Here is a 56,389-nt window from a genome sequence, read left to right as displayed (position 1 = left end):
CAGCACATCGTGGACGGCGCATTGCGGCGGGCCGTCGTCGGCTCACCGGCCGAAGCCGCCGAACAGCTGACGGCGCTGGCGGACCGGTTCGGCGTCGACGAGGTGATGGTGCACCCGGTCGCCTCCGCTCACCGCGGCACCCGGGCCGCCACCGCGCCCGCGCGGGTCGCAACGCTGGAGCTGCTGGCCAAGGAGCTCTTCTAACTCGCGCCGTGCCGGCGCTCGCCGTCGCCGAGCTAGTCGGTCACCGCAGCTTGCTCAGGTTTGTGCGAAGCGGGACCGGGCGCGTGGCTGGTGATCCAGTGCGTCATGTCGTCGGCGGGTAGCGGCGGGCTGTGCACGAAGCCCTGGGTGATGGTGCAGCCGTACAGCCGCAGGGCGTTCAGCGTGGCCTTGTCTTCGACTCCTTCGGCGACGAGGTCGGCCCCGAGACTGTGCGCCAACGCCACGGTGGAGCGCACGATGGCGACCGATCGCGGATCCTGGGCGAGCCGCGCCACGAATATCCGGTCCAGCTTCAGCTCGTCGACCGAGACGTCCTGCAGGCGCGCCAGCGACGACCACCCGGTGCCGTAGTCGTCAAGCGAGATACGAACACCCAGACGGCGCAACGCGGCGACCGTGTTCCGAGACCGCGTCGAGTCGACCAGGGTGCTTTCGGTGATCTCGATGATCAGGGCGTCGGCGGGCAGACCGCGGCATTGCAGCAGTTCCTTGATGGTGCCGACCAGGTCGAGGTCGAGCAGGTTAGTCGTGGACAGATTAACCGCGACGGTCGTGGCGATGCCCTGCGCGCGCCAGGACGTGATCTGGTCGAGGGCGACGTTGACGGTGCGGTTGGCGATCATGCGCATCAGTCCGGCGCGCTCGGCGGCCGGCAGGAATTCCTCGGGAAGCAGCAACCCGCGGCTGGGATGGTGCCAGCGCAGCAGCGCCTCGACGCTGTGCACGCTATCGTCGCGCGCGTTGATCTTGGGCTGGTAGTGACAGCTCAGCTCGTCGCCCAGCAACGCCGCGCGCAACTCCTCGATGAGGTGGGGGTCGTTGTCCCGGTACAGCTCATAGGCCGAGTCGTATACGGCGATCTTGCTTTTGGCGGAGATGGCGTGGGGAATCGCCGTCTCGGCACGGGACAGCAACTCCTGAGGATGGTCACAGTGGTCGGGGTAGAGCGCGATGGCGATGCGGGCATCGACCTGCACGGTCATCGGGTCCAGCGCGAACGGTTCGGCCATCGCCTCGAGCAGCCGACCCGCCTGGGCACGCGCGGCGATCAGGTCGGAACCCTCGGCCAACAAGATCGCGAATTGGTCGTCACCCACGCGGGCGAGCAGATCGTCCCGACGCACGATGCTCGCGAGTCGCTTTGCGATGTGGCTCAACAGCTCATCACCGAAGCGCTGCCCCACCGAATCGTTGATCTCTTGGAACTCATGGAGTTTCACCAACAGCAATGACCTGCGCGCGGGCAGGCCGACCCGTAACAACGCACCCGGCGAGCTGGAGCCGCACACCGCCGTCAGGGCCGTCGCCAGCGCGCGTCGATTGGGCAGCGCGGTCAAGTCGTCGGTCATGGCGTGGTTGTGCCTTTCGGCCAGCAGACTCACGTCTCGGAAGGTCACGGAAAACCGCGCGGCAACTGCGATCAGGCTCAGCGCGGCCAGCGACGCCGCGAGCCGTGAGTTGGGGCCCAGCACCGTGACGGCCAGCGCCACCACGGTGCACGCCACCGGCGCGGTGTAGGAGCCGAGTCCGCGTCTGGGCAGGGGTGCCGCCGACGACCACGGTGCCCAGCTGGCTATCGCCACCAGCAAGGACGCCGCGGGCCAGCACGCGTCGAGCAATGTGCCGACCCGGTAGGTGCCCGCGGACGTCTCGAACAGATACGCGGTGTCGGCCGCCGCGAACAGAATGAACCCGGCCGACAGCAGACCCCAGCGGGACTCGTTGCGCCAGCCGAGGATCGGCAGCATGCCGGCGGCCAGAGCCAACAGGACCAGATCGCCCAGCGGGTAGACCACACCTACCAACACGGTTGCCGGGGTGCGGGTCGCGGCGGTGTGGATCGGCCCCGCCGCGAGAGCCGCGGCCACGGCGGCCATCGCCAACCCGCAGACAAGCGAGTCGAGCCGCAGCGGAACCGGAACCCGCTTCAGGCGTGCGCGCATCAGCAACAACAACCCCGCGTAGGCCAACGGATAGAACGCCAAATAGGCGGGATCGGCCGCGGACGGCGACTGGCCGTCGGGCACCGACGCGGCGTAGATGACATCGCCGATAGCCGAAGACGCCATACCGGCAGCGATCAGGCTCCACGCCGGGCGATCCGCCCTGATGCGGTACGCGCGACCGGCGATCAGGGCGGCAGCCGACAAGTTCAGGGCTGGATACAAGATATCCACGCAGAACACATTGTTGCCGGAATGCCGGCTCAGCATGCTCGACGCGGTGAACACAATCAGGCCGACGGCGAACACCGCCATGCCGATTCGGACCGACAACGGCGGCCACTGAATCGCGGGGGGCGCATCGGCCGGATGGTCGCGTGTCGTCGGGGCGGCGTCGGCGAACGCCCGCAGCGCCCGCGGTCGCCGTTTGTCCTCGGCGCCGGCCGGCGACGCGCCCTGCGGCGCAGACGCGGCTTTGATGACGGATATCGCCGATTCGGTGAGCTGCGGCAATGCATAGGGCAGTGGCAGGTCGGGTACAAAGCTGCGGATGCATTGGCCGCCTTCGCGTTTGGCGGCGTACATAGCCAGGTCGGCGTGCTGGAGCAGGTCTTCGACGGTGTAATTCGATCCCGCAGTGGCCACCGTGAATCCGATACTGGGACGCACGGCCAACGGCACACCGTCGATCACGATCGCCGCGGTGAAGGAGTCGAGGACGCGCTGCGCCGCCGCTTGAGATTCCTCGACGGGACCCTCGATGAGCACCGCGAACTCGTCCCCGCCCAGCCGTGCCGCGGTTCCCGTTTCACCCAGCGCGGCCGTGATCCGGCCGGCGACCCGGACAAGAAGCTCGTCGCCGGCCGGGTGACCCAGCGCGTCGTTGACGGACTTGAAGTTGTCCAGGTCGACGCACATGACCGCGATCGGTTCGGCCTCCGGACTGCGATGGGCCACGGCCTGCTCCAGCCGCTGCAGGAAGTGCGGCCGGTTGGCGAGCCCGGTCAGGCTGTCCCGGAACGCTTCCCGCGCGACTTCGGATAACAGGCCCTGGTTTTCGATGAGGACCACGAGTTGCCGGGCGAGCACCGCGGCCACCAGGATGCCGAGCGCGGCGGGCATCGGTTCGTGCTCCATCTGGCGTAGCGTGTGGCCAAGTTCGACGCCGGCGGCCAGCAGCAACGGCAGGTACGGCAGCCACAGCCGCGCGCGCGACGTGATGGCGGCCGGCGGCGCTGCCGGGGGTTCTTTGACGCTGGCCAGCGCCGCCAGTGCCAGCATTCCCAGCCCGGCCACCCGGGCCAGGTCCAGCAGGTCGCCGGTGTGCAGGCTACCGACCCCGGCGTGGAACACGACCACGATGTCGGCACCACCGATCGTCCCAATCCCGCCGGCTAACAGCTTCAGGCTGCGCCGTCCGCCCGGACGGGCCCGCGACAGGGTCAGGATCGCCGTCGTGATGACGACGACATCGGTGAAAACGTGAATCAGCGTTGCAAGCTGCCCGGTATTGCCTTCGCGGACCAATTTGCTGAGGATGAATACCCACGACGCCACGAACAGCGAACTCGCCACGATGACGCCGTCCAGCGCCAGTTGCCATCGGCTGCGGTGCGTGCGCTCGGCCAGCAGCAGCAACGACGTGATGGCGCCGAAGGGGTACAACAGCAGCACAACCTCCGCCGCCGCCGGGTGGGCGGCGTGGTCAACGTCCGGGCGCACGTCGTAGAGCGCCCAGATGACCTCCCCGACCGCCCACCCCAATAGGGCCGTTGTCAGCGCCAGCCATCCGAGTCTGCGGCGCCCGGCCGCGAACCATGTCGCCCTGCCGGCGCACGCCGCGGCGAAGCCCAGGCACAGCACCGAGATCAGCTGATCGACCCGCCCCGGCGCGTAGACCCCGTGCCACCCGAACACCCACGAGGTGACCACCAGCGCCGCGGCGAGCCCATATCCCGCGATGACGGAACAACTGGCGGCGGCCATGTTCAGGCCGGACAGCGGGCACGAGATTGCCGCCCAGCGCTTCATAGCCGCTCCACCCTGAATCCCTACTTTGCGGTAACTAGCAGAATAAACTCCGCGGGCCCGTCCGGCTGGCCTTACTTACCGGAATCGATGCGTGCCAACGCCGCGCGCAGGATGCGGCCGGTGGATTCCCCGTCGGCATCGCGGCGCAGCAACATGCCCGTGGCCAGCGACAATTTGTCGCCGTTGCGGCGCGGGAGGACGTGCAGGTGGATGTGGGGCACCGTCTGGAACGCGGCGCGGCCGTCGTTGATCCCGATGTTGGTCGCGTCGGCCAGTTCGGTGCTACGGGCGGCCAGTGCGATCCGTTGACCGATGGTGACCATGCCGGCCAGCGTCTCCGGCGGCGTATCGCTGAGGTCCGCGGTGTGTCGTTTGGGCAGCACGAGGGTGTGACCTCGGGTGAATGGGCGGCTATCGAGGATGGCCAGGTAACCGTCGTCTTCGTGGATCCGGATGGCCGGGGCCTCCCCGGCGACGATCGCGCAGAACACGCAGGACATGCCGTCACGGTACCGGCCCCCTGTCTGCCTGGGGCAGCGGATACGCTGCGGCGGTGGACGCTAGCGACCTGGCATTCGCCGGCGCGGCCGCACAGGCTCGGATGCTCACCGGCGGCGAACTCACCGCGCCGGAACTGCTCGAGGTCTACCTGGGCCGGATCGGGCGCCTGGACAGCGAGTTGCGCAGCTATCGCGTGGTGCTGACCGACAGCGCCCGCGACGAGGCGCACGCGGCGCAGGAACGTCTCGACGCCGGTGAGCGGCTGCCCCTGCTCGGCGTGCCGATCGCCGTCAAAGACGACGTCGACGTCGCCGGCGAGGTGACGACCTATGGCAGCGGTGGCCACGGTCCGGCCGTGAGCTGCGACGCGGAAGTGGTGCGCCGGCTGCGCGCGGCGGGCGCGGTGATCATCGGCAAGACCAATGTGCCGGAGCTGATGGTGTTTCCCTTCACCGAGTCGCTGACGTTCGGTGCCACCCGCAACCCGTGGAATTCCGGCCGCACGCCGGGCGGCAGCAGCGGGGGCAGTGCGGCCGCCGTCGCCGCGGGGCTGGCTCCGTTCGCACTGGGATCCGACGGCGGTGGCTCGATCCGGATCCCGTCGAGCTGGTGTGGCGTGTTTGGCCTGAAGCCGCAGCGCGACCGGGTCTCGCTGGAACCGCACGACGACGCGTGGTACGGCCTGTCTGTCAATGGGCCGATCGCGCGGTCGGTGGCCGACGCGGCGCTGTTCCTCGATGCGACCGCAACGATGTCCGGTGCCCCGGCCCCGCAGGGTGAGTTCCTCGCCGCCGCGGCGCGCGGCCCCGGCCGATTGCGAATTGCGTTGAGCACCAAGGTGCCAACGCTGCCCGTCCGGGTCGGACGGCGTCAGCTGGCCGCGGTCGACGAGGCCGGTGTGTTGCTTCGCGAACTGGGGCACGACGTGGTGGTCCGCGACCCGGAATATTCGGTGCCTGCGATGTACGCGAACTTCTTGCCCCGCTATCTGCGTGGCATCTACGACGACGCGGACGCGCAGGCCCACCCGGAACGACTCGAAGCGCGCACCCGCAACATGGCGCGTCTCGGCTCGTTCTTCTCGGATCGGCGGATGGAAGCCGTGCGCGCCGCCGAGGGAGCCGTGAGCGCCCGGATTCAGTCGATCTTCGACGACGTCGACGTTGTCGTCACGCCGGGCACCGCCAACGGCCCGTCCCGCATCGGTGCCTACCGGAACCGGGGCGCGATCTCGACGCTGCTGCTGGTGGCGCAGCGGGTCCCGTATTTCCCGGTCTGGAACCTGACCGGCCAACCCGCCGCGGCAGTGCCGTGGGACCTCGACGACGACGGCTTGCCGATGTCGGTCCAGCTCGTCGGCCGGCCGTACGACGAGACGACGTTGCTGTCGCTGTCCGCGCAGATCGAAGAAGCCAGGCCGTGGGCCCACCGGCGGCCGCGGGTGTCATAACTGGCCGGCCGACGGCTGCGGGAGGTGCTGCAGTCATCGGGTACATGAGCGCGTGTCCCGTTATACGTTGGGCCTGTGCACGAAGACCTGCACCCCGACCTTCTTGACGGCTTGGAAGGTCCGGCGCGCGCCGAGCGCGCCGAGTTGATCGAATGGCTGCTCGAGCAGGGCGTCACCGTGGAGGAGATCCGCGCGACCAACCTGCCGATCCTGCTGGCCACCCGCCACCTGGTCGGTGACGACGGGACGTATGTGTCCACGCGGGAGATCAGTGAGAGCCACGGAATCGACCTGGGTCTGCTACAGCGCGTGCAGCGCGCGATCGGGCTGGCCAGGGTGGACGACCCCGATGCGGTCGTGCACATGCGCGCCGACGGTGAGGTGGCCGCATACACCCGGCGGTTCATCGAGCTGGGGCTCGATGCCGATCAGGTGGTGCTGGTGACGCGGGTGCTCGCCGAGGGGCTGTCACACGCGGCCGAGGTCATGCGCTACACCGCGCTGGCCGCGATCATCCGCCCCAAGGCGACCGAGCTGGAGATCGCCCAGGCGTCACGGGCGCTGGTGAGTCAGATCGCGCCCCTGCTCGGCCCGATGATCCGGGACATGCTCTTCATGCATCTGCGGCACGCGATGGAGACCGAGGCGATCAATGCCGCGGAGCGGGCCGCGGGTCAGCCGCTGGCGGGGGCGCGCGAAATCACCGTCGCCTTCGCCGACGTCGTCGGCTTCACCCGGTTGGGCGAGGTGGTATCGCCCGAGGAGTTGGGGCAACTGGCCGGGCGCCTGGCCGACCTCGCCCGTGACATCACCTCACCGCCGGTGCGGTTCGTCAAGACGATTGGTGACGCGGTGATGCTGGTGTGTCAGGACCCGGTGCCCCTGCTGGATACGGTGCTGAAGCTGGTCGAGGTGGTCGACACCGACAACGACTTTCCCCGGTTGCGGGCCGGCGTTGCCTCCGGGATGGCCGTGAGCCGGGCCGGCGACTGGTTCGGTAACCCGGTGAACGTGGCAAGCCGGGTGACCGGGGTGGCCCGGCCGGGCACCGTGCTGGTGGCCGACTCGGTCTGGGACGTCGTCGGCGACATGGGCATCTTCGAGGGGTCGTTCGCGGGTCCGCGCCGGCTCAAGGGCATCAAGAACGACGTCAAGCTGTTTCGGGTCCGCCGGGGTTGACGCGGGCGCGTAACTGGGCGCGTACGCGGCGCATACCAGCGCGAGCAGACGCAAAGTCACCCAATTTGGGCCCCACATGGTGTTTTTGCGTCTGCTCGGCGGAGAAAACCGGCCCTACACAAGTGGGCAGGCCCGGTGGACACTTGGGGCGCTTGGCACCCGTCTTGCGCGGGACCTGCGCGGCCGGATCTCACCCTGTCTTCCGGCACTTTGAATCGGTCACTTCCGGGCCTGCTTCGTTTCCAAAAGTACAACGCCCGACGGCTGATATCAACGGGTTTCCGCACGGCCAGCGGCCGTGAGTTCACCGTCAGTGAACGCCATTCCCTTGCTGCTGTAACAGTGTAATTATGTAATCATGATGAAACACCACCACGAACATGGGCGACGGTATGGGCGCCCTGGCGGATGGCAACAAGCCCAGCAACCCGACGCCAGCGGCGCGCCGGAGTGGTTCGCCGGCCGGTTGCCCGAGGACTGGTTCGACGGGGACCCCACAGTGGTCGTCGACCGGGAAGAGATCACCGTCATCGGCAAGCTGGCCGCAGCCGAAGAGACAGGGGACCGCACCGAAGGTCGGGTCTCGCGCTTCCGCGAAGAAACCCGTTCCGAACGGATGAACATCGCCGACGAAGCCCAGAATCGCTACGGCCGCAAGGTTTCCTGGGGCGTCGAAGTCGGCGGCGAGCGCACGCTCTTCACCCACATCGCGGTCCCCGTGATGACGCGATTGAAGCAACCCGAACGTCAGGTGCTCGACACGCTGGTCGATGCCGGTGTCGCGCGGTCGCGGGCCGACGCGCTGGCATGGTCGGTCAAGCTTGTCGGCGAGCACGCCGAGGAGTGGCTGGCCAAGTTGCGCACCGCCATGTCAGCGGTCGACGACCTGCGCGCCGAAGGGCCGGATCTGCCCTAGGTCCGGGTCAGGACAGGCTGTTGATCTTCTTGACGATCTGGTCTGCGATCTGGCTGCCCTGGTTGTTGATCTTGTAACCGCATGCGTTGATGTCGACGACCACATTGTTGGCCACGCTCAGCGCGCGCTGGCACGCCCATCCGTCAGCGCCTTCCTGGGTGCGCGTCATCCAGATGTTCGGTGTGTTGCCGTTGAACGAAGAGAACGTCCACCGATAGGTCTTGCCGTTGCTCGTGATCGTGATCGTTTTACTGGCGCAGGCTTTCCATTTGTCCACCGAAGACTGCACGAAGGCCGTGGCTTTGTCGGCGGACGGGAAGCTCACCACGGACTCGTCGACCAAGTGCTCGTAGTTGTCCCCGGGCTCAGAGGAGATCAGGCCGCTGATTGCCGTGTAGCCGGTGCCGGAGTAGGTGGGCTCCTGGCTGGTGTAGAGGGCTCCCTGGCATTCCGGGCTGGACAGCGTCACCGGCGAGGTGTCCATCGCTGTGATGGGTTTTCCGGCCTGCATCGTCGACGATCCCATGGCGGTGTTGAGTTCCGGGTTGGTCAGCAACAGGCCGGCGAGTCGGTCCTCCGCGATCGGTTTCGGTGGCGGCGATGTCGAGGTGGGCGTCGTGCCGCCGCCGCTGTCTCCGGTGAACATCACGATGGCCGCCGCACCGACGACGACAACCAGTAGCACGCCGGCGACGGCGGCGATGATGGGCCATGGGTTGCGCGGTTTCCGGGGCTGGCCCTGGTTCCACGACGGCGCGCCGGCGAACTGTTGCGCTGACGGTCCGCTCGGGGGCTGGCCGCCCCAGCCGCCACCTTGGTACTGCGGAGTGGGCCCGCTCGGCGTCGGCACCGGTCCGCTGGACGGGGCCCACGAAGGGCCCTGCGACGGCTGCGGGCCCGATCCCGCGGCGGCCGGCATCGGCCCGGAACCGGGATAAGAGTAGGGCGTGGGCGGAGGCGCGGGTGGTGGGGTATTGCCGGTCGGCATCGACGGGGCCAATGCGGTGCCGGCCATCGTCGCCGCGGGAGGCGGCGCAGCGTCCGGTTGCGGACCGAGCAGGGTGGCCTCCTGGCTGCGCCGCACAATTTTGTCGGCGTGGTCCTGGTCGGGCGTGCTGAGCGCCTCGTGGGCGGCCAGGGCCAGATCGCTGGCGCTGGCGTAGCGGTCTTCGGGCTTTTTGGCCATGCCGCGCGCGATCACACCGTCGAGCGCTTTCGGGATGCCGCTTCGGACCGTGCTGGCCTGCGGGATCGGGTCCATCAGGTGGGCGGTGACCAGCATGCTGGCGCTGTCGGCGCGATACGGCGGGGCCCCGGTCAGGCACTCGTGCAGCACGCAGGCCAGCGAGTAGATATCGGCGCGGTAGGTGACCTCGTCGTTGGAAAACCGTTCGGGGGCCATGTATTTCCACGTGCCTACCGCGGTGCCCAGTTGGGTGAGTTTTTCGTCGCTGGTGGCGCTGGCGATGCCGAAGTCCACCAGATAAGCGAAGTCGTCGCGGGTGATCAGAACGTTCTGGGGTTTGACGTCGCGGTGCATGATGCCGGCGGCGTGGGCGGCGTCCAGGGCCGAGGCGACCTGGCTGATGATGGCCACCGCGCGGGGCGGGGTCAGCGGACCGAAGCGTTTGAGGATGCTGTCCAAATCCACGCCGTCGATGAGGCGCATCTCCAGGAACAGCTGGCCGTCGATTTCCCCGTAGTCGTGGATGGGCACGACGTGCGGTTCCTGCAAACGCCCGGTGGTGCGCGCTTCGCGCTTCATCCGCTCGCGGAACACCGGATCCTTGCTGACGCTTTCCGACATCAGCTTGACTGCGCAGGGCCATTCCTTGACGGTGTTCTCGGCCTCGTAGACCTCGCCCATCCCGCCGCGGCCCAGTAGCCGCTTGAAGTGATAGGGCCCAAACGTCGTTCCCACCCGCGAGCCCTGCTCGTCGCTCATCTGACCCTCCAAACCAAGGTTGGACTCGCCGACCATACCAACTCGCGGCCGATCGCGAACGATCCCATCGCAGCACGTCGCGAGGTCCCCCGCAAAGGATTCCAAGGATTTTTCAAGGAAGCAGTAAGTGGGTGGGCTCAACCTCTATTCAGGCGCCCAACCGTGGGCGCACCAAAAGGGGAGAAGGATGCGCACCACCACCGGGACCGACCTCAAGGCCAAGCCGCTTGCCGGGGCCGTTTTGGCCGCGCTGGCCGGCCTGATCGGCGGGCTGGCGCTGGCGTCGACCCGGCGCGCGAACGCCCGGCGTGCCTGGTCGTTCGTCGTTTACTACGTCGGCTATCGGGTGCTGTCGGTGCAGGTGTCCTGCCAGTCGGTGGCCGTCAGCAGCTTCCCACTGGTACTGAAGTACGCGACCTGACCGGTAGCCTCACTTCGCGGCCTTGCGTTGCGGGTCGATTCGCCGCAGCCGTATCCAGAGCAGAATGATCAGCACCACGGCCTGCACTGCGCACGCGCCCAACGCCATCAGCCAGGTCTGGCTCGAGTAGTCCCACAGTGGATCTTCATCGCTACCCAGACTCCGGCGCAGGTCGTTGAGATCGACGGTCGAGGCGCCCATCGCGAAGGCCCACCGCGATGGCGACAGCCACGCCAGCTGCTCCAGCGGCGGCCGGCCGGCCACCCCGAACATGCCGCCACACAGGATGAGTTCGGCCATCACGACCAGAACGAGCAGCGGCATGCCCCGGTCGGCGTTGCCGATGATCGCCGAAATCAACAAGCCGATGATCATGGAGACGACGGTGACCGCGACGACGGCAATAGCGATTTCGACCCTGGGGAAAGGACCGCCCAACGGGCAGATGTGGCCCTCCGGGCACGGGAGCAACGCCGACTGATCCGGTCCTGGCCGGAACAGGGCTCCGAGGAACCCGACGATCAGCCCCTGTGCGGTGGTCAGAGCGGTCAGCACCACCAACTTCGAGGCAAGATAGGCCCCGCGCGACAGGCCGATGCCGTGTTCGCGCTGGTAGATAGCTCGCTCCTTGACGATTTCGCGGATCGATGCGGCACAACCCATCAGTCCGCCGCCGATGATCAGCAACACCAGCAATTGCGAGGGTTGCCCGGATCTGGCCGTCTCCGCCTTGGACAGCGACAATCCGGCGTTGCCCGGGACCGCGTACGCGAAAAGACTCAACAGCAGCGGCAGGATCAGCAAGGTCACCGCATACTGCCGGTCGGCGGCGATGACCGCCAGGTACCGGCGCGACAGGGTGACGAACTGTGCGAAGGCGCTCTGCTGACGCGCCGCTTTTGCGGGGGCCTGGCCGTCGGGCTGTGCCGGCTTCACGGCGGGGCGGGGGCCGGTGAGGGATTCGTGCAGGGGTGAGGCGACGAACTTGCCGGTCCAGTCGGTGGCGGTGTCGTGTTCGAGCAGGTTGAACAGGTCGGCGAAGTCGCTGCAGTTGAAATAGCTGAGCGCCTTCTGCGGCGGGCCGAAGTAGGCCAGGCGCCCACCGGGCGCCAGGATGAGCAGCCGGTCGCACAGGTTCAACTGAGCGGTGTTGTGGGTGACCACCACCACCGACCGGCCGTCGTCGGCCAGGCTGCGCAGGGTCTGCATGACCGACTTCTCGTACCCCGGGTCCAGACCCGAGGTTGGTTCGTCGAGGAACAGCAGCGAAGGTTTGGTCAACAGCTCGAGCGCGACGCTGGTGCGTTTGCGCTGACCGCCCGACAGGCTGTCGATGCGCTGGTCGGCGTGCGCGGCCAGCCCGAGCTCGTTGAGCACCTCGTTGATGCGCTCCTTGCGTTCCTTGGACGAGACGTCCTGCGGGAACCGCAGCCGCGCAGCATAATTCAGCGCGCGCCGCACAGTTAGCGGCGTGTGCAGGATGTCGTCCTGCGGCACGAAGCCGATCCTGTGTCGCAGCTCGGCGTAGTTCTTGTAGAGATCACGGCCGGCGTACTGCACCGAGCCCGTGCTGGCGGGCCGGAATCCGGTCAGCGCACCCAACAGCGTGGATTTGCCGGCGCCGCTTGGCCCCACCACCGCCATGAAGCACCGCTCCGGCAGCGCGAAGCTGACGTCGGTGAGCAGCACCTTGCCCTTGTTGGTCTCCACCCGCAGGCTGGATGCCTCGTAGGAGATGTCGCCGGTGTCGACGTACTCGACCAGCCGGTCACCGGCGAGGTGCAGCAGTTGGTGGCCGATGCCGACGACGTCGTCGGGTCCGATGACGGCGCGGCTGATCCGATTGCCGTTGACGTAGGTTCCGTTGGCGCTGTTGTTGTCGACGAGCTCCCACTGGCTGCCCGAGCGCCGCAGCATCGCATGGCGGCGCGACACCAGCAGGTCGTCGAGGACGACGTTGTTATCCGGCGCGCGGCCGATCGTGACAAGCAGCTGGTCGATCGCGTGCACCGCCGTCGGCGGCCGGGCGACGGTGGTCTGACCCATCGAAGCCGGCGGCGTGGGCGGGTGTTGAGCGGCCGGCACGGGCTGGGCAGCTGGCGGTTGCTGCTGCGGTATCGGGCGTGGCTGTGGCGGCGCTTGTGGCTGTGGCGGCGCTTGTTGCGGCGGGGGTTGCATCCGGGTGGGGACCTGCTGTGGGGCGGGGGGCTGCGGCGGTTGCGGCGGGCGGGGCGGCTGGACAGGCTGTACAGGCGGAGCGGGCGCTGCCGGTGGTGCGGGTTGGGCAGGTTGGGCTATCGGAAACAGCTGCAGCATCTCGCCGGAGGACGCGGAACCCAGCACCACCGTGACGGGCTGATGAATCGTCACCCGCTCCACCCGCTGCCCGTCCACGAACATCCCGTTGTTGCTGTGGTTGGTCAGAACCCAACCCGCGGGCGTGGGCTCGAGCACCGCATGGTCGCGCGACACCCGCGGATTCTCCAGGCGCACATCGGCCTCGTTGGCGCGACCGATGGTCCACCTGCGACCGGCGGTCGCCTGCCAGGTGCGTCCGCCGGCCCGTAGCTCGAGTCGCGGTTGATTGTTGGTGATCATTTGCGTCGCCTCGTCCATCCCCAGCCTCCGGTGCCTTTGTGCGGAGCCGCCACTTCAACTAGATGAGAAAAACCCAAAACTAGATGAGAAAACTAAACATCTTCTTCTGAACCGGAATTTTCAAGATATTCATCAAGATCACCTCAACGGTTGTCACGAGTGGCCCGTCCACCACTGGTAGAGGGCGTCCAGGTTCGGTCCTTGGCCGCCCTGGGTCGGGCCCCCGACGACCGACACCACCAGGCTCTGCTCATTGCTCCACATCACCTGCGGCTGGCTGCCTTTGTAGACGCCACACGCGATCTGCCCGAGGACGGTGTTCGGATCCGCCTTGTGCCACCACTTGCCCGGTGAGGCCCCTCCGCCAGGGCAGCTCTGCAGCTGGATGGTTCCCATGAAGGCCGTGAACGCGTCCTGCACGCCCTTGACGTCCGTATACAGGCCATACGCCGCGATCGGAGGGCCGTTGGTATCGGTGTTTTGGCCGCACTTCACCGAGACCACGGCGCCCTTCATCGGTTCGGTCTGCGGTGTGCAGACGCCCGCCGCGTAGCCCGTCGGCAGCGTTCTCATGAGCCGGTCCAGCGCCTCGGGGGTCGTGGTGGTGGTGGTCGGCGGGGTGGTCGTCGTTGTGGTGGTGGTCGTGGTTGTCGTGGTGGTCCTGGAAGTGGTGGTGGTCTGCGCGTGCACGGGATTGTTGTTGTCACCGTTGGACATCGCGATCACGATGGCCGCTACGGCGATCGCGACCACAAGGGCGACGACGCCTGCGATGATGGGCCAGCGTTTGCGTGGTGGTTGCGGTTGGTGCTGGTTCCACGGCATCTGGCCGCTGAACTGCTGGGGTAGCGGACCGCTGGGCGGGGGCGCGCTGAACTGCTGGGGTACCGGCCCGCTGGGCGAGGGGCCACCGAAGTGCTGGGGTAGCGGTCCGCTGGGCGACGGACCGGCCCAGCCGTCGCTGCCCTGCGCCGGCACCGGGCCGGGGCGGTTCGCGGGGGGGATGGGGCCGCTGGCGCGGGCCCAGTTCGGCTGCTCGGCCGGCTGGGGCGGTTGGGGGCGATATGCCGGCCTGGTAGGGCCAGGCTGGGGCACGGGTGCCGGCGGCTGATTCTGGACGGGAGGTGACGTGCCCATCCAGCGCGGCAGGGTGGCTTCCGTGCTAGTGCGCAAAATGTTGACGGCCTGGTCCTGGTCGGGAGTGCTGAGCGCCTCATGGGCGGCCAGGGCCAGATCACCCGCGCTGTCGTAGCGGTCCGTGGGCTTTTTGGCCATGCCGCGAGCCACGACGTCGTCAAACGCCTTGGGGATGCCCGAGCGCGCGAGGCTGGGCCGCGGGATGGGGTCCATCATGTGGTTGCTGACCAGTACGCCGGCATTGTCCGACGGGTAGGGCGGCGTCCCGGTCAAACACTCGTACAGCACGCAGGCCAACGAGTAGATGTCGGCGCGGAAGTCGGGCTCGACGTTGGAAAACCGTTCCGGGGCCATGTATTTCCAGGTGCCCACCGGGGCGCCGAGCTGCGTGAGTTTTTCGTCGGTTTTGGCACTGGCGATGCCGAAGTCGACCAGGTAGGCGAAATCATTCGGAGTGACCAGGATGTTCGGCGGCTTGATGTCGCGGTGCATGACATCGGCGGTATGGGCGGCATCCAGGGCCGAGGCGATCTGGGTGATGATGGGCACCGCGCGCGGCGGTGTCAGCGGGCCATAGCGCTTGAGCAGGGTGTCCAGATTGATGCCCTGGATCAGCCGCATCTCCAGATACAGCTGTCCCTCGAGTTCGCCGTAGTCATGGATCGGCACCACATGGGGTTCCTGCAAACGACCGGCGGTGCGGGCTTCACGCTTCATCCGCTCGCGGAACACCGGGTCGTTGCTGAATTGCTCCGACATCAGCTTGACCGCGACGGTCCACCCCTTGACGGTGTGCTCGGCCTCGTAGACCTCGCCCATTCCGCCACTGCCCAAGGCGCGTTTGAGGTGATAGGGCCCAAACATCGACCCCGCCCGCGAGCCCGGCGCCTCGCTCATCACTGACCCTCCAAACCAACCCCGACCCCGCCGAGGTTATCAACAACCTGCGGGTTGGCCGGTGAATCGCAACAAGCGGTCTCGGCAATTAGGACGGGCAACCCGCTCCCGGGCGCGCCGCCCGACCGGGCTCGGCCGCGGGAAAATGGCCGGGTTCGCCATGCAGGTGTCCGCGCAGTCAAGTGGAATCACGCTGATTCTGTTGCGCCCCTTAGGCGTAGGCTCGCGACGGTGCATTCGGCGCCCAGATGCCAAAGGGGCCAACGGCGACGGGGTCGCGCCAGAAGCGTTGCGATGACACAGAATTCGTCGGGTTAGCCGCTGTTCTTTGTCCACCAGGTGTACAGATCCGCCAGTGTGGCGGGGTCCCCGAAGACATCACAGAGCATCACTTTGGCTTCGTTGCTCCAGATCACGTTCGGATGGTTCTTGTAGGTGGCGCATGCGATCATTCCGGCGGTCACCGTCGGGGTCTTGTCGTGGTGCCAGCCGTCTGGCGACGGTCCCGCGCCCGGGCAGTCCGCCAGCTGCACGGCCGCGATGTCGTCGTTGAAGGCCTGCTTGAGCACGTCGGGGTTGGAGAAGAGCCCATAGACCGCACGACTTGGACCGCCCTGAAGGTCGTTCTGCGAGCAGTCGACCATGGCCACGGACTTCACCCAGATGCTGCCTGACTTCGGCGTCGTCGGCGTGCATGCGCCGCTGCTGTAGCCGTTGGGCAGCATGGAGAGCAGTTTGCTTTGTAGGTCGTTGGTCGGGGTGGTCGTCACCGTGGAGCTGAACGGGCTGGTCGTGGTCGTGGTCGTGGGGCTGGTGCTCGTGGTGGTCGCGGTTGGTTTGTTGTCGTCGGGCTGGTTGGCCAGCCAGATACCCACCCCGGCGATCACGAGGACGATCACAAGCGCGATCACACCGGCGACGATGGGCCACGGGTTGCGCTGTTTGCGGGGCTGTCCCTGGTTCCAGGACGGTCCGCCGGTGAACTGTTGGGGCGGTGGCGCGCTCGGGGGCTGGCCGCCCCAACCGCCACCCTGATATTGCGGGGTGGGCCCGCTCGGCCCGCCGGCCGGTGCCCATGAGGGGCCCTGTGCCGGCCCTGCCTGCGCCGGCTGCGGGATCGGTCCCGACGGCGGCGCAGTGCCCAGGGGCCCCGAACCGCCTTGGTTGGGGTAAGGCGGTGGCGCGACGGGTCCAGGCGGTGGCGTCGTGGCCCGGGTCGGCACCTGGGTTGCGGCAATGGTGCCGGGCAGGGTGGCTTCCTGGCTGCGGCGCACGATGTTGTCGGCGTGGTCCTGGTCGGGCGTGCTAAGCGCCTCGTGGGCGGCCAGGGCCAGATCACCGGCACTGGCGTAGCGGTCTCCGGGCTTTTTGGCCATGCCGCGCGCGATGACGCTGTCGAACGCCTTGGGAATACCGGCGCGGGCGGTGCTGGGTTGGGGAATGGGATCCAACATGTGGGCGGTGACCAGCATGCTGGCGCTGTCGGCCCGATACGGCGGGGCCCCGGTCAGGCACTCGTGCAGCACGCAGGCCAGGGCGTAAATGTCGGCGCGGTAGGTGACGTCGTCGTTGGAAAACCGTTCGGGGGCCATGTATTTCCAGGTGCCTACCGCGGTGCCCAGTTGGGTGAGTTTCTCGTCGGTGGTGGCGCTGGCGATGCCGAAGTCCACCAGGTAGGCGAAGTCGTCGCGGGTGACCAGGATGTTCTGGGGTTTGACGTCGCGGTGCATGATGCCGGCGGCGTGGGCGGCGTCCAGAGCGGAAGCGATCTGGCTGATGATGGCCACCGCGCGGGGCGGGGTCAGCGGGCCGAAGCGTTTGAGGATGCTGTCCAGGTCCACGCCGTCGATGAGGCGCATCTCCAAATACAGTTGCCCGTCGACTTCGCCGTAGTCGTGGATGGGCACGACGTGGGGTTCCTGCAAACGGCCGGTGGTGCGCGCTTCGCGTTTCATCCGCTCGCGAAACACCGGATCCTTGCTGAACTCCCCGGTCATGACCTTGACTGCGCAGGGCCATTCCTTGACGGTGTTCTCGGCCTCGTAGACCTCGCCCATCCCGCCGCGGCCCAGCAGCCGCTTGAGGTGGTAGGGCCCGAACATCGTTCCCACCCGCGAGCCGGATGCCTCGCTCATCGTTGCCCTCCAAACCAACCCGTGACCCCGCCGACAATATCAACCTTGCGACAAACCGGTGGGCTGACGGCCTCGACAACCTCGCGGGTCCCGCAACCGCGACAGTCATGCTGACGCTAGGCCGCCATCCGACCTGCCCGCGGGGTATCGGCGACGTCTCAGGTGGCACCTGCCGCCGAACTGGGCGCCGCGTCGAAAATCTTGCTGCTGATGCCAGCGTGCCGCGGGCGCATAGCCGGAACATGTTGGCCGGCAACCGCATTCGGCACTACCCGCTGGCGCCAGGCCGAGCCGCGATCTGAAAGGTGAAGTCGTGGTCGCAGATACGGATGTGGTCCCCGTCTTTGAGTGTGGCGGCGGACCGGATTCGCTCGTGCTGCACATACACGCCGTTCGACGACCGCAGGTCATTGATGATGTAGTTGGTGCCCGTGTCGACGATGACGGCGTGGTGTCGGCTGACGTTGGCACTGTCGAGGACGATGTCGTTGTCGGAAAGCCGCCCGATCCGGGTCGCCGCCGCTTGCAGCGGGTAGCTATGGCCGTTGGCTTCGTGCAGGTAGGCGACGACTTTCTGGCCGGAAACCTGGGTGCGTTGATCGAGCACCGTGACGGTGCCCGCGGCGGTGGTCTTGGCGGACGTCTTCACATCGAGCGATTCCTGGCGCAGAATCCGCTCGTTGAGCGCGCGAAGGTTCGGGCCCGGGTCGATGCCCAGGTCGTCGGCGAGCGTTGTCTTCACTCGGCGGTAGGCAGCCAGTGCGTCGGACTGGCGGTCGGTGAGGTAGTAGGCGGTGATCAGCTGCGCCCACAACGGTTCCCGGTAGGGGTGTTCGGCTGTCAGGGCCTCGAGTTCGGCGATCACGGACGCCGCACGTCCGCAAGCGATTTCGGCTTCAGCCTGCGCGGTATGGACTAGAACTTTGTCCTCCACCAGCGAGGTCGCATAGCTGTCGACGAACTGGAAGTCACGCAGGTCCTCGAGCACCGGGCCGCGCCACTCCGCCAACGCGGCCGACAGGTGCCGGCTGGCCTGTTCGAACCGGCTGGAAGCGGCCGCGTGCACACCCGCGGTCTTTTCCGCGATGAACCGCCCGAGATCGCAAGTGTTGTCGGGGATGTTGAGTCGGTAACCCGGCGGTGCCGCGGCCAATACCACTCGCGGATCGATTCCGACCGCGCTGAGAAGCTTGCGCAGATTCGAGACGTAGGAGTGGATACTTGCCCGCGCCCCCGACGGGGGCCACCCCTCCCACAGTGCGGTGATGAGCGCATCGACGCCGACGGGCCGGTTCCTGTTGATCACCAGCATGGCCAGCACCGCCCGCTGCTTGGGGGTACCGAGCGGCACCAGGGCGCCGTCGACGCTCATCTCCAACGGCCCGAGCACACCGAATTCGAGGCGTTTGTCCACCATCGCGCTACCAGCCCTTCCGGGTGCTCTGCGGCCTCATCTGCCAAGCTGCCAATACGGTGCCACCACCTGACATCGTGATCGACGACGACATAGTGATTGACATTGTGGTACCAACTTCCCCGATCCGGAAGAAATCGAAAATCTCGCGCACCGTGTTGGGGTGCGCAGCACCGTCACCCGCGGTACCGCTGCCGTTTCGCGGTACCGGCCGTCGGGATGGCTGAAATGCTTGCCGTGTCAACGAGATCATCGCAACTCACGTGAATCAGCTTGGTGTTCAACCGGACACGAGACAGTGGGCAGTGACTAGCGGACATTTAGGTGGTGACGACCAGTCGCTCACCGCTGGTGTCCCAGGATTCCACGAACAGCTGGATGGAGATCTGCTCGTCGCGACCGGTCTTGATGCCGCTGTCGTTGAGGTGCACCACGTTGTTGACGGTGTCGATACCGGTTACCACCACCGCGTGATCGGATACCGGGTTACCGTGCTCGTCCTTGCTCTCGATGGGCTGGTGCCAGATCATTTCGGCGTTGACGCTGACGATGATCTTGTGTCCGCCGCTGAGCAATTGCTCGAGTCCCTCGATACCGACGGGGACGCCGGTCTTGGCGGAGTACTCCTTGTTGCTGGCCACGGCGTTGACGTTGTACCGGGCCAGCAGTGTCGGCAGGTCCCACATCATGGTGCCCATGCCCTCGCTTTTCTTGTCGACCGGCTTGATGTAGATCGAGCCGGAGTGGACCGTGCTCGGAGTGGACTGGGCTTTCTTGATGATGGCCTGCTCCGAGGGCTCCTTGCCCGTCACCTGACCGACCACGTCCGCGCTCGACATGATGGCGCAGTCGTCGTACTGCTGTAGGCGCCACCACTGGGCGGCCGTGCTGGGGTCGCCGTATGTGGTGCCCGAAGCGGCATCGGCCGGGCTGGACAATCCCAGGGCGACCGCGCTGGCAACCAGGACGAGGATGGCGAGGCGGGCGATCTTTGCCATCTTGTAGGTGATCATGGGTGGTTCCTTCTCTCGTACCGCTCGTTGCGGCGTTGGCTTGTTGAGTAAAGGTTCCGACGTTGACCTAATCGTTATCTCTGCGAATCCTTGGAGCGAATTGCCTTGGCGTTCAACCGGAAACGCGAAGGGCGGGCAGCCCGGCCCGAGGTGCATGCATCGGGGTGGCTGCCCGCCGTCGCGGCGTCTTGCGGCTGACATTTAGGTGGTGACGACCACCATCTCGCCGGCGGTGTCCCACGACTTCATGAACAGCTGCATGGAGATCTGCTCGTCGCGGCCCGTCTTGATGCCGCTGTCGTTGAGGTGCACGATGTTGTTCGCGGTGTCGATCCCGGTCACTACCACTGCGTGGTCGCCTTCGGGGTTGCCGTTTTCGTCCTTGTTCTCGATGGGCTGGTTCCAGATCATTTCGCCGTTGACCTCGACGATGATCTTGTGGCCGCCGCTGAGCAGTTGCTCGAGTCCCTCGATGCCGGCGGGGACGCCGGTCTTGGCGGAGTACTCCTTGTCGCTGGCCACGGCGTTGACGTTGTACTGGGCCAGTAGCGTCGGGACGTCCAGCATCGAGGTGCCCATGCCCGTGTTCGGGTCTTTCTGGTTGGCCGGCTTGATGTAGATCGAGCCGGAGTGGCGGGTGCTGGGGGTGGACTGGGCCTTTTTGACGATGGCCTGCTCGGATGGCTCCTTGCCGGTGACCTGACCGATCACATCGGCGCTGGACATGATCACGCAGTCGTCGTACTCCTGGTGACGCCACCACTGGGCGGCGGCGGTGGGGTCGCCGTACATGGTGCCCGAAGCGGCGTCGGCCGGGCTGGACAGTCCCAGCGCGACACCGCTGGCGGCGACCATGAGGATCGCGGCGCGGGCGATTTTGGTGAGGTTCCCGGTGTTCTTGCTGGTGTTCATTGTGGTCCCTTTTCTCGTTCCGCTCGGTGGCGGTGTGGCTTGTTGAGAAAAGGTTCCGACGTTGCCCTAATCGTTATCTTTACGAATCCTTGGAGAGACTTAGCGCGATCACAGCCGTCGCGCGGGTCGGCTGCAGGGCCCCATGGGTTCGGACGACAAACCAGTTTCGGCTACGCAGCCTGATGGTTGTCCGCCGCGCGATCGAGTCTGCGTCCGTGGCATCGAGCCTGCGCGCAGGGCGTGTTTTCGACGGGTTCTTGCGCCCTGGACGCAGTTTCGCCGGATGGGCCGGATCGCCCATCGCCGGCTCAGGCGGACTCGGTGGCGTACTGCGGGCAGTAAATCCTGGTCGCGTCGTCGACGAAGACGGCCGCCTGCTTGGAGGTCAGGTCCGTCTGGCTGACCACCTCATCGGCGATTTGGCTGCCGGTCTTGCCGGCGGCCAGTTCCTGGCACACCTGGTTACCTTCGCGGGCCGCCTCCTGAGGCGAGGAGAACGAGATACCCACCGCCTTCATCTGCGCGATGAATGCGTCGTCGGCGGTGCTGGCCGAGGCACTGCCGGCCGTTGCGACCGCGAGGACGACGCCGGCGGCGGCGACGGCTGACATGAGGCGGTGTGCAGACATGCTTTCCGATCCTTCGTTGTGGGGGTCCAGCCCTGGATCAGTTCAGAATTCGTGCAGGCCCTTGATGGATCCTCAAAGACTTCTTGAGAACTTCTTGGAGCCGCCTCGATAACGGCGCGACCCGCCTCGGAGTTGATGCGGGTTACGTCGACGCCTGCGTCATCGCGTAGTACGCGCCGCGGCGGGCCAGCAGGTCGGCGTGATTGCCCTGCTCCACGATCCTGCCGGCCTCCACCACCAGGATGCGGTCGGCTCCGCGAATCGTCGAAAGCCGGTGGGCGATAATAAAACTCGTTCGATCGCGGCGAAGCTCACCCATAGCCCGTTGGATGAGCACCTCGGTGCGGGTGTCCACGGAACTCGTCGCCTCGTCGAGGATCAACAACTGCGGGCGAGCCAGGAAGGCGCGGGCGATCGTGACGAGCTGTTTCTCGCCGGCGCTCAGGTTGCCGCCGTCGCCGCTGATCCGTGTCTGGTAGCCAGCCGGCAGGGTATGGACGAACCGGTCGACGTAGGCGGCCCGAGCCGCTTCGGTGATCTCGTCCTCGGTGGCGTCGGGCCGGCCGTAGGCGATGTTCTCGGCGATCGTTCCGTCGAAGAGCCAGACGTCTTGCAGCACCATGCCGATGCGTGATCGCAGCGATTGCCTGCTCACCGAGGCGATGTCGACGCCGTCGATCAGGATTCGTCCGGAATCGACCTCGTAGAACCGCATCAGCAGGTTCACCAGCGTGGTCTTGCCCGCTCCGGTCGGTCCGACGATCGCGACGGTGCTGCCCGGTTCGGCCACCAGCGACAGGTCGTGGATCACCGGGTGGCCCGGGTAGTAGGCGAAGTTGACGTGCTGGAATTCGACACGGCCCGTTGGGCGTGGGCCCTCGCTGCCGGGCAGTGGCGACGAGGGGTCGGGTGCTTGCTCGGGCTCGTCGAGCAATTCGAACACCCGCTCGGCGCTGGCCACCCCGGACTGCAGCGTGTTGTAGATCATGGCAACCTGCGACATCGGCGTATTGAATTGCCGCACATACTGAATGAACGCCTGGATGCTGCCGAGCGTGATCTGTCCGGTCGCCACTTGCACGCCGCCCACCACCGCCACCGCGATGTAGCCAAGGTTGCCGATGAACATGGTGGCCGGTTGCACCAGGCCCGAGATGAACTGAGAGCCGAAGCTGGCCCGGTACACGTCGTCGTTGAGCCTGCGGAACTGTTCTCTGGCCGCGGCCTGGTGGCCGAAGGTCTTGACCAGTGTGAACCCGCTATAGGTCTCTTCGATGTGGGCGTTGAGCCGCCCCGTGCTGGTCCAGTGGGCCATGAACAGCCGCTGGGAACGTCGGGTGACGGCGCGGGTGGCCAGCAGCGACAACGGCACCGTCAGCAAGGTGATCAGCGCGAGTAGCGGTGAGATCGACACCATCATCGCCAGGACCGCAATCACACTCAGGATCGAGGTCACCAACTGGCTGATCGTCAGCGACAGCGACGACTGCAGGTTGTCGATGTCATTGGTGACCCGGCTCAGCAGCTCGCCGCGCTGGCGCGCGTCGAAGAAGGACAGCGGCAGCCGGTGCACCTTGTCCTCCACGTCGGAACGCAGCGTGATCATCGTCCTCTGGACGGTGACGTTCAACAACCGCGCCTGGGTCCACATCAACAGCGCGGCAACCAGATACAGCGTCACGGCCAGCATCAGCGTGCGGGCCACCGCGCCGAAGTCCACACCTTGGCCGGGCACCACGTTCATCCGGGACAGCAGGTCGGCGAAGGTGCCCTCACCACGCGCCCGGGCCGCGGCGACGGCCTGCGCCTTGGTGATGCCGGCCGGCAGCCGTCGTCCGATCACGCCGTTGAACAGCAGATCGGTGGCGTGGCCCAGGACTCGCGGAACGATGACCCCGATCGCGGTGCCCGTGATGCCGAGCGTCATCACCGCCAGGCTCGGTCCCCGTTGCGGCGCAAGGCACTTCACCAGCCGCGTCGCCGAACCCCAGAAATCGCGCGCCCGCATCGCGGCTGGCGGTGGCGCCGCGCCGCGTGGCCGCACGCTCATGGTCACAGTCACTGCGCGCCGCCGACTTCGGCGGCCACCGACTGCGAGGCGGCGAACTCCGCATAGGTGGCGCAGTCCGTCAGCAGTGATTCGTGGCTGCCCACACCGACGATCTTCCCGTTGTCGACCACGATCACCTGATCGGCCTGGCATGCGGTCGAAATCCGTTGTGTTACAACGATAACTGTCGAACCTCCGGACTCCTGCCGCAGTGCCGCGCGGACCCGCGCGTCGGTGTGCACGTCCAGCGCGGAGAACGCGTCGTCGAACAGGTAGATCGCCGGGCGGGAGATGACGGCTCGGGCGATCGCCAACCGCTGACGTTGCCCGCCGGAAAAGTTGATTCCGCCCTGGGCCACACCCATCTGCAAACCGTGCGGGCCCACGAAGTCGTCGGCGGCGGCCACCCGCAACGCGTCCCACATGTCCTCGTCGGTCACTTCTTGGTCCGGGCTCACGCCGTACCGCAGATTGTCGGCGACGGTGCCGGAGAACAGGTAGCCGCGCTGCGGCACCAGCCCGATCGCCGACCAGAGCCGTTCGGTCTGGTAATCGCGAACGTCGATGCCGTCGACCAGGACGGCGCCGGCCGTGGCGTCGTAGAGCCGGCAGATCAGCGATACCAGCGTCGACTTGCCCGAGCCGGTGCTGCCGACGATCGCGGTGCTGGTGCCGGGCAACGCAGTGAACGAAATGTCCTCTAGCACTGGGCGATCCGCGCCGGGATACTTGAACGCCACGTCTTCCAGGCGAACTACGCCGGTGATGCCGGCGGGCGGAAACACCGGGTTGGCCGGGCTCTGCACGGCGGGGTGCGTGGACAGTACCTCGTTGATCCGCCCGGCGCAGACCGACGCCCGCGGCAGCACCATCAGGGTCATCGTCGCCATCATCACCGCCATCAGGATCTGTCCGAAGTAGGACAGGAAAGCGGTCAGCGAGCCGACCTGCATCTGGCCGTGGTCGATGCGTAGCCCTCCGAACCAGATCAGCGCGACGCTGGACACGTTGACGATCAGCGTGGTCGCCGGTGGCATCAGGGCTTGCCAATTACCGGCTTGCAGCGCGGTATTGGACAGGTCGACGTTGGCCCGCGCGAACCGGTCCCGCTCGAAGCCTTCCCGGGTGAACGCCCGGACCACCCGCACGCCGGAAAGTTGGTCGCGCATCACGCGATTGACGGCGTCGATCATGCTTTGCATGGCGCGGAACAGCGGCAGCATGTGCGAAATGACCCAGTAATTGGTCACCACCAGGACCGGCACACAGATCAACAGCAGCCAGGTCAGCGCGGCCTCCTGGTGGATGGCCATGACGATTCCGCCGATGCACATGATGGGCGCTGTCACCAGCACGGTGGCCGTCGTCTGCACCAGGAACACGATCTGGCGGACGTCGTTGGTGCTGCGGGTCATCAAGGTCGCCGCGCCGAATCGGGCCGTCTCTTGCTCGGAGAACGTGATGACATGTTCGAACACCGCCCCGCGCAGGTCACGGCCGAAGCCGGTGCCGATCCGCGAGCCGACGTAGATCGCCCCGACCGCGCACGCCACCTGCAGCCCGCTGACTCCCAGCATCAACACGCCGAGGCGGAGGATGGTCGCGGTGTCGCCTTTGGAGACACCGTCGTCGATGATCGTGGCGTTGACCGTCGGAAGGTACAGCGACGCCAGGGTGCTGGTCAGCTGCAGGAGCATGAGCACCGCGACGAACCGACGATACGGCCGAATGTACTGGCGCAGGATTGCCAGGAGCATTGGGTAACTGTCGCACACCACCGCCTGCGGGCCCGGAGTCGGCACGGGCTTCGCCGGGGGCGCTGAAATGCCTGATCAGGTCGTGTGTCGGTGGTTGACCCGGTGGGCTGCCGCTAGAGTGCATCTGTGACCAGCAGTAGACGAGGTGGCCGTGCGGCGTGACGTGAAGGCACCGGGCCGGGCGGTCGTCGCGGCTCTGGCGGCTCTGATTCTGGCCGTTGCTGGTTGCTCCAATGGTGGTGACAACAAACCGGGAGCGACGGCGTCGCCGACGGCGGGCGGGGAAGGCCACCACGGCCCGATGTTCCCCCAGTGCGGCGGCATCAGCGACCAGGCGGTCGCGGACCTGACCAAGGTCACGGGGTTGATCAACACCGCCAAGAATTCCGTCGGATGCCAATGGCTGGCGGGCGGCGGTATCCTGGGCCCGCACTTTTCTTTCTCGTGGTACCGCGGCAGCCCCATCGGGCGTGAACGCAAGACCGAGGAGTTGTCGCGCGCGAGCGTGGAGGACATCAACATCGACGGCCACAGTGGTTTCATCGCCGTCGGCAACGAGGCGAACCTGGGTGACTCGTTGTGCGAAGTCGGAATCCAGTTCCAGGACGACTTCATCGAATGGTCGATCAGCTTCAGCCAAAAGCCCTTCCCGGCGCCGTGCGACATAGCCAGGGAACTGGCCCGTCAGTCGATTGCGAACTCGAAATGACCGGAAACCGAAGTGTGCGTTGCCTTATCGCGCTGGTGCTCGCCGCGCTGATGGTGTCGACCGGTTGTTCGAGGTCGATAGGCGGTACGGCGGTCAAAGCGGGCGGCAACGTCCCTCGCAACAACAATTCCGAACAGCAGTATCCGAACCTGCTCAAGGAATGTGAGGTGCTGACCACCGACATCCTGGCCAAGACCGTGGGTGCCGATCCGCTTGACATCCAGAGCACCTTCGTCGGCGCCATCTGCCGGTGGCAGGCACAAAACCCGGCCGGGCTGATCGACATCACCCGGTTCTGGTTCGAGCAGGGCAGCCTCAACAACGAGCGCAAAGTGGCCGAATACCTCAATTACAAGGTCGAATCACGCACCATCCAGGGTGTGAATTCGATTCTGATGCGCCCGGACGACCCCAACGGTGCCTGCGGTGTCGCCAGTGACGCTGCCGGCGTGGTCGGCTGGTGGGTCAACCCGCAGGCGCCGGGCATCGACGCGTGTTCGCAGGCCCTCAAGCTCATGGAGCTGACCCTCGCGACCAACTCGTGACGGTCTCGTCTAGCGGGGGACGTGAAAGTCGGTCAGTGCGGCGCTGCCGGGCTCGACGAGTTCCCAGCCACCCCGCACGCGCAGCACCGCGATCCCCGACGTCGGGAACTTGATCGAAATTCGTTCCAGTGCTTCGGCGTTGGTGCCTTCGCCAGAAAGCAGGATCGCCACCGCGGACGTAGTCGGTTCGTGCCCGAGGACGAGCAGGGTGCCGACGGTGTCGTTGGCGACGCCGTTGATCTCGTCGATCACCGTCCCAGGGCTGGCTCCGTAGAGCCGGTCGATAAATTGCACGGGCGCGTCGATCTTGCTGCACGCCAAGGTCTGTCGGGTGCGCGTCGCTGTGGAGCACAGCACGCGGTCAACGACGGGCACAGTGGCGCGCAGCCAGTCTCCGGCCAGTCCGGCCTCCCGACGTCCGCGGGGCGCCAACGGGCGGTCATGGTCGACGACACCCGGCGGGTAGTCAGACTTCGCGTGCCGCATCAGCAGCAGCGTGCGCTCATCGTTCATTTTCAGACACCTTAGGTCCGTGCCGTCAGGATTTGCCGTGGGGTCCCAAGATGTCTGTGCTGGCCGTCCCGAGCATCGCCGCTCGAGTCAGCCGCCCCCACGGTGTGATTCATTTTGCCCCTGAGCCGCGCGCGCGTTGAGCGCGGCGGCCAGGGAGCGTTCGGCACGCCGGCGTGAGTCGCCAAGACCGACCATCAGGTTGATCGCCAGTGGGAGCAGCACGCCTTGCAGTCCTTGGGGGTCGATGAATCCGCTCATCGCCAGCAGCACGAATCCGTGGGTGGCACTCAAGATCTGGGTGGCCGCAGGGGTCGGCTCCTGCGGTCGGATCCGCCCGGCCTCGATGACCCGCTCGACCGCACTGACCAACACCGACAATGCGTCGACTCCTTCGGCGAGATCCCACGGGGTGGCCGCCCCGGCTGAAGGCTTAGGGATTCCACCAAGGTCGGTGAGGCCGAACAGCAACCGATACAGTTGTGGGTTTTTCATCGCGAACTCGCCGTAGGCCAGGCCGCCGGCGATGAGATCAGCCATCGGATCGTCGGTGTGGGGCACCCCGCGAGTGTGCTCGGCGAAGCGCGCAAGCCCTTCCCGCATCACCGCTTCGATCAGCTTGGGCATGCCGCCGAAGTGCGTGTACACCGCCATCGTGGACGCGCCGATCTCACCCGCCAGTGTTCGCGCTTGAATCGCCCCCGGCCCGTCTCTCTCGAGCACGGCCAAGGCGGCGGCCACCAGGCGGTCCCGCGTGCTCAATGTGTCGGCCGAAGTCATCATTGACATCATGCCATAACCATCGTTATGGTCAGGACAAGGAATAACACTTGTTATGACACCGGAGGCGGGCCGCCCGCCGCGATCACCCGGAGGACGGACATGGCTGCAAAAACGCTCGTATACCAACGGCTGATCGTCGGCCTGGGTGGCGCACTGTTGATAGCGTCGGTCTTCCTGCCGTGGGCAGACGTTCAGGGCGTCCGAAAGACCGGTTGGGAGTTCAACACGGTGGCCGCCGCGTTGTTCCTGGTCGCTGGCGTGTTCGGAATCGCCACCGCGATCACCGGTGGGCACTACGGTGCTGGCCGCCCTGATCTATCGGTTATCGCCGCCACCGACTTGCTCAACACCACTTCGATGTTGCTGTTGGCCTGGCTGATTTTCGATTTTCCCGAACATGCCACCCGTGCGCCCGGCGTTTACTGTGCGCTGATCTCAGCGGCTGTAACCGCATTCGCCGTCGCCGACTATCGCCCTCTACGGGGAGCGCCCTGGTTTCCACTCCTCAAAACGAGCGAACCGCCCGCGCGAGCATCCCGCGAATGGAGTTGATGCGCAGGCGGGCACGCCCTCGATCAGCTCACCGACCTGATGGAGTCCAGCAGCTCGCGCAGATAGGCTGCGCTGTCGTGGTGTGCGTACGCGCGCAGCCAGTCGACGAGCCTTTCGACAAGCGCGGCGGGTACCGGCATGTTCGCGCCGTCAATTGTCTCGAGCAGCTTGGTGATCGCGGTGTAGGAATAGCCCGCGCCGATAGCGGTGTACACGACGGTGCGGTCGCGCTCAGGAAGGTGGAGGCTCGCGATCTCGGCCAGTTCCCACGCCAGGTCGGTCTCGGCCCAGTCGTCCACGCGAATATTCTCGCGCATCTCGGGTATTCGCGCGCCTCGGTCCGCGAAGGGTAGAGACGACCGGAGCGCACTAGCCGCCCGGCCGCCACCCGAGTTGCAGCAACAGACCCAGGTCGTCACGCACCGCGCGGTGCCGGGCGATGCGGCCGTCGGCGACGGAGAAGATGTGCACCTGTTTATGGTGGATTCGCCTGCCAGTGGCGGGAATCCCGTTGAACTGTCCGGTGTGTTCGCCGGTCATGATCGCGGCGACCATCACAACGTGATCTTCGACAGCGCTCTCCTGCAGTTCAAAACTCAGGTGGGAGAATGCGTCCCGGAGCCATTGGCTGGCCGCCAGGAATCCCGCCGGCCCGGGAAGCTGCCGTTGGACGTCTTCGGGATCGTCCCCGGCTTCCTCATTCACGTAGTCGGGCGCGATGATTCGTTCGGCGAGCTGCACATCACCCGTTTCGATCAACCGGAAGGATTCGAGGGCAACAGTTTTCGCGGTTGTTGGGTCAGCAAGCAGCCGACGGGGGACGTTCCCGCAAGCGCACGGCACTCATTGATCATGTGCGGTTGATCCGTATAGCGTGCCTCGACGGCCAACTCCGCCCATGAGGCGCGGTCTCCGCGATGGTGGGTCAAGTCCAACAGGCGTTGGAAGCGAAGGATCCGTCCGAACCGTTTGGGGCCGTAGCCGACGGCGACGGCAAAGCGGCGGCGCAGTTGTCGTTCGCTGAGGTCGAGCACGGCGGCCAGCTCGGACACCTGCCGGAGGGGGTGGCGTTGCAGCATCCCGATCGCCCGGGTGACCGCGACGTCGACCGATGGCTCGCGATCGGCGAGACGGTCGAGCACCAGGTTCTGCAGGGCCAGCACGCGCTGAACGGGAGTCGTTGCGGCGAGCGCCTTCTCGGTCGCCCGTTCGACGGCCGCACCGAACGTTGAGTGCGCCGGGATCAGTTGGTCGGTGAACTCGCTGACGGGCCGGCCCAGGACGGCCGCCGCCGCGCCGGGCCGTAACCGCAAGCCAGCCAGCACGTCGTTCGCCACCTGTAGGTCATAGAAAGTCGTGGCGGACCGGCGATCATCACGTCACCCGGCGATTTGACAAACAGGTCCACACGACCGTCGGGTATCACGCGGACAACCCCGGTGGCCGACCGCGCCACCCGCACTCCACCAACTGCAGCAACCGTCGATCGGGGCGAAACTCCTGATACATGCTCTGCGTATCAAACCAGCTCGGGCAACTCGCCGTCCAGCGCGCGGTGCGCGTCCCCGAAGTTGTCGGCGCCCCGACCTAAACTCACGGCACGCAAGTCCGAAGGTTCGAGAGAGGCGAGATCCCGGAGATGAGATTCCTGCACACCGCCGACTGGCAGTTGGGCATGACCCGGCACTTCCTTGCCGGTGAGGCCCAGCCGCGCTACTCGGCGGCCCGCCGTGACGCGGTGGCCGGCCTGGGTGCGCTGGCCGCCGAGGTGGGCGCCGAGTTCGTCGTCGTCGCGGGGGATGTCTTCGAGCACAACCAGCTCGCCCCGCGGGTGATCGGTCAGTCGTTAGAAGCCATGCGCGCCATTGGAATTCCGGTCTACCTGTTGCCCGGCAACCACGACCCGCTCGACGCGTCGTCGGTGTACACCAGCTCGTTGTTCAAAGCCGAGTGCCCGGACAACGTCGTGGTGCTCGACCGGGCCGGCGTCCACCAGGTCCGGCCGGGCGTCGAGATCGTCGCCGCGCCATGGCGATCCAAAGCCCCGACCGTCGACCTCGTGGCTGAGGCTTTGGCGGTGCTGGGCGCCCCGGCCGCAGACCAGGTCACCCGGGTGCTGGTGGCCCATGGCGGCGTCGACGTGCTCGACCCCGACCGCGACAAGCCCTCGCTGATCCGGCTGGCCGCGCTCGACGACGCGCTGGCCCGCGGCGCACTGCATTATGTGGCCCTGGGCGACAAGCATTCGCTCACCAGCGTCGGCGGTAGCGGCCGGGTGTGGTACTCGGGCTCGCCGGAACCCACCAACTTCGACGACGTCGAATCCAATCCCGGCCACGTCCTGGTCGTCGACATCGACGAAGACGAGTCGGAACGTCCCGTCACCGTCGAGGCCCGCCACGTCGGTCATTGGCGGTTCGTCACGCTGCGCCGGCCCTTGGATACCAGCCGCGACGTCGCCGACCTCGACCTGAACCTGGATCTGTTGACCGGGAAAGAACGCACCGTCGTACGGCTGGCCCTGACCGGTTCGTTGACCGTCACCGACCGCGCGGCGCTGGACGGCTGCCTGGATAAATACGCGCGGCTGTTCGCGCATCTGCACATCTGGGACAGCCACACCGACCTGGTGGTCATACCGGCCGACGGCGAATTCGCCGACCTCGGTATCGGAGGTTTCGCCGCTGCGGCCGTCGAAGAATTAGTACAGGCGGCCCGCGCGGGTGACACCGAATCGGCCGCGGCCGCCCAGGCGGCGCTGGCGTTGTTGCTGCGCCTCGCCGATCGAGGTGCGGCATGAGACTGCATCGGCTGGTCCTGTCCAATTACCGCGGGATCGCGCACCGGGAGATCGAATTCCCCGACCACGGGGTGGTGGTGGTGTGCGGCGCCAACGAGATCGGTAAGTCGTCGATGATCGAGGCCCTGGATCTGCTGCTGGAGTCCAAGGATCGCTCGACCAAGAAGGAAGTCAAACAGGTCAAGCCGACCAACGCCGATGTCGGCGCCGAGGTCACCGCCGAAATCAGCAGCGGCCCTTATCGTTTCGTATACCGCAAGCGTTTCCACAAGAAATGCGAGACGGAGTTGACGGTGCTGGCGCCGCGCCGTGAACAGCTCACCGGGGACGAAGCCCACGAGCGGGTGCTGGCGATGCTCGGCGAGACGGTGGACACCAACCTGTGGCATGCCCAGCGGGTAATGCAATCGTCGTCGACGGCGGCAGTCGACCTGTCCGGCTGCGACGCGCTGTCCCGCGCCCTGGACGTCGCCGCTGGTGATGACGCCGCCCTGTCGGGCACCGAGCCGTTGCTCGTCGAGCGCATCGACACCGAGTATGCGCGTTACTTCACCCCGACCGGACGACCCACCGGCGACTGGGCCGCGGCGATCTCCCGATTGGCCGATGCCGAGGCCGCGGTCGCCGACTGCGCCAACGCCGTCGCCGAGGTCGACGAGCGGGTGCGTCGTCACGCCAGCCTGACCGAGCAGGTGGCCGAGGTATCCCAGCAGCGGCTTGCCGCCGCGCCGCGCCTCACCGCCGCGCAGGCCGCGGCCGACAAGATCGCCGCCCTCGAAGAACACGCCCACGAAGCCAAGCTGATCGCCGTCGCCGCCGTCGCGACGCGCGAGGCAGCAGCGGCCGCGCACACCGGACGGCAACAACTGCTCACTGAAATCGGCACGCGCACAGCAACTGTCAGCGCAGCCGAGGCTGAAGCGCAGACGGCCGCCGAAGCGCACGCGACGGCGCGCACCGATGCCGAGGCAGCCGACGCCGCATTTGAGTACGCCACCCAAGCGCTGAGCGCGGCGCACACCCGCGCCGAAGCCGCCGGCCGCGTAGTCAGTCAGCTCGCCGACCGTGCCGAGGCCGACCGGCTGAGCGCCCGGCTGGCCAAGATCGAGGCCCTCGACGCTGACCGCGAAAAAATCGGCTGCGAGCTTGCCGAAAGCACGATGAACGAGGAGCTGCTGCGGCGAATCGAAACCGTCGCGGCCGCCGTCGACCATACCGGGGGACGGCTGGAATCGATGTGCGCGGCAGTCGAATTCACCGCCACCGCCGACATCGAACTCACGGTCGGTCAGCAGCGGGTACCGCTGTCGGCCGGCCAGACGTGGTTGTTGACCGCCGCCCACCCCACTCAGGTGGAGGTTCCCGGCATCCTCACGGCGCGCATCACCCCGGGCGCCACCGCTGCCGATGCTCAGGCCAAACACGCTGCGGCGCAACAGGAGTTGGCCGCCGCGCTGGAGGCCGGCAACGTGGCCGACCTGGCCGCCGCCCGCGCGGCCGAGCAGCGCCGACGCGACCTGCAGAGCCGCCGCGACCAGCTCGCCGCCACCCTGGCCGGCGTGTGCGGTGACGAGCAGCCCGACCAATTGCGGGCACGCCTGGCGCAGCTGCGTGCCGGTCAGCCCGCCGAACCCGATCTTTTCGGGCTGGACAGCGGCACCGCGCGTGCCGAGCTCGACGCGGCCGAGGCGGCGCGGGCGACAGCGCAGACCGAATGGGAGCTGCACCGGCAAAGCGCGGCCGCGGCCGCTCACATCCTTACGGAAAGCTCCACGCAGGCAACGGTTTTACGGAATAACGTGGAAGCTCAGCGCGCAGAGCTGGACGCGGCCACCGCGAGACTGGCCCACGAACGGACGGCGGTCAGCGACCACGAGCTGGCAGCAGCGGCGGAGGCCGCGCAGCGGGGGGCGCACACGGCGGAAGCCAAGGTCGCCGAGCTGGCCGAGCAACTCTCGGCCGCGTGCCCGCACGCCGTGGCCGCCGAATTGGCCGAGGCCGCCGAGGCGGCAGAGTCGCTGAGCGCTCGTTACGAAGACGCCGCGCGGACGCTGCGCGAGATCGATATCGAACTCTCGGTGATCGGGAGCGAGGGCCGCCAGGGCAAGCTGGACGCCGCCGAGATCGAGCGCGAACATGCCGCCAGCCAGCACACCCGGATCGGCGAGCGCGCCAGGGCCGCGGCGCTGTTGCGCACGACGATGGCGCGGCATCGCGACTCGACCCGGCTGCGGTATGTCGAGCCCTACCGGGCAGAACTACAGCGCCTCGGCACTCCGGTGTTCGGGCCAACTTTCGAGGTCGACATCGACAGCGACTTATGCATCCGGAGTCGCACCCTGGACGGCACCACGGTGCCCTATGACTCGCTATCCGGCGGGGCGAAAGAGCAACTCGGCATCCTGGCTCGGTTGGCCGGTGCGGCGCTGGTCGCCAAGGAAGACGCCGTTCCGGTGGTCATCGACGACGCGCTCGGGTTCACCGATCCGGACCGGCTGGCCAGGATGGGTGAGGTGTTCGACAGCTTGGCTGCTGACGGTCAGGTGATCGTGCTGACCTGCGACCCTGACCGCTACGACGTCGTCAAGGGCGCGCACCGCATCGATCTCAAAATATAGAGACCGCTTCTCGGCCCGCGCGTCATAGACTCGGCCCCGAAGCATGGACACTCAGAGCGATTACGTGGTGGTCGGTACGGGCTCGGCCGGGTCGGTCGTGGCCAATCGACTGAGCGCGGACCCGGCGGCTTCGGTGCTGGCCCTGGAGGCGGGTCCCCGCGACAAGAACAGGTTCATCGGAATACCGGCGGCCTTCTCCAAGCTGTTCCGCAGCGAGGTCGATTGGGACTACCTGACCGAACCCCAGACTCCGCTGGCCAACCGCGAAATCTATTGGCCCCGAGGCAAAGTGCTGGGCGGATCGTCGGCGATGAACGCGATGATGTGGGTGCGCGGATTCGCCGCCGACTACGACGAGTGGGCCGCACAGGCCGGTCCCGGATGGTCCTCTGCTGAGGTGCTCGAATATTACCGTCGTATCGAGAACGTCACCGACGCATGGCACTTCGTCAGCGGCGACGACAGCGGGGTGTCGGGTCCGCTGCACATTTCTCGCCAGCGCAGCTCCCGGGCGTCGACCTCGGCGTGGTTAGAGGCCACTCGTGAGTGCGGGTTTCCGACTGCAAAGCCAAATTCCGCTGCGCCGGAAGGATTCTGTGAGACTGTCGTGACCCAGCGCCGGGGCGCCCGGTGTAGCATTGCCGACGCCTACCTGCAGCCGGTGATGAACCGCAAGAACCTCGACGTGCTCACCGGTGCCCACGTGACGCGAGTCGTCATCGAACGAACCCGGGCCGTCGGGGTGGAATATCAACGTGACGGCCAGACACACGTCGCCCACGCTCGCCGCGAGGTCGTGCTCTGCGGCGGTGCAATCAACAGCCCGCAACTGCTGATGCTCTCCGGCGTCGGCGACCGCGACCATCTCGTCGGGCACGGTATCGACATCGTCCGCCACGCACCGCAAGTCGGACAGAACCTGCTCGACCATCTCGTGACGGTGCTGGGCTTCGAGGTCGACGACGACAGCCTCGCCGCTGCCGAAACGCCGAAGCAACTGCTCAACTACCTGCTGCGCCGGCGCGGCATGCTCACGTCCAATGTCGGTGAGGCGTACGGCTTCGTCCGCAGCCGGCCCGATCTAGAGCTGCCCGACCTCGAGCTGATCTTTGCGCCCGCGCCGTTTTACGACGAGGGCCTGCTGGTCGAGCCGCCCGGCCACGGGGTGGTGTTCGGGCCGATCCTGGTGGCGCCGGAAAGCCGCGGCCAGATCACGCTGCGGTCCGCCGATCCGTTCGCCAAACCGATCATCGATCCGCGCTACCTGTCCGATCCCGCCGGCCTCGACCGCACCGCGATGATGGCGGGGCTGCGAATTTGCACCGAGATCGCCCAAGCGCCCGCGCTCAACAGGCTGCTCGGGTCCATCGCGCGGCCGCGCGGCTGCACCGAACTGAACGATGCCACCCTTGAACTGGCTCTGCAGACGTGCTCGCACACGCTCTATCACCCGCTGGGCACCTGTCGGATGGGCCTTGACGAGGCCAGCGTCGTCGATCCGCAGCTTCGGGTCCGCGGAGTCGACGGGCTTCGCGTCGCGGACGCCTCGGTGATGCCCGGCACTGTTCGTGGGCACACCCACGCTCCGTCGGTGCTGATCGGCGAGAAGGCCGCCGATCTGATCCGCGCCTAACTTAGGCCACACACAGGCGGTCTCGGCAGAATGGGACTGATGACGGCGGCCCGATACCGATGACGATGGATGCGAAGCGGCGCAAGGTCCATGACAAGCTGGCGGCACTGCCTGGCGTGCGGCCGGTACGCCGGCCGATATCCCCAGGCGGCGACGAACACTTCGATCTCTACTACGTGCGCACCGGCCGCAAATCCGCGCACCCGCTGGTGATCATTCCCGGCGGCCCGGGAGTGGCGTCGCTGCGGCTCTACCAGGGTCTGCGGCGGCGGGCCGCGGCCGCCGGGCTGGACGTCATCATGATCGAGCACCGCGGGGTGGGAATGTCGCGGCACGACGACTCCGGCGCCGACCTGCCGCCGCAAGCGCTCACCGTCGAGCAGGTGGTCGACGACGTGGCCGCGGTCCTCGACGACGCCCATGTGGACCAGGCCATCGTTTACGGCACGTCGTACGGCACCTACATCGCGGCGGGCCTCGGGGTGCGGCACCCCGGCCGGGTGCGGGCGATGGTGCTCGATTCGCCGTTGCTGTCCCACGACGACATCGGCGTGGTGCGCGACGCCATCCGCGGGTTGTTCTTGAACGGCGATAACCCGTTGGCGCCCAAGGTTCGTCGACTCGTGGACGCCGGAGTGATGACCGCGTCGGCGGGACAGATCGCGGCGACGGTATACGGCCACGGCGGGACCGATCTGCTCGACCGCCAACTCGACCTGCTGCTTGACGGCCGAATCATGCTGTGGCGCAGCCTATCCCGGTTTACCACCATGGTCAGCCGCGAGGCGCCGTACCGCTACGAGATCGACCTGGTGAGCCGCATCGCGTTCCGTGAACTCGACTATGCTGCCCAGCCCGATGGCCTGCCATTGGACCCCGCCGTGGCGGCGCGGGAAACACTGCCCACGGGGCCCGGTCTCGACGCGGCTTTTGAGGCCGAGCCGTACGACCTGATAGCCGAGTTGCCGAAATTCACCTGGCCGACCGTCGTAGTCTCCGGTGGGCGCGATCTCGTCACGCCACCGGCCGTGGCACAGCGCGTCGCGTCGCTGCTGCCCGATGCCGTGCTGCTGACACTTCCGACCGTGGCGCACAGCGCGCTGGACTTTCGCGAACCCGCCGCGCTGGCGATCGCCCGCGCGGTGTGTCGCGACGATATCGCCGGGCTGCCCAGCCAGGCGCAGGCGCTGGACGCGCTTCCGGCGCGCGCACCGCTGCGTTTGCTGTGGAAAGCGATCGACATGGCGGTTGCCGCCGAGGGCGCGCTGCCGGTCTGCCAGCGCCGACGTCGGCTCAGCTCCGCATGAACCCGATGGCGGTGTAGTTGACGTCGGCCAGGCCCCGGGCCCCGAAATTGGCCAGGGTACTCAACACCGCGACGTTGCCCGGGGATTGGGTCAACGGCAGGCTGAATCCTTCGTCCCAGACGAGTTTGTCGACCTGGTTGGCCAGCGCGCGGGCCTTGACCGGGTCGAGTTCGGCGAGCGTGCGCTCGATGGCGTCGTCGATTTCCGGGCTGCCGATCTTGCCGAAGTTGCTGTCGCCGTCGGACTGGTAAATCTGGTTCAGCGCGGACAACGGGAACGCGTCGCCGACCCAGCTGAATTGCGCGATGTCGAAGTCACCGACGTTGACGTAGTTGCTGAAGAAGCCGTTGCCGGACTTGGCTTCCAGCTCGAGTTGGACGCCGATCTGCGCCAAGCCGTGTTGTGCCACCTCGGCGAACTGCCGCGACGTCAACGCGTCGTAGAACAAGATGCGGATGGCCAGCCGCCGACCGTTCTTCTCCCGGAACTGACCGTGCAGCTGCCAACCCAGCGCATCGAGTTCGCGCTTGGCCTGCTCGGGGTCATAGGCAATGCTGTTGTCCTGGTAGCCCTCCTGCCCGGCGACGTAGATGTGGTTGTTCAGCGCCGTAGGATCGCTGACCAGGCCATGCAGGGCGACCTTGGCAATGGTCTGCCGATCGATGCCTTTCAGCACGGCCATCCGCAGCGCTTTGTCAGCCAGGATCGCCCCGGGGGCGCCGTTGATGGTGAAGTGGCTCCAACTCGGGGCGGGGGCATGCCGGATCGAGATGCCCTTGGTGCGCTGCGCAATGGTCAGCTGGTCGAGTGAGCCCACTCCCGCCGCGTCGATGGTGTTGTTCTGCAGCGCGGGCAGCTGCGCGGCTTCATCGAGGACCAGGTAGGTGATGCTGTCCAAACGGGGCCGGGTGCCCCACCATTTCGGGTTGCGGGTGAACGTGATTCGCTGCGCGGTGCGGTCCACCGAGGACACGATGAACGGGCCGGCCGACGGGCCGGGCGCGCTGAGCTCGCCCTTGTTGAACACCTCGGGTGTGGCGGTCATGCTGGCGGGAAACAGAGCTCCGTTGCCGGCGAACATCCCGCGCCACTCGGCGTATGGCTTGGCGAAGGTCATGATCGCCTGCCGGTCGTCGACACCGCGGGTCACCGATGCCACGCGGTCGGCGCCGCCCGGGGCGGCGATCTCGAACGTCTTGTCCGCCCCGCTCAGGGCGTGGATCTGGCTGGCGATGTCGCGCCAGGTGACCGGTGAACCGTCCGACCACGCCGCCTTGGGGTTGATGGTGTACGTAACCACTTGTGGCGCAGTGTTAGTCAGTTCGACGCTGGTGAAGAAGTCGTGGTCGACCGTCGTCGAGCCATCAGGACCGACGATGAAGGCGCGCGGCATCGTGGCCTTCATCATCGCGCCGACTTCGGCGGTGTTGCCGTCGATGTGCAGCATGTTGAAGTTCTGCGGAAATTCGGCGAGCGAGAGTCGCAGGTTGCCGCCGTCCCGCAGGGTGGCGGGATCCTGCGGATTGATGTCGCTGGCGGTGCCCAACGCGGCGCTCCCACCGGCCGACGGGGTCAGCTGCGCACCTCCCGAGCAGCCCGTCAGCGCCAGGATGGTGGCCAGCAGGATGTGCATGGCCCCGCGTCGAGTCTGCGTCCAGGGTCGGCGTCTCTCGCGAAAAGCCGCCCAGAGCGCAGACTCGATGCCATGAGCGCAGGCTCGACGGTGCCTAGCCACGACGACTCGGATCCGGTTGCGGTACCGCGCCCAACAGCTTTCGCGTGTACTCGTGTTGCGGATTGCTGAAGACCTCCTGGCTGTCGCCTTGCTCGACGATCGCGCCGGCATACATGACCGCGACCTGGTGAGCCAGATGCTTGACCACCGAAAGGTCATGGGAAACAAACAAATACGACAATCCGAACCGCTGCTGCAGGTCGAGCAGCAGGTTGATGATCCCGGCTTGGATGGAGACATCGAGCGCGGACACCGGCTCGTCCAGCGCCAGGATCTTGGGCCGCAGCGCCAAAGCCCGGGCGATGCCGATGCGCTGCTTCTGCCCGCCGGAGAACTCCCCGGGATAGCGGTTTGCGTCGGCGCGGCGCAATCCCACGATGTCGAGTAGTTCGGCGACCCGCGTGTGAATGTCGCCTTTGCCACTACCGTTGGCCTGCAACGGTTCAGCGATCAGATCGAAGACGGGCAGTCTTGGGTCCAGCGAGGCCACCGGGTCCTGGAAGACGACCTGGATGTCGCGCCGCAACGCGCGCCGACCCGCGGCGGTCAAGGTGGCGACGTCGGTGCCCAGCACTTCGATAGCTCCCGATTGCGGCGCAACCAGTTCCAGGATTTCGTGCAGCGTCGTCGACTTGCCCGATCCGGACTCGCCGACGATCCCCAGCGTTCGGCCCTGCCGCAATTCGAAGCTGACGCCGTTGACGGCCTTGACCTGGCCAATGTTGCGGCGCAGCAGCACACCCTTGGTCAGCTGATAGGTCTTCATGAGATCGTGCACCCGCACCACGACCGAGGAGTCGGCGGGTTCGGTGGCGGGGCTGTCCGTGTTGACGCCGTAGATCTCGGCGGCGCTGCGACCGCTGACCTGATCGGTGCGGATGCAGGCCGCCCGGTGATCGGTGGCGACCTCGATCAGTTCCGGCTCCGCAGCCAGGCATTCGTCGATGGCCAGCGGGCAGCGCGGCGCGAACGGGCACCCCGGGTCGAGGCCCGCCAGCGACGGGGGCGCGCCCGGAATCGGTACCAGCCTGGTGCCCTGCGGGGCGTCGAGCCGTGGAACCGAACCCAAAAGACCCACGGTGTACGGCATTTGGCGATCGTCGTAGAGCTCTTTCACGGCAGCCGATTCGATCACCCGACCGGCGTACATCACCAGCGCCCGGTCGGCGAACTCGGCGACCACCCCAAGGTCGTGGGTGATGATCAGCACGCCGGCGCCCGTCACGTCGCGGGCCGTCTTGAGTACCTCGAGGATCTGCGCCTGCACCGTAACGTCCAGCGCGGTCGTGGGCTCGTCGCAGATCAACAAGTCGGGGTCATTGGCGATCGCGATCGCGATGACCACGCGTTGGCGTTCGCCGCCGGACAGCTCGTGCGGAAACGCGCGGGCGCGTCGTTCCGGCTGTGAGATCCCCACCAGCTCAAGCAATTCCACCGCGCGTCGGCGGACCACCTTCTTGCCGACCCGGGGCTCGTGCACCTGGATCGCTTCGGCGATCTGGTCGCCCACGGTGTAGACCGGAGTCAGTGCCGACATCGGGTCCTGGAACACCGTGCCGATCACCTTGCCGCGGAAATCCGACATCGCGCTGTCCGCCAGGCCCAACAGCTCGGTGTCGTGTAGCCGCACCGAGCCGCCGACCTTCGCGTAGTCGGGGAGCAGGCCCGCCACCGCCATTGCGGCCGCGGACTTGCCCGAGCCCGATTCGCCCACCATCGCCACCACTTCGCCAGGATTGACGCGGTAGCTGATGCCGCGCACCGCCGTGACCGGGTTCGGGTCGGTCGGAAAGGTGACCTTCAGGTCGCTCACTTCGAGCAGCGGGCTCATCGGGCGCCACGCCGCAAGCTGGTGCTGCTCGGGTCGAAGGCGTCCCGCAGCCCGTCGCCGGCCAGGTTGGCGCACACCAGGATCAACACCAGGACCCCGGCCGGGAAGAGGAAAACCCATGGGAACGTGGTGGCCGAATGGGTGCCGTCGGCGATCAGGGTCCCCAGCGACACGTCGGGCGGCTGGATGCCGAAACCCAGGAAGCTCAAACCCGTTTCGGCCAGGATGGCGGATGCGACGTTAAGGGTGGCGTCGATGATCAGGATGGACGCCACGTTGGGCACCACATGGTCGAGAATTATCCGGCGACTGGAGACACCCATATACCTTGCGGCCCTGATAAATTCGCGGTCGCGCAGGCTCATGGTCAGACCGCGCACCATGCGGGAGCTGACCATCCAGCCGAAGACCGCCAGCAACAGCACCAGCACCATGATGTTGGACGAGTTCTTGGTTCGCGGCGAGACGATGGCGATGAGGATGAAGCTGGGTACCACCAACAGCAGGTCGACCACCCACATCAGCACCGTGTCCCGCCGGCCGCCGAAATACCCCGAAACGGTTCCGACCGTGGCGGCGATACCGGTGGAGATGAGGGCTACGCAGACGCCGATCAGCATCGATTTCTGCATCCCCCGCAACGTCTGCGCCAACAGGTCCTGGCCCAACGCGTTGGTGCCCAGCCAGTGCCGGGTGCTCGGCGGCTGCAGCAACGCGTCGAAATCCAGATCTTCATAGGAATACGGCAGCACCGAGGGCAGTGCATAACAGCCGACGAACAACAGCACCAACAGCGTCAGCGACGCCACCGCGGGACGGTTACGCATGAACCTGCGCCGCAGCAGGGTTCGGCGGGAGGTGAAAGTTGTGGGGACCGCATCGGCGGGAATGGTTGCGGTCATGAAACGCGGACCCTCGGGTCGAGCATCGCGTAGAAGACGTCGGACAGCAGGCCGGCCAGCAACACGACCGTGCCGGAGAACACCGTGATCGCCGCGACGATGTTGGTGTCCTGGGTGGCGATCCCCTGCAGCGTCCATTCGCCCATGCCGTGCCAGCCGAAGATCTTCTCGGTGAATACGGCGCCGGTCACCAACCCGGCCACCCCGTAGGCGAACAGGGTCGCCATCGGGATCAGCGCGGTGCGTAGCCCGTGTTTGAGTAGCGCGCGCCGCCGAGTGAGACCCTTGGCGCGGGCGGTCCGGATGAAATCCTGGCCGAGCACGTCGAGCATCGCGTTGCGTTGATAGCGGCTGTATCCGGCGGCTGCGGCCAACGCCAGGGTCAGGGTCGGCAGGACCAGATGTTGCACCCGGTCGACCAAATCGGCCCCCGCCCCGCCGGTCACCCCGGGCGAGGTCTCCCCGGTGTAGTCGAAGAGTTGGACACCCAGGCCCCAGTTGATATGCAGCGCGCCCAGGATGAAGAGGTTGGAGGTGACGAAGATCGGCGTGCTGAGCAAAAGCAGCGCCAACGCGGTGACGACACGGTCGCTGAGCCGGTACTGGCGGATGGCGCCCCACGCGCCGGCCACCACGCCGATGATGGTGCCCAGCACCGACCCGGTGACCAGTAGCCGCAGGCTGACGCCGACACGGCGCCAGAGGTCGGCGGCGACCGGCTGGCCGGTGATCGTGGTGCCGAAGTCACCGCGAACGGCGTGCGACACCCAGTTCAAGTAGCGGGGGATCAGGGCCTTGTCCAGGCCGAGCGCGTGCGCCTTGGCATCGATGACGGCTTGGGGCGGGCGGGGGCTGCGGTGCAACAGGCTGTCCAGCGGGGCAAACGTGAACGACGTCAGGCAGTAGGTCAGGAAAGACGCCAGCGCCAGCAGCACGACGTACTTGAACAACCGACGCAGCAGAAAACGCGTCACTCGCCACCGCCGCGTCGCATTGGGACAGGGTAGCGAGGACATCGTCGATTCGCCTCGGACTGATCCACACCGGTGAAATTCGGTTCTGCCGTTGCTAAGATCCACCGCGGCATCGATCTCTGCAGCAAATTCCGCACCGCGAAAATCGAGGAGACCGGCGTGACGGTTACCGACGACTACCTGGCCAACAATGCCCAGTACGCAAGCTCCTTCAGGGGTCCACTGCCGCTGCCGCCGAGCAAACACGTCGCCGTAGTCGCGTGCATGGACGCCCGCCTCGACGTCTATCGCATCCTGGGTCTCAACGAGGGGGAGGCGCACGTCATCCGCAATGCCGGTGGCGTCGTCACCGACGACGCGATTCGCTCGTTGGCCATCAGTCAGCGGTTGCTGGGCACCCAGGAGATCATCCTGATCCACCACACCGACTGCGGGATGCTCACCTTCACCGACGACGACTTCAAGCGCTCCATCCAGGACGAGACGGGCATCAAGCCGCCCTGGGCGGCCGAGGCCTTCCCGGATCTCGCCGAGGACGTCCGGCAGGGACTGCGCCGGATCGAGCACAGCCCGTTTGTCACCAAGCACGTGTCGTTGCGTGGGTTCGTCTTCGACGTCGCCACCGGCAAGCTCGAAGAGGTCACCACCTAACGCGCGCATACGCCGTCGACGAACGTACGCCGCCGCCCGCACACGCCTTCGCCGACACACGCCTTCGCCCGCACACGCCTTCGCCGAGCGTGCTCTGGCGGCGAAAATCTGGCCAGATTTTCGCCCAGATGTCACGCTCGGCGACGGGCCGGCCTCGCGCGCAAACGCCTTCGCCGAGCGTGCTCTGAGGGTGAAGATCCGGCCAGATTTTCGCCTAGATTTCACGCTCGGCGACCGGCCGGCGCTCCCAACGCATGCGAGCCGGACCGGCCTCATTGACACGGCAAGCCTCGGCTGGTTCCATATACAACATTGACCATAAAGATGGTCAGTTCTGCCAACTTTATCCGAATTACCGTGAGGGACCGATGACCAGCACCGAGGCGAAGGCCAGCCCGGCGGCCGGCCAGTACGAATTGAGCCATCTGCGCTCGCTGGAGGCCGAGGCGATCCACATCATCCGGGAGGTGGCGGCCGAGTTCGAACGGCCGGTGTTGCTGTTCTCCGGGGGTAAGGACTCGATCGTCATGCTGCATCTGGCGATCAAGGCGTTCCAACCGGGCAGGCTGCCGTTCCCGGTGATGCACGTCGACACCGGCCACAACTTTGATGAGGTCATCGAGACCCGCGACGAGCTGGTCGCGAAGGCCGGGGTGCGGTTGGTGGTGGCGTCGGTGCAGGACGACATCGACGCAGGTCGGGTCGTCGAAACGATCCCGTCGCGCAACCCGATCCAGACCGTGACGCTGCTGCGCGCCATCCGGGAGAACAAGTTCGACGCCGCGTTCGGGGGAGCTCGCCGCGACGAAGAGAAGGCGCGCGCCAAGGAGCGTGTGTTCAGCTTCCGCGACGAGTTCGGCCAGTGGGACCCCAAGGTCCAGCGGCCCGAGCTGTGGAACCTCTACAACGGGCGGCACCACAAGGGTGAGCACATCCGGGTCTTCCCACTGTCCAATTGGACCGAATTCGACATCTGGTCCTACATCGGCGCCGAGAAGATCACCTTGCCGTCGATCTATTTCGCCCACCGCCGCAAGGTTTTTCAGCGTGACGGCATGTTGCTCGCCGTACACCGGCACATGCAGCCACGCGCCGACGAGCGGGTGTTGGAGGCTACCGTGCGCTTCCGCACCGTCGGGGACGTCACCTGCACCGGGTGTGTGGAATCGCAGGCCGGCACCGTGAGCGAAGTCATCGCCGAGACCGCGGTGTCCCGGCTCACCGAGCGGGGCGCGACCAGGGCTGACGATCGAATCTCGGAGGCCGGGATGGAAGACCGCAAACGGCAGGGCTACTTCTGATGGCCACACTGCTGAGACTGGCGACCGCCGGGTCAGTCGACGACGGCAAGTCCACGCTGATCGGGCGCCTGCTCTACGACTCCAAGGCCGTGATGGAAGACCAGTGGGCGTCGGTGGAGAAGACGTCCAAGGAGCGCGGCCACGAGTACACCGACCTCGCGCTGGTCACCGACGGCCTGCGGGCCGAACGTGAGCAGGGCATCACGATCGACGTGGCGTACCGCTACTTCGCTACTCCCAAGCGCAAATTCATCATCGCCGACACCCCGGGCCACATCCAGTACACCCGCAACATGGTGACTGGCGCGTCCACCGCCCAACTGGTAATCGTGTTGGTCGACGCCCGGCATGGCCTGCTCGAGCAGTCCCGCCGGCATGCCTTCCTGGCGTCGTTGCTGGGCATCCAGCACATCGTGCTGGCGGTCAACAAGATGGACCTGATCGACTGGGACAAAGAGAAATTCGAGGCGATCCGGGACGAGTTCCATGCCTTCGCCGCACGCCTTGATGTACAAGACGTCGCCACTATCCCGATGTCGGCGCTGCACGGCGACAACGTGGTGACCAAGTCCGACAAGACGCCGTGGTACGAGGGACCCTCTCTGCTGTCGCACCTCGAAGAGGTCTACATCGCCGGTGACCGCAACCTGGTCGACGTGCGGTTCCCGGTTCAATACGTCATCCGGCCCCACACTCTTGAGCATCAGGACCACCGCAGCTACGCGGGCACCGTGGCCAGCGGGGTGATGCGCCCCGGCGACGAGGTGGTGGTGCTACCGATCGGCAAGAGCACCCGAATCGCGGCGATAGATGGCCCGACTGGCCCTGTGGCAGAGGCATTTCCGCCGATGGCGGTGTCGGTGACCCTGGCCGACCAGATCGACATCTCGCGCGGCGACATGATCGCCCGTACCCACAACCAACCACGGATCGCGCAGGAATTCGACGCGACGGTGTGCTGGATGGCCGACTCCACGGCCCTCGAGCCCGGCCGCGAGTACGTGGTCAAACACACCACCCGAACCACCCGCGCGCGGATCACCGCGCTGGATTATCGGCTCGACGTCAACACCCTGCATCGTGACAAGACCGCAACGGCGCTGAAACTCAACGAACTTGGCCGCATCTCGCTGCGCACCCAGGTGCCGCTGTTGCTCGACGAATACACCCGCAATGCCAGCACCGGCTCCTTCATTCTCATCGACCCCAACACCAACGGCACGGTGGCCGCCGGCATGGTGTTGCGCGACGTCGCGGCTCAGAAGGCAAGCCCGAACACCGTGCGGCACAAGTCTCTTGTCACCGCCGAGGACCGGGCCTGCCGCGGCCGCACGGTGTGGCTCACCGGCCTATCGGGTGCCGGCAAGTCATCGGTGGCCATGCTCGTAGAACAGATGTTGCTCGAAAAGGGTGTCCCCGCTTACGTTCTCGACGGCGACAACCTACGGCACGGCCTCAACGCCGACCTCGGCTTTTCCATGGCCGATCGCGCCGAGAACCTGCGCAGACTGGCACACGTCGCGACACTGCTCGCCGACTCCGGGCAGATCGTGCTGGTGCCCGCGATCAGCCCGCTCGAGGAGCACCGCGCCATGGCTCGTAAAGTCCACGCCGACAGCGGGTTTGAATTCTTCGAGGTGTTCTGTGACACGCCTATCGAGGAATGCGAGAAGCGTGATCCCAAGGGCCTGTACGCCAAGGCGCGGGCGGGCGAGATCACGCATTTCACCGGTGTTGACAGCCCGTATCAGCGGCCGAAGAATCCGGACCTGCGACTCGCCGCGGACCGCACGCCGCAGGAGCAGGCGCAGCTGGTCGTCGACCTGCTCGAGTTGCGGCCATAAGTTGTCCGCCGTCCCGCGTCGGTGCCGGGACAAATGGCACAATTCTCAGAATGCGCATGTCGGCCAAGGCGGAGTACGCCGTGCGGGCGATGGTCCAGCTCGCGACGGCCGACGCCGGCACGTTGGTCAAGACGGACGACCTGGCGCAGGCGCAAGGCATCCCGCCGCAATTTCTCGTCGACATCCTCACCAACCTGCGCACCGACCGTCTGGTGCGCAGCCACCGCGGGCGCGAGGGCGGCTATGAGCTGGCGCGTCCAGGGAGCGAGATCAGCATCGCCGACGTGCTGCGCAGCATCGACGGCCCGCTGGCCAGCGTCCGCGACATTGGCCTCGGTGACCTGCCCTACTCCGGGCCGACAACCGCGTTGACCGACGTGTGGCGGGCGCTGCGCGCCAGCATGCGCTCGGTGCTGGAAGAGACCACGTTGGCCGACGTCGCCGCCGGCGCCCTGCCCCACCATGTCCAACAGCTCGCCGACAACTATCGCGACCAGGAGAGCAAGCGGCACGGCGCCTAACCCCCCGTTCCCCGCGACCGTGCGTGGTTGTGCAGCGACACGCCGGCATAGCCGTCATTCTGCGCACCCTCGCGCCGAAGTCATTTCGGCGCGCTGAGCTCGAGCGCGATGTTGTCCGGGTCGCGGAATTGCAGTATATAGGCCGGCCCAATATCTTTGACCGGCTCGTGCCCGATGCCCAAGTTGTCGAGATGCTCTGCGGCCGAGTCTAATTCGGACTTGCTGGCCGCCCGAAAGGCGAGGTGGTCCAGGCCGGCGCGGTTCTCGTCGAAGCGGTCGTTGGCCACCGGCCGCAGCCCGAGCAGCGTGCCGCCCAGGTCGTAGATCACACCGCCGTGCAGGAAGTCCAGCTGGCTGCGGGTTGCTTCGCTGGCGTCCTCAGGAATTTCCAGCAACACGGCCCACCCGAACACGCTCTCGTAGAACTGCCGAGATCGCTCGATGTCGGTGACGGTCAGCCTGACGTGCGCGATTGACGTGCTGCTTAAACCCACCCGACCCATGCTGCCAGAATCACGTTCGTGCAGATAGGAATGACGATGCCGGTGATGGAACCGGACCTGGACGCCGCGGTGCTGAAGGACTGGGCGCAGACGATCGACGAGGGCCCGTTCTCGTCCCTGTGCTGGGGTGAGCGCATCGCATTCGCCAATCCCGACAGCCCGACGCTGCTCGGCGCGTTGGCCGCCTGGACCGAACGGGTGCGGCTGGTGACGACGGTGGTCGTGCCGCAGCTGCATGACCCGGTCATGCTGGCCAAGGCGCTGGCGTCCGGTGACATGCTCAGCGGCGGACGCTTGACGGTCGGCATCGGGGTGGGCGGCAGGCACGAGGACTACCGCGCCGTCGGTGCCGACCCGACGACGCAGACATCACGGGCCATGGCCGAACGGGTGGCGGTGATGAAACGGGTGTGGGCCGGCGAAAAGGTCACCGACTCGGTGCTGCCGGTCGGGCCGCCGCCAATCCAGGCCGGGGGCCCGCCGCTGCTGATCGGCGGCATGGGGCCCAAAACCATCCGCAGGGCCGCGGCCTGGGCCGACGGCTTGGCCGGCAACACCCTGGACCTGGACGTCGTCAAGCAGAACGAGCTCTACGATGTGGCGCGGGCCGCGTGGTCGGCGGCCGGCAAACCCAAACCCCACCTGGCGACGTCGTTCTGGTTCGCCTTCGGGCCACCCGAGGAGGCTCGCGCGCAGCTGCACCGGCATTTGCTGCGCTACATGAACTGGATCCCGGCCGAGTACGTCGACGCCATGGCGCCGACGACCGGCTGGGCCGGCAGCGAGGACGAGCTGGTGGCGGTGCTGCGCGGCTTCGCCGAGGTGGGCACCGACGAAGTCCAGCTCATCCCGACCAGCTCGGACCTCGGGCAGTTGCGGCGCGCCGCGGCCGTCGCCGCTGAACTCCAGCGCTGACGGTCAATCAGCCCGCGCGCGCTCCGGGAGGCCGCTGTTCGGCATCGGACAGCTGGGGCGGCTGTCCCTTGCGCAGGGTCGCCAGCAACTCGCGGTACGGCCCGACGAGGTAGACGGTGTCGCCGCCCTTTAGCCGGGCATCGCGGCGAGGGCGCAGGCTGACCTGACCTTCCGGTCGGGTGATCGCGATGACACGCGTTTGGGTGGATAGTTCCAGCATCCGCAGCCCGTCGAGCTCGCTGCCCGTCGCCACATGCATGCCACCGATCATGAAGGAGCGCTGCCCCACCCAGAACGTCCCCAGTACCTGCAGTCCCATCGCCGCGCCGATGAACCACGGGGCCGCCAGATCGACCGTCGAGCGGACGTTTTCGAAACCGAACCGCTGCGCCACCGCGGCGCCCAGCGCCCGGTCATAGACGCGCAGCACAATCGGAACCTCGGGACGAACGACCTCGGGCATCACCCGCGGGCCCAGCATCTCGCGGAGCACGATCCCGATCTCGATATTCTCCATGTCGTCCTGGGTGAGCACCGCCACCGCGCGGGCACGGTCGACGCGGGCGGACTCCAGCGTCTGGCGCAGGGTGGAATCCCCGAAGATCACCGGAACGTCGAGTCTGGCCGCGGTCGACAGGAAGCGGTTGTTCTCGTCGCGCTCGATCACCGCGACGTCGTATCCAGCCGCGGTCAGGTCGCTCACGACGCGGATGCCGAAGGAACCGAGCCCGACGACCACGACATGGTTGCGCAGGTGCCGCGCCCGTCGCAGCCCGGCCGTGTGGACGAAGCGGCGCGACAGCAGCAGGTCGGCCACGAACGCGACGAGGACCGCGGTGATGGTCACGCCGGCATACATCAGCGCGATCGCGAACAAGCGCAGCCACGTGTTCTGCTGGGCGAAAGAGAAGTCGCCGTAGCCCACCGTCGTGACCGTTTCGGAAGTGAAGTAGAACGCGTCCAACCACGACATCCGCGGGTGCCGATAGGCGAAGCGCACGAACACCGTTGACGCGATCACCACGAGCAGCGCGATGCCCATCGCGGGCAGCAGCATCGGGTTCGCGTCGGCGCGCACGGCGTGCAAGGCGTCCGTCAAGCGCCGCAGCCACGAGTGGTGAGAACGTGTCGAGGTCGGCCGGGGGACCTTGATGCCGCGGGCGGCCAGTTCGTCTTTGGTCCCGATCATCGAGGTCCAGTCGCCCCGGTACACGGGCAGATCCCGTCCCGGGCAGGGCACTACCTCGCCGGGCGTGGGCGAGTCCTTGCCGTGGATCACCGCGACCGGCGCCAGGTCGGCGTAGATCTCCCGCAGGGTCGCGTGGTACGGCGCCTCCGTGCCCGAGACCACGAATTGGATGCCGGCCGCTTCGAACGGGTGAGTGGTCTGGGCCAGGCATGCCTCGACCACCGAGGGCGCCGCGAGGTCGGCGACGTCGAGGATCGCGCCCGGACCGTTGTCGGCGTTGACCGCGCCGCGCAGCACGTCATTCGCCAGTCGTGCTACCACGCGCACATTGGGATTGAATTTTCTTGCCAGCAAGGCGATTTCAAGGTTTCTGGCGTCGTTGGCACCGGCGCAGACGACGGCGCTCGCGCGGGTGAAATCGGCCCTGGCGAGTTCGTCCGCCTTGAGTTTCACCACGGTGGCGCCGGCGGTTTTGAGCTCCTCGACGATCGTCGTCGCCAGGGCGTCGTCACCGCTGACAATGATGTGGCGATGCATGTTCTCGTACACTTCGCGCGATAGGCGATCGTGGGCGGATCCTGCGTTTTTCACGGGCACAGGCCGTGGATTTGCCGACACCATCGCCCGTGCTTCAGTTCAACCGGCATACCCACTCCACTTCTGCGGATGCTGCGCCTGTTCGCTTTATGACTATCAGACACGGCGGCAGATGACACCACCTGCGCGTCTCAGGCGCCGATACTGGCCGCGTGTCTTTCATCGAACGCGTCGCGTCGCGCGAGATCTATCGCAACCCGTGGATGGTGCTCCGCGAGGACGACATCCGCCGACCCGACGGCAGCGCCGGCGTCTACAGCGTGGTGGACAAGCCGACGTATGCGTTGGTAATCGCGTACGACGGGGCGCGCTTCCGGTTGGTCGAGCAGTTCCGCTATCCGGTGGGCGCGCGGCGCTGGGAGTTTCCGCAGGGCACCGCTCCCGCTCTGGCGGACACCGAGCCCGCCGAGCTCGCCGAACGCGAGTTGCGCGAGGAGACCGGGTTGCGCGCGACGTCGTTTCAGGCGCTCGGCCAGATCGACACCGCTCCCGGAATGACGAGCCAGCGTGGCTGGGTGTTTCTGGCCACCGGCATCTCCGAGGGGCACCCGGACCTCGAGCATGAGGAGCAGGACCTGCACAGCGCGTGGTTCCCCCGCGCGGACCTGGAGCACATGATGCGGTCCGGAGCGATCGTCGACTCACAATCGATCGCCGCCTACGGTCTGTTCCTGTTGAGCGGGCGATGAATTCGGCGTATCGGATCGTGTTCGCGCCGATATCTCATTGCGTCATCCGGACGACACGATATGGACGTGTGCCGGCGATCGGGTGGTGCTGATCGGCGTCGCGCCGTAAGCAAACCCACGTTCAGTGCCCACTACGTATTCGCGACGACGTGGTCGTCGGCGTTGCGGTGAAACCGGGGAGTCGCGACACGGTCACGGATGCATACCTATCCGTGGATGCCAGGTCACAGAAGCCACGCAGATCACTATCGTCACATGAGCAACAAGGGACGTCACTTACGGCGTCCCGCCCGGAAAGGTGTGAGATGTCGCCGATTCCTCGGATGGTGTCGTTTTCGCTGGCCTCGGCGACCGCGATCGCAGTGGTGACCGCGATAGGGCTGGCGCCGCCGGCATCGGCCCTGCCGTGCACCGCGGACGCCGCCAACGTACCCCCCCCGCCGGGTGCGCAGGTGACCTCGCCGGGGGCCAAAACGCTTGGCCCGCTACCGCTTCGCAGCAGGCCGCGGGGTGCCAACGAGGGGGCGCCGTTGCCCCGGCCGGGCCCGGTGAGCGGTTCGATGAGACCGGGCACCAGGTACTCCGCGCCCATCCAACCGCAGGCGGGTGTGGTTCCGCCGCAACCGAATCCACCCGCCCCCGGTGCCCAACCGGTCCCGAACGCGCCTCAGGCGGCTGCTCCGAACCCGGCTCCGGCCCCGGCGCCGGCGCCCGCCCCGGCGCCTGATGGGCCGCCCGCGGCGATCGGCGGGGCCCCGACATCGCTGGTGAACTGGGTGACCGGGCCGGAGGGTCCGAACAAAACCCTTGAGCGCTTTGGCATCTCGGGGACCGACCTCGGGATCATGTGGGACAGCGGCGCGCAATCGGTGCTGATGGCCTTCGGTGACACCTTCGGCTATTGCAAGGTCCAGGGCCACCAATGGCGGTATAACACACTGTTCCGGAGTCAGGATCACGATCTGTCGCAGGGCATCAACTTGGGGCCGGGGGCGGCGATCGGCCAGCCGGGCTTCGCCAAACAGGTCATCAACAGCATCAAGTGGGCGCCCAACGAGACGGGCATCATCCCGACGTCCGGAATCTCGGTCGGCAGAACCCAGTACGTCAGTTTCATGTCCATCAGGGACTGGGGCCGTGACGGCGAATGGTCGACGAACTATTCGGGCATCGCGGTCTCCAACGACAACGGCCAGACCTGGGGGGTCTACCCCGGCACCATCCGCGGGTCGGGGCCCGACAGCGGGCGAGCCCCGTTCGTACCGGGAAATGACCACTTCCAGATGGCGTCGTTCTTGAAGGGCAACGACGGCTACCTTTACGCCTTCGGGACCCCGCCCGGGCGTGGCGGTTCGGCGTTCCTGTCGCGGGTTCCACAACGCGCTGTGCCCGACCTCAGGCAGTACCAGTACTGGAACGGCGACTCGAACTCGTGGGTCGCCACGAAGCCGGACGCGGCCACGCCGGTCATCCCGGGTCCGGTGGCCGAGATGTCCGCGCAGTACAACACCTATCTCAAGCAGTATCTGGTGATGTACACCAACGGATCAAACGACGTCGTGGCGCGCACGGCGCCGGCTCCGCAGGGGCCGTGGAGTCCTGAGCAACTACTCGTGTCGTCCTTCCAGATGCCCGGAGGCATCTATGCGCCGATGATGCATCCCTGGTCGACGGGTAAGGACGTGTACTTCAACCTGTCGCTGTGGTCGGCATACGACGTGATGTTGATGCACACTGTGCTGCCGTAACGGGACTCGACAGACGTCTATGACCATGAACGTGGGCGAGTCCGTCAAACAGTCGCTCGACCGCTGGGAACGCAAAGACTGGGACGGCGCAATGCTTTACGCGTGCAACGCCGTCGACGAGACCGGCAGGAAGCGTTACCCGACGCACGGGGTGGGCACCCGATTCCGCTCGGTGATACGCGATGCGCTCGACATCTTCGGCGTGATGGCGACGCCGGGCGTGGACCTGGACAAGAGTCGCTTTCCGGTGGCGGTCAGGTCGGACCTGCCCGACAAGCGCCCCGACATCGCCGACGTCGTTTACGGGATTCACCGGCGCTCGCACGACCATGACGACGAACTTCCCGCCGGGTTTGAACTGACGCCGTACGTGAACGGTAGGACGGTGCTACGCATCGCTTTTGACGGCAAGGTCCAGCTCACGTCCCCCGCAGTGGTGGGTCTGCTGGCCATTGCCGTGTTTGCGCCGGAGAACAAGGGCGAGAGCATTCCGTCCGCGTACCAGCTGACCTGGTATCAGCACACGTTCTATGTCGCCAGTTGGTGGGGCTGGCAAGACCACTTCCGCGAGATGATCAGCATCGTGCAGTCGCCGCGGATCTCCCTCGACTTCGGCGACGCGTGGGACACGTGGGTGCCGCTTGGGTAGGGGTGCCGAGCAGACGCAAAAGCCCCCAAAACCGTTGTTTTGAGGGTCTTTTGCGTCTGCTCGGCGGAGGCTCGGTAATAATGGCACCATGGCGGTCCGATCTTTCGACGATGCCAACGCGTTTCAACGGGCGATGCGCAGCTTCGCGGCGACCAAGCTCGGGGCGGCGGTGTTCCGTCCAACGGCCCATTACCTGGACCGATTCGTCAGCAAGCTCAGCGGCGGCAGGCGGACCTTCGCGGGGATCGCGTCGGGTGTGCCCACCGTCATCCTGACCACCGTGGGGGCGAAGTCGGGGCAAGCACGCACCGTCGCTGTTTTCGGAATCCCGCACCCCGACGGCGTGGCCGTCATCGCGTCCAACTACGGCGGCGCTAAGCACCCCGCCTGGTACCACAACCTCAAGGCCCACCCGCAGGCCACCGTATCGATCGAGGGCGAAACCTGGCCCGCGGTCGCCCGAATCGCCAAACCCGTTGAACGCGATCAGATCTGGGCTAAAGGCCTGGAGATCTATCCTGGCTGGCGCAAGTACGAAACGCGGGCCGGCGACCGCCACATCGAGGCACTCGTCCTGACCCGTGCTTGAGGTTGCATCGAATTCTACTGTGGCGCAACGCTACCAGCCCATCCTTGACCACGCGTAGAAGGCGCCGTTGCCGATGTCGTGGACGCCGTAGTAATCCCAGTAGAACATGTGGCAGACCCTTGTGTCCCAGGGAACGGGACGGCCCGCTGGATTAGTGTCGCCGGGGCACCACTGCGTGCAGGCATGCCCGGCGGGGCATACCCCGAGAGGAGCGGCCTCGGCCGGGTCTGCGCCCAGTGCCAAAAGCGTTGTCGCAATGCCGCCCGTCAGAAGCGTCGCGGCAAAGACCCGTTTGACGTTGTGCGGGATGTTCATGTTCGGTCCTCTTTCAAGGCCGTCGGAGTTGGTGACTGGCTGTAATGTTGCCGCCGGCTACTTGCCGAAATTTCGCGATATTCTTGCGGAATTCTTGCGCGGTGCGGTGACCGTTGATCAGCAGCCGGCGGCCCGCTGGCCCCGGCTGGGTGTTTCAATCCCACTGCTGGTGGGAGTCTGCGCGTAATCTGCCTCGATGACGGACCGGTCGGGAGGATAGGCATGTCGTCGGTTATCGCAGCGCCAGATTGCATTGCCGGCGCTGCCAACGACTTAGGGGCCATCGGGACCGCGCTCGACGCGGCGCACACGGCGGCCACAGCCCCGACTACCGCTGTTCTGCCCGCGGCCGCCGACGAGGTATCGGCGAACATTGCGCACGTGTTCTCCGCACACGCGCAGGGATACCAGGAGCTCGCCGGGCAGGCCGCGGCGTTCCACCAACAGTTCGTGCAGAACCTGACTGCCGCCGCCGGTGCCTACGCCGGCGCCGAGGCTGCCAATGCCGCCTCGCTGCGAGCATTAACCCCGGCGGCCGCGGCCGTCAGCTCTGTTGGGGGCGGGTTGTCCGACTTGGTCAATTCGTTCCTGAGCCTATTGGGCGCGGTATTTTTAACACCTGCCATCATCGTCGGCATTGCATTGGTGTTCTTGGCTTTCGTAGTGGTTCCATTTCTTTTGCAGGTGTTGCAAAATCTTGCCGCCATTGCGGGTTCGTGAATCAACGGCAACTAAAGACGTCGAATCACGGACGTAGCGGGCACGCTGGCGCGTCGAGAAACGGCACGACATCAAATATGCCCGTGGAGGAAGCTGCGCGGGACGCTGACAGGCTGAGGGCTCAAGTCACAAAGGCCCGTTATTCAAACCCGAACGCGGAGGAGGGGGTGGGGTGGCCGCGCGAAACGGGTTGGCCGCCACGCTCTTCGCCAGCTGCGTCTATACCCCCCGAGCACTGGACAGGGGGGTCACCTTGTACCGCAAGCGTGGCCGGTGTTTCGTGACGTGGGCAAACGGTGTGTACGTGGGGTGTCGGTGGGGTCGGCCAGACTGGACAGCATGGCAGCGACTGCTGGTGAGCGGGCTCGGAGGGATGCCCGGGTGGTCAAGCTGTTCCTGGCCGCGGCCAGCTACCGCGATATCGCCGCGGTGGTGGGCCTACGGTCCCCGCAGAGCGTGGGGAACATCGTGGCGCGCGAGCTTTCGGGTTCCGCGCCGCGGCGCGATCTGTTGACGGATGAGGCGTTCGCTGTGGGGCAGGAGCGCAGCGAGCGGCTGTTCGAGGCTCACTGGGCGCGTGCGTTGGAGGGGAACTACCGCTCGGCGGAGGTGTGTCGCAAGATCCTCGGCCACCAGGCAACCGTGTACGGGGTTGGGTGCGATGGCGCGCTGCCTGCCGGGACGCGGGCGGACGCTGTGGAACCCGAGCCCGACGATGGCGAGCTGGATGAGTTGGCCAAGCTGCGGGCGGCGCGCGCCCAGGCCTATGGGTGAAACCATCAAATCTTGTCACGAGTGTGAAGTACAGTGTGAAGCATGGCGGCAGCAGCACATCCATTCGCCTTCGCTGAGTCCGACACCAACATCCCGTTGGTGAGGGCTCCGCTCGTTCGTACCATCGCACAGGTCAGGTTTCCGCACCTCACCAGGTTCTCGACCAACGAGGACGCCGTCGGCAAAAAGGTCGCCGACGCGCTTGCCGACCAGTATCCCTTGATGGAAATCGGTCAAGAAGTGACGATGACCATCACCGCTGACGGTGTCAGCGAGGATCGCAGTACTACCCGACTGTTTCGTCTCCTCAGCGGTGATCGCCACTGGCAAATCACTTTTTGTGGGTCCTTCCTCAGCATCGACACCACCCAATATGTACGTCGCAGGGACTTCGCTCAGCGGCTTGTGGACGCGTGGAAGGCCTTGAACGGGCATGTGGCTGTGCCGTATATCAGTCGGCTTGGCGTTCGATACGTCAATCAACTGACACAGCCGGATCTCCTCGGTCGCCTGCCTGAACTGTTGCGGCCCGAGGTCTTAGGAATCTCGAAATCCCAACATGAGGAGGAAGCCGAACTGCTCTCGGCTGTCACTGAAGCGCGCTACCGCTTGCCCGGCGAAGCGTCCTTTATGGCGCGGTGGGGAATGCTGCCGGCCGGCACGACCCTCGATAGCTCGGTACCGACGTACGACTACCCGACATGGATGCTTGACACGGATTCGTTCCGTGAATTCGCACCCGGCACACAACAGGGCGGGGACCTCTACGAGGACGTACGGGATCTAGCGCTAAGGGGATATCAATTCTTCCGGTGGGCTGTGACAGAAGAATTCCTCATCGCTTTTGGGGGTGAAGTCTGACGATGGCGGTAGACGTTTTCGATCAAGTGACCGAATATCGTTATCAGTTCAGCGATTTCGGCACCGACGTGCCGCCCATCTGTCCGTATGTGACCAAAGCGGGCATATCGCTGATCATGGCTGGCCTTGCCGCTTTCGGCGGCATAGCAGGGACTTCAATTGGCGGTAATTACGGTGCAATACAATCGCTCGCGGCTGTAAATCGTACGGGCTCTGGCGCTTTCGCCCCTTCGGTTAGGCCCAAGCCGGTTCCAACTACGCCTCGCAGCGCCGAGTCTCGCAGCGACCGCGAAGAGGTCGCATGGGTCAAGGCACACTCCGGACTCACATGGGATCAGCTAGGCAAGATCTTCGGCGTCTCCCGGCGGGCGGTTCATATGTGGGCCAACGGTGGACGGCTCAACGAGTCGAATGCTCGCCGGCTGCGCGCCTTCGCTGCGATCATCCGCGGAATTGAGTCTGAAATGCCCG

47 protein-coding genes and 2 pseudogenes are annotated in these 56,389 nt (G+C 66.4%); 25 read left to right on the top strand and 24 right to left on the bottom strand.

The features are described 5' to 3' along the window. Positions 1-204, top strand: a pseudogene (locus JO236_RS16695) (LLM class flavin-dependent oxidoreductase); the annotation flags it as partial. A gap of 32 nt (positions 205-236) precedes the next feature. On the opposite strand, the gene JO236_RS16690 reads toward JO236_RS16695, so the two are convergent. Both JO236_RS16690 and JO236_RS16685 read right to left on the bottom strand, forming a co-directional pair. Continuing rightward, positions 237-4,154, bottom strand: coding sequence for a diguanylate cyclase domain-containing protein (locus tag JO236_RS16690; RefSeq protein WP_293332571.1), 3,918 nt, complete (start codon positions 4,152-4,154; stop codon positions 237-239). Positions 4,155-4,270: 116 nt separating this feature from the next. Further along, complete coding sequence (locus JO236_RS16685) at positions 4,271-4,699, bottom strand: HIT family protein (protein WP_293332562.1); 429 nt, start codon at positions 4,697-4,699, stop codon at positions 4,271-4,273. A 53-nt stretch (positions 4,700-4,752) separates the two neighbouring features. On the opposite strand from JO236_RS16685, the gene JO236_RS16680 reads away from it, so the two are divergent. From JO236_RS16680 to JO236_RS16670, 3 genes are all read left to right on the top strand, one after another. Further along, positions 4,753-6,150 (top strand): amidase, encoded by a 1,398-nt coding sequence (locus JO236_RS16680; protein ID WP_293332558.1) that lies wholly within the window; start codon positions 4,753-4,755, stop codon positions 6,148-6,150. A 75-nt stretch (positions 6,151-6,225) separates the two neighbouring features. Next, complete coding sequence (locus JO236_RS16675; protein WP_293332555.1) at positions 6,226-7,329, top strand: adenylate/guanylate cyclase domain-containing protein; 1,104 nt, start codon at positions 6,226-6,228, stop codon at positions 7,327-7,329. A gap of 361 nt (positions 7,330-7,690) precedes the next feature. Then, positions 7,691-8,245 carry a hypothetical protein gene (locus tag JO236_RS16670; protein ID WP_323802165.1) on the top strand — a complete coding sequence of 185 codons (555 nt, stop codon included), beginning with the start codon at positions 7,691-7,693 and terminating at the stop codon, positions 8,243-8,245. A gap of 7 nt (positions 8,246-8,252) precedes the next feature. Here the strand turns inward: JO236_RS16670 and JO236_RS16665 are convergent, their stop codons facing one another. Continuing rightward, complete coding sequence (locus tag JO236_RS16665) at positions 8,253-10,190, bottom strand: serine/threonine-protein kinase PknH/PknJ (RefSeq protein ID WP_293332549.1); 1,938 nt, start codon at positions 10,188-10,190, stop codon at positions 8,253-8,255. A gap of 187 nt (positions 10,191-10,377) precedes the next feature. Between JO236_RS16665 and JO236_RS16660 the strand changes: the two genes are divergently transcribed. Next, positions 10,378-10,611: a hypothetical protein gene (locus JO236_RS16660; RefSeq protein WP_293332546.1), complete on the top strand. Its 234-nt coding sequence runs from the start codon at positions 10,378-10,380 to the stop codon at positions 10,609-10,611. A 9-nt stretch (positions 10,612-10,620) separates the two neighbouring features. On the opposite strand, the gene JO236_RS16655 is transcribed toward JO236_RS16660, so the two are convergent. From JO236_RS16655 to JO236_RS16615, 9 genes are all read right to left on the bottom strand, one after another. Next, the gene (locus JO236_RS16655) at positions 10,621-13,227 is read right to left on the bottom strand and encodes an FHA domain-containing protein (RefSeq protein ID WP_293332543.1); all 2,607 of its coding nucleotides are present in this window, start codon (positions 13,225-13,227) and stop codon (positions 10,621-10,623) included. A gap of 135 nt (positions 13,228-13,362) precedes the next feature. Next, positions 13,363-15,243: a serine/threonine-protein kinase gene (locus JO236_RS16650; RefSeq protein ID WP_293332540.1), complete on the bottom strand. Its 1,881-nt coding sequence runs from the start codon at positions 15,241-15,243 to the stop codon at positions 13,363-13,365. Between the two features lie 314 nt (positions 15,244-15,557). Then, on the bottom strand, positions 15,558-17,378 hold the full coding sequence (locus JO236_RS16645; protein ID WP_293332537.1) for a serine/threonine-protein kinase: 1,821 nt from the start codon (positions 17,376-17,378) through the stop codon (positions 15,558-15,560). A gap of 268 nt (positions 17,379-17,646) precedes the next feature. Further along, positions 17,647-18,795, bottom strand: coding sequence for an ATPase/transcriptional regulator EmbR (embR, locus tag JO236_RS16640; protein ID WP_293332534.1), 1,149 nt, complete (start codon positions 18,793-18,795; stop codon positions 17,647-17,649). A gap of 317 nt (positions 18,796-19,112) precedes the next feature. Next, positions 19,113-19,805, bottom strand: a complete 693-nt coding sequence (locus tag JO236_RS16635; RefSeq protein ID WP_293332531.1) for a C39 family peptidase — start codon at positions 19,803-19,805, stop codon at positions 19,113-19,115. A 201-nt stretch (positions 19,806-20,006) separates the two neighbouring features. After that, positions 20,007-20,717, bottom strand: coding sequence for a C39 family peptidase (locus JO236_RS16630; RefSeq protein WP_293332528.1), 711 nt, complete (start codon positions 20,715-20,717; stop codon positions 20,007-20,009). A 308-nt stretch (positions 20,718-21,025) separates the two neighbouring features. Then, complete coding sequence (locus tag JO236_RS16625; protein WP_293332526.1) at positions 21,026-21,346, bottom strand: DUF732 domain-containing protein; 321 nt, start codon at positions 21,344-21,346, stop codon at positions 21,026-21,028. A gap of 142 nt (positions 21,347-21,488) precedes the next feature. Next, entirely contained in the window at positions 21,489-23,396 is a 1,908-nt protein-coding gene (locus JO236_RS16620; RefSeq protein ID WP_293332523.1) for an ABC transporter ATP-binding protein, read from the bottom strand. Positions 23,397-23,404: 8 nt separating this feature from the next. Beyond that, a complete protein-coding gene (locus JO236_RS16615) occupies positions 23,405-25,153 on the bottom strand; it encodes an ABC transporter ATP-binding protein (RefSeq protein ID WP_293332520.1) in 1,749 nt (582 codons plus the stop codon). Positions 25,154-25,304: 151 nt separating this feature from the next. Between JO236_RS16615 and JO236_RS16610 the strand changes: the two genes are divergently transcribed. Together JO236_RS16610 and JO236_RS16605 are read left to right on the top strand one after the other, a co-directional pair. Continuing rightward, entirely contained in the window at positions 25,305-25,862 is a 558-nt protein-coding gene (locus JO236_RS16610) for a DUF3558 domain-containing protein (RefSeq protein WP_293332517.1), read from the top strand. Next, on the top strand, positions 25,859-26,407 hold the full coding sequence (locus JO236_RS16605) for a DUF3558 domain-containing protein (protein WP_293332514.1): 549 nt from the start codon (positions 25,859-25,861) through the stop codon (positions 26,405-26,407). Before JO236_RS16610 ends, JO236_RS16605 begins: the two co-directional genes overlap by 4 nt. A gap of 9 nt (positions 26,408-26,416) precedes the next feature. On the opposite strand, the gene JO236_RS16600 is transcribed toward JO236_RS16605, so the two are convergent. Both JO236_RS16600 and JO236_RS16595 read right to left on the bottom strand, forming a co-directional pair. Beyond that, positions 26,417-26,920 carry a SixA phosphatase family protein gene (locus tag JO236_RS16600; protein ID WP_293332511.1) on the bottom strand — a complete coding sequence of 168 codons (504 nt, stop codon included), beginning with the start codon at positions 26,918-26,920 and terminating at the stop codon, positions 26,417-26,419. 87 nt (positions 26,921-27,007) lie between these two features. Beyond that, positions 27,008-27,697 (bottom strand): TetR/AcrR family transcriptional regulator, encoded by a 690-nt coding sequence (locus JO236_RS16595; protein WP_293332507.1) that lies wholly within the window; start codon positions 27,695-27,697, stop codon positions 27,008-27,010. Positions 27,698-27,799: 102 nt separating this feature from the next. On the opposite strand from JO236_RS16595, the gene JO236_RS16590 reads away from it, so the two are divergent. Beyond that, positions 27,800-28,252: a hypothetical protein gene (locus tag JO236_RS16590; protein WP_293332504.1), complete on the top strand. Its 453-nt coding sequence runs from the start codon at positions 27,800-27,802 to the stop codon at positions 28,250-28,252. A gap of 23 nt (positions 28,253-28,275) precedes the next feature. Here the strand turns inward: JO236_RS16590 and JO236_RS16585 are convergent, their stop codons facing one another. The 3 genes from JO236_RS16585 to JO236_RS16575 all read right to left on the bottom strand — a co-directional run bounded on the left by JO236_RS16585 (position 28,276) and on the right by JO236_RS16575 (position 29,589). Then, the gene (locus JO236_RS16585) at positions 28,276-28,551 is read right to left on the bottom strand and encodes a hypothetical protein (protein WP_293332501.1); all 276 of its coding nucleotides are present in this window, start codon (positions 28,549-28,551) and stop codon (positions 28,276-28,278) included. Positions 28,552-28,621: 70 nt separating this feature from the next. Continuing rightward, positions 28,622-29,011 carry an ester cyclase gene (locus JO236_RS16580; protein ID WP_293332496.1) on the bottom strand — a complete coding sequence of 130 codons (390 nt, stop codon included), beginning with the start codon at positions 29,009-29,011 and terminating at the stop codon, positions 28,622-28,624. Beyond that, complete coding sequence (locus tag JO236_RS16575) at positions 29,008-29,589, bottom strand: helix-turn-helix domain-containing protein (RefSeq protein ID WP_293332493.1); 582 nt, start codon at positions 29,587-29,589, stop codon at positions 29,008-29,010. The genes JO236_RS16580 and JO236_RS16575 overlap by 4 nt, the downstream gene beginning before the upstream one ends. A gap of 302 nt (positions 29,590-29,891) precedes the next feature. Here JO236_RS16575 and JO236_RS16570 point away from each other — a divergent pair, with 302 nt between their 5' ends. Genes JO236_RS16570 through JO236_RS16555 form a run of 4 tightly spaced genes read left to right on the top strand, consistent with a single transcriptional unit; the run spans position 29,892 to position 36,610 of the window. Further along, entirely contained in the window at positions 29,892-31,052 is a 1,161-nt protein-coding gene (locus JO236_RS16570) for a metallophosphoesterase family protein (protein WP_293332490.1), read from the top strand. Then, positions 31,049-33,670, top strand: coding sequence for an AAA family ATPase (locus tag JO236_RS16565; protein ID WP_293332487.1), 2,622 nt, complete (start codon positions 31,049-31,051; stop codon positions 33,668-33,670). The genes JO236_RS16570 and JO236_RS16565 overlap by 4 nt, the downstream gene beginning before the upstream one ends. A 43-nt stretch (positions 33,671-33,713) precedes the next feature. Next, entirely contained in the window at positions 33,714-35,303 is a 1,590-nt protein-coding gene (locus JO236_RS16560; protein ID WP_293332484.1) for a GMC family oxidoreductase, read from the top strand. Positions 35,304-35,362: 59 nt separating this feature from the next. Next, entirely contained in the window at positions 35,363-36,610 is a 1,248-nt protein-coding gene (locus tag JO236_RS16555) for an alpha/beta fold hydrolase (RefSeq protein ID WP_293332481.1), read from the top strand. Here JO236_RS16555 and JO236_RS16550 read toward each other — a convergent pair. From JO236_RS16550 to JO236_RS16535, 4 genes are all read right to left on the bottom strand, one after another. Next, positions 36,597-38,243, bottom strand: coding sequence for an ABC transporter family substrate-binding protein (locus JO236_RS16550; RefSeq protein ID WP_293332478.1), 1,647 nt, complete (start codon positions 38,241-38,243; stop codon positions 36,597-36,599). The two genes, JO236_RS16555 and JO236_RS16550, sit on opposite strands and share 14 nt — an antisense overlap. A gap of 94 nt (positions 38,244-38,337) precedes the next feature. Then, positions 38,338-40,176 carry an ABC transporter ATP-binding protein gene (locus JO236_RS16545; RefSeq protein ID WP_293332475.1) on the bottom strand — a complete coding sequence of 613 codons (1,839 nt, stop codon included), beginning with the start codon at positions 40,174-40,176 and terminating at the stop codon, positions 38,338-38,340. After that, positions 40,173-41,078 (bottom strand): ABC transporter permease, encoded by a 906-nt coding sequence (locus tag JO236_RS16540; protein WP_293332472.1) that lies wholly within the window; start codon positions 41,076-41,078, stop codon positions 40,173-40,175. The genes JO236_RS16545 and JO236_RS16540 overlap by 4 nt, the downstream gene beginning before the upstream one ends. Next, complete coding sequence (locus JO236_RS16535) at positions 41,075-42,052, bottom strand: ABC transporter permease (RefSeq protein ID WP_293332469.1); 978 nt, start codon at positions 42,050-42,052, stop codon at positions 41,075-41,077. Before JO236_RS16535 ends, JO236_RS16540 begins: the two co-directional genes overlap by 4 nt. A 159-nt stretch (positions 42,053-42,211) precedes the next feature. Between JO236_RS16535 and JO236_RS16530 the strand changes: the two genes are divergently transcribed. From JO236_RS16530 to JO236_RS16515, 4 genes and pseudogenes are all read left to right on the top strand, one after another. Next, positions 42,212-42,703: a beta-class carbonic anhydrase gene (locus JO236_RS16530; protein ID WP_293332466.1), complete on the top strand. Its 492-nt coding sequence runs from the start codon at positions 42,212-42,214 to the stop codon at positions 42,701-42,703. 324 nt (positions 42,704-43,027) lie between these two features. Then, positions 43,028-44,004 (top strand): annotated as a pseudogene (gene cysD, locus JO236_RS16525) (sulfate adenylyltransferase subunit CysD). Further along, positions 44,004-45,848, top strand: a complete 1,845-nt coding sequence (gene cysC / locus JO236_RS16520; RefSeq protein WP_293332460.1) for an adenylyl-sulfate kinase — start codon at positions 44,004-44,006, stop codon at positions 45,846-45,848. Before cysD ends, cysC begins: the two are co-directional and overlap by 1 nt. 50 nt (positions 45,849-45,898) lie before the next feature. Next, a complete protein-coding gene (locus JO236_RS16515) occupies positions 45,899-46,369 on the top strand; it encodes an Rrf2 family transcriptional regulator (RefSeq protein ID WP_293332457.1) in 471 nt (156 codons plus the stop codon). An 80-nt stretch (positions 46,370-46,449) separates the two neighbouring features. On the opposite strand, the gene JO236_RS16510 is transcribed toward JO236_RS16515, so the two are convergent. Further along, a complete protein-coding gene (locus JO236_RS16510) occupies positions 46,450-46,863 on the bottom strand; it encodes a VOC family protein (RefSeq protein WP_293332454.1) in 414 nt (137 codons plus the stop codon). Between the two features lie 39 nt (positions 46,864-46,902). Between JO236_RS16510 and JO236_RS16505 the strand changes: the two genes are divergently transcribed. After that, a complete protein-coding gene (locus tag JO236_RS16505) occupies positions 46,903-47,787 on the top strand; it encodes an LLM class flavin-dependent oxidoreductase (RefSeq protein ID WP_293332568.1) in 885 nt (294 codons plus the stop codon). Positions 47,788-47,794: 7 nt separating this feature from the next. On the opposite strand, the gene JO236_RS16500 is transcribed toward JO236_RS16505, so the two are convergent. Then, positions 47,795-49,513, bottom strand: coding sequence for an NAD-binding protein (locus JO236_RS16500; RefSeq protein WP_323802164.1), 1,719 nt, complete (start codon positions 49,511-49,513; stop codon positions 47,795-47,797). Between the two features lie 212 nt (positions 49,514-49,725). Between JO236_RS16500 and JO236_RS16495 the strand changes: the two genes are divergently transcribed. The 4 genes from JO236_RS16495 (at position 49,726) to JO236_RS16480 (ending at position 53,248) form a co-directional block, all read left to right on the top strand. Beyond that, positions 49,726-50,262 (top strand): NUDIX domain-containing protein, encoded by a 537-nt coding sequence (locus tag JO236_RS16495; RefSeq protein WP_416362269.1) that lies wholly within the window; start codon positions 49,726-49,728, stop codon positions 50,260-50,262. Positions 50,263-50,567: 305 nt separating this feature from the next. Continuing rightward, positions 50,568-52,010 carry a DUF4185 domain-containing protein gene (locus tag JO236_RS16490; protein WP_293332448.1) on the top strand — a complete coding sequence of 481 codons (1,443 nt, stop codon included), beginning with the start codon at positions 50,568-50,570 and terminating at the stop codon, positions 52,008-52,010. A 19-nt stretch (positions 52,011-52,029) separates the two neighbouring features. Next, positions 52,030-52,659 carry a hypothetical protein gene (locus tag JO236_RS16485; RefSeq protein ID WP_293332445.1) on the top strand — a complete coding sequence of 210 codons (630 nt, stop codon included), beginning with the start codon at positions 52,030-52,032 and terminating at the stop codon, positions 52,657-52,659. 88 nt (positions 52,660-52,747) lie between these two features. Beyond that, a complete protein-coding gene (locus JO236_RS16480) occupies positions 52,748-53,248 on the top strand; it encodes a nitroreductase family deazaflavin-dependent oxidoreductase (RefSeq protein ID WP_293332442.1) in 501 nt (166 codons plus the stop codon). A gap of 30 nt (positions 53,249-53,278) precedes the next feature. Here JO236_RS16480 and JO236_RS16475 read toward each other — a convergent pair whose 3' ends face one another. Next, on the bottom strand, positions 53,279-53,563 hold the full coding sequence (locus tag JO236_RS16475) for a hypothetical protein (RefSeq protein ID WP_293332439.1): 285 nt from the start codon (positions 53,561-53,563) through the stop codon (positions 53,279-53,281). Positions 53,564-53,785: 222 nt separating this feature from the next. Between JO236_RS16475 and JO236_RS16470 the strand changes: the two genes are divergently transcribed. The 4 genes from JO236_RS16470 to JO236_RS16455 all read left to right on the top strand — a co-directional run. After that, positions 53,786-54,283: a PE family protein gene (locus JO236_RS16470; protein WP_293332436.1), complete on the top strand. Its 498-nt coding sequence runs from the start codon at positions 53,786-53,788 to the stop codon at positions 54,281-54,283. Positions 54,284-54,622: 339 nt separating this feature from the next. Then, a complete protein-coding gene (locus JO236_RS16465) occupies positions 54,623-55,057 on the top strand; it encodes a hypothetical protein (protein WP_293332433.1) in 435 nt (144 codons plus the stop codon). A gap of 42 nt (positions 55,058-55,099) precedes the next feature. Continuing rightward, positions 55,100-55,918, top strand: coding sequence for a TIGR04255 family protein (locus tag JO236_RS16460; RefSeq protein WP_293332430.1), 819 nt, complete (start codon positions 55,100-55,102; stop codon positions 55,916-55,918). A gap of 2 nt (positions 55,919-55,920) precedes the next feature. Then, positions 55,921-56,389 (top strand): hypothetical protein (locus tag JO236_RS16455; protein ID WP_293332427.1); only part of this gene is annotated, 469 nt, incomplete at its 3' end.

It is taken from the genome of Mycobacterium sp. (genome assembly GCF_019247635.1).
GTDB lineage: Bacteria > Actinomycetota > Actinomycetes > Mycobacteriales > Mycobacteriaceae > Mycobacterium.
This window is presented reverse-complemented; position numbering and strand designations above follow the sequence as displayed.

Coding starts and splice junctions, on each gene's coding strand:
- JO236_RS16690 (WP_293332571.1), bottom strand. CDS start 4,154: ATGGCCGCCGCCAGTTGTTCCGTCATCGCGGGATATGGGCTCGCCGCG.
- JO236_RS16685 (WP_293332562.1), bottom strand. CDS start 4,699: ATGTCCTGCGTGTTCTGCGCGATCGTCGCCGGGGAGGCCCCGGCCATC.
- JO236_RS16670 (WP_323802165.1), top strand. CDS start 7,691: ATGAAACACCACCACGAACATGGGCGACGGTATGGGCGCCCTGGCGGA.
- JO236_RS16665 (WP_293332549.1), bottom strand. CDS start 10,190: ATGAGCGACGAGCAGGGCTCGCGGGTGGGAACGACGTTTGGGCCCTAT.
- JO236_RS16660 (WP_293332546.1), top strand. CDS start 10,378: ATGCGCACCACCACCGGGACCGACCTCAAGGCCAAGCCGCTTGCCGGG.
- JO236_RS16655 (WP_293332543.1), bottom strand. CDS start 13,227: ATGGACGAGGCGACGCAAATGATCACCAACAATCAACCGCGACTCGAG.
- JO236_RS16650 (WP_293332540.1), bottom strand. CDS start 15,243: ATGAGCGAGGCGCCGGGCTCGCGGGCGGGGTCGATGTTTGGGCCCTAT.
- JO236_RS16645 (WP_293332537.1), bottom strand. CDS start 17,378: ATGAGCGAGGCATCCGGCTCGCGGGTGGGAACGATGTTCGGGCCCTAC.
- embR (WP_293332534.1), bottom strand. CDS start 18,795: ATGGTGGACAAACGCCTCGAATTCGGTGTGCTCGGGCCGTTGGAGATG.
- JO236_RS16635 (WP_293332531.1), bottom strand. CDS start 19,805: ATGATCACCTACAAGATGGCAAAGATCGCCCGCCTCGCCATCCTCGTC.
- JO236_RS16630 (WP_293332528.1), bottom strand. CDS start 20,717: ATGAACACCAGCAAGAACACCGGGAACCTCACCAAAATCGCCCGCGCC.
- JO236_RS16625 (WP_293332526.1), bottom strand. CDS start 21,346: ATGTCTGCACACCGCCTCATGTCAGCCGTCGCCGCCGCCGGCGTCGTC.
- JO236_RS16620 (WP_293332523.1), bottom strand. CDS start 23,396: ATGAGCGTGCGGCCACGCGGCGCGGCGCCACCGCCAGCCGCGATGCGG.
- JO236_RS16615 (WP_293332520.1), bottom strand. CDS start 25,153: ATGCTCCTGGCAATCCTGCGCCAGTACATTCGGCCGTATCGTCGGTTC.
- JO236_RS16605 (WP_293332514.1), top strand. CDS start 25,859: ATGACCGGAAACCGAAGTGTGCGTTGCCTTATCGCGCTGGTGCTCGCC.
- JO236_RS16600 (WP_293332511.1), bottom strand. CDS start 26,920: ATGAACGATGAGCGCACGCTGCTGCTGATGCGGCACGCGAAGTCTGAC.
- JO236_RS16595 (WP_293332507.1), bottom strand. CDS start 27,697: ATGACTTCGGCCGACACATTGAGCACGCGGGACCGCCTGGTGGCCGCC.
- JO236_RS16590 (WP_293332504.1), top strand. CDS start 27,800: ATGGCTGCAAAAACGCTCGTATACCAACGGCTGATCGTCGGCCTGGGT.
- JO236_RS16570 (WP_293332490.1), top strand. CDS start 29,892: ATGAGATTCCTGCACACCGCCGACTGGCAGTTGGGCATGACCCGGCAC.
- JO236_RS16565 (WP_293332487.1), top strand. CDS start 31,049: ATGAGACTGCATCGGCTGGTCCTGTCCAATTACCGCGGGATCGCGCAC.
- JO236_RS16560 (WP_293332484.1), top strand. CDS start 33,714: ATGGACACTCAGAGCGATTACGTGGTGGTCGGTACGGGCTCGGCCGGG.
- JO236_RS16555 (WP_293332481.1), top strand. CDS start 35,363: ATGACGATGGATGCGAAGCGGCGCAAGGTCCATGACAAGCTGGCGGCA.
- JO236_RS16550 (WP_293332478.1), bottom strand. CDS start 38,243: ATGCACATCCTGCTGGCCACCATCCTGGCGCTGACGGGCTGCTCGGGA.
- JO236_RS16545 (WP_293332475.1), bottom strand. CDS start 40,176: ATGAGCCCGCTGCTCGAAGTGAGCGACCTGAAGGTCACCTTTCCGACC.
- JO236_RS16540 (WP_293332472.1), bottom strand. CDS start 41,078: ATGACCGCAACCATTCCCGCCGATGCGGTCCCCACAACTTTCACCTCC.
- cysC (WP_293332460.1), top strand. CDS start 44,004: ATGGCCACACTGCTGAGACTGGCGACCGCCGGGTCAGTCGACGACGGC.
- JO236_RS16515 (WP_293332457.1), top strand. CDS start 45,899: ATGCGCATGTCGGCCAAGGCGGAGTACGCCGTGCGGGCGATGGTCCAG.
- JO236_RS16505 (WP_293332568.1), top strand. CDS start 46,903: ATGACGATGCCGGTGATGGAACCGGACCTGGACGCCGCGGTGCTGAAG.
- JO236_RS16500 (WP_323802164.1), bottom strand. CDS start 49,513: ATGCATCGCCACATCATTGTCAGCGGTGACGACGCCCTGGCGACGACG.
- JO236_RS16490 (WP_293332448.1), top strand. CDS start 50,568: ATGTCGCCGATTCCTCGGATGGTGTCGTTTTCGCTGGCCTCGGCGACC.
- JO236_RS16485 (WP_293332445.1), top strand. CDS start 52,030: ATGACCATGAACGTGGGCGAGTCCGTCAAACAGTCGCTCGACCGCTGG.
- JO236_RS16480 (WP_293332442.1), top strand. CDS start 52,748: ATGGCGGTCCGATCTTTCGACGATGCCAACGCGTTTCAACGGGCGATG.
- JO236_RS16475 (WP_293332439.1), bottom strand. CDS start 53,563: ATGAACATCCCGCACAACGTCAAACGGGTCTTTGCCGCGACGCTTCTG.
- JO236_RS16470 (WP_293332436.1), top strand. CDS start 53,786: ATGTCGTCGGTTATCGCAGCGCCAGATTGCATTGCCGGCGCTGCCAAC.
- JO236_RS16465 (WP_293332433.1), top strand. CDS start 54,623: ATGGCAGCGACTGCTGGTGAGCGGGCTCGGAGGGATGCCCGGGTGGTC.
- JO236_RS16460 (WP_293332430.1), top strand. CDS start 55,100: ATGGCGGCAGCAGCACATCCATTCGCCTTCGCTGAGTCCGACACCAAC.